Consider the following 57,671-nt stretch of genomic DNA (forward strand, 5'->3'; position numbering starts at 1 on the left):
AAGAGGTGAAAGTAAAGGCTGGAGTGGATAAAAATGTGGTGGGAACCCAGATGGGACAGGTTCGGCTGACCATTAAAGACCTAAAACAGGTCCCTACAGTTTTTGGAGAGGCCGATTTGCTACGCTCCGTGCTGACCTTGCCGGGAATAAAGTCGGTAGGTGAAAACAGTACGGGTCTTAATGTACGTGGAGGCTCAACCGATCAAAACTTGATACAGTTTAATGACGCAGTCATTTACAATCCTTCCCATCTTTTTGGTTTCTTTTCGGCTTTTAATCCCGACGTGGTTCGCGATGTAGAGCTCTACAAGAGTACCATCCCATCCAAATTTGGGGGGAGGCTGTCGTCGGTGCTCGACGTAAACGGCAGAGACGGTAATAAGAAGAAATTTGTGGCCTCCGGCGGGATTGGCATCGTGACTGGTCGGCTTACCCTAGAGGGCCCCATCGTAAAGGATAAGACTTCCTTTATCCTAGGTGGGCGTTCTACCTATTCGAATTGGGTGATTCGTGCCCTCGATAATCCCGCTTATAATCAAAGCTCAGGGAATTTTTATGACGTTAATTTGCAAGTAACTCACGAGATTAACGAAAAAAATACCCTCGTACTCACAGGCTATCAAAGCAACGACCGCTTTCGCCTTTATGGGGATACCACCTATTCTTATCAAAACCAGTTAGGAGCACTCAAATGGAAACATACCTTTGGCCCGAAGCTTTATAGTGAGTTTACTGCCTCCCATAGCAAATATCAATATCAAATGAAGGCCTCAGGCTTACCGCTCAATTCCTTCGATTTGAAATTTGATATCAACCAGTCGAATTTCAAAGCCGATTTTAGTTACTTATTGAACGAGAAACATACCCTTGACTTTGGACTGTCGTCTATCTATTATAAGCTGCACCCTGGGTCGTTTACCCCTCAAGGGGCGCAGTCGCTCATTATCCCCGACGAGCTAGAGGCAGAGCAAGCCTTGGAAAGTGCGGTATACCTGGAAGATAAATACGAAGTAAGTCCAAAACTATCCCTTACCGCCGGTTTGAGGTTCTCTTTCTTTCAATATCTCGGACCCAAAACGGTCAATACCTATGTGCCGGGATTACCCATCGATTATTTGTACCAGGATGGTGTGGTGACTTATGGTAAAGGTGAAAAAATCAAAAACTACGGTGGACCTGAGATCAGACTTTCGGCTCGGTATAGTCTTTTGGATAACCTCTCGATGAAGGTTAGCTACAATACCCTACGTCAATACATCCATTTGTTGACCAACACCATGACGGTCTCCCCAACGGATATATGGAAATTGAGCGATACCTATATTAAGCCCCAGGTCGGCGATCAGCTGTCGGTTGGGTTATATCGTAACTTTCGAGGCAATAAAATAGAGGTCTCCTTAGAAGGGTATTATAAAAATATCAACAACTTCCTTGATTACAAAGGAGGGGATTCTTTAATCATGAATCATAACATCGAGGCGGCCGTAATCAATACCCGTGCGAAGGCCTATGGAGTCGAGTTGTTGGTCAAAAAGGCTACTGGCAAATTTAATGGTTGGGTAAGCTACACCTACTCCCGCACCTTGCTAAGGGCCATAGATCGCGACTCTCCCGACGCACCCAATAATGGGCAATACTACCCTAGTAATTTCGATAAACCCCACGACTTTACGGCCATCACCAACTACCGCTTTTCACATCGGGTTAGCGTATCGTTGAATTTTACGTACAGCACGGGCAGGCCTTATACGCCACCCGTTGGCAAATACATCGTTGATGGCTCGCAGCGGGTGTACTATGCCGACCGCAACCAATACCGCATTCCCGATTACTATAGAACCGATGTGTCCGTCAATATTGAAGGCAATCATAAGGTACGCAAGTTGGCGCACAGTTCCTGGTCCTTATCGGTATACAACTTGCTGGGAAGGCGGAATGCTAGCTCGGTGTACTTTCAGACCAATCAGGGGCGGGTGAATGGCTACCAACTGTCCATATTTGGACAACCCATTCCCACATTAACATATAATTTCCGGTTTTAAAGTCAGCATAACATTGGGACACAATATCTATAAGGCCGTGGCCATTCTTTCGAAATAGTATGAAAAATACCCTAAAATACCAACTAGTACTTTCCTTTATAGCGGGTCTCTTCGTTTTACAGGCCTGTATTGATCCCTTTTCTCCGCCCGAGGTTAACTCGGACCAGGGTTACCTGGTAGTCGACGGGTTTCTGAACCTGAGTAACGAAGAGAGCCAGATCACCCTGAGGAAATCTCAGAACGTCAACGATAACACGGTGCCACTACAAGTGACAGGAGCGCAGTTGAAGATTCAAAGCGAAAAAGGCGAGGAATATGATTTTACTGAAACCAGTAATGCCGTATATACGCTTCCCGGCATGCAGTTCGATATCAACGATCGCTATCGGTTAGATATTCTGACCAGTGAAGGAAAGCATTATCAGTCAGCCTTTGTGAATGCCATCGTTACTCCAGCTATTGACAGTATTAGCTCAAAACTAGATACCCGGCAAAATGCAATGGTATTTAGTGTCAATACCCACGACGATACTGGTAAAACGCGGTTTTATCGCTGGAAGTTTGAGGATACCTACGAATATAATGCAGCCCTTCTTTCGTCTATTATGGTACAAGGTGACGAGATCGTCGCTCGACCCGACAATATATATACTTGTTGGCGAAGTGGGAACTCTACCAATATCATCCTGGGGTCGACAATTAAAATAACTAAGGATGAGATTAGGGAACTTCCCATTAATACCGTTTATGTTTCTAGCCAAAAGTTACTCATCAAATACTCCATGTTGGTGCGTCAGTATGGGCTTACTAGGGAGGCTTTTGAGTACTGGACCGAGCTCTCCAAATCTACACAAGGTACTGGTAGCTTGTTCGACCCACAGCCATCGACTGTAACGGGCAACATTCAAAATGTGGATGATCCTCAAGAATTGGTATTCGGTTATTTTGGTGCAGTAACGGAGGAGAAAAAACGGATATTTGTTAGTCCAAGGCTGGGCTTTCCCAATACCTGCCAAGTAGATACGATCCCGATTGCCTGTGGAAATCCTGATATTGATTGTGCTTTCGAAACCCAGAATTTACTGCTCGCCTATATGGACGATGACTTTGTCTTTTCTGCGGCACCTTCATGCGCCGACTGCAGGACCCAGGGTGGTACCAATGTACGTCCCTCATTTTGGGACTAGCATCCCGAAACTGATGATTAAACTGTTGCTGAAACCTTAGCCAAGGCCTATTAGAATTATGATATCAAGAAAAATAATCAAACGAGTTTTTGGGTTAAACCCACCACGTTGCCCATGGAAAATGAGTCTTTTATTGATTCAATTTCTACTTTTAACGGCACCCATTTTTGCACAATTTGGGCCCGAAACGGCAATCAAGAATGGTTTGGAACGCTATGGAAAGGTGGCAGTACAAGAGAAAATTTTTGTGCATCTGGACCGTCCCTTATATCTGGTAGGAGAAACGCTCTGGTTTAAAGCCTACCAGCGCGATGGAACCAGCCATAAAGCCCTCGATCTTAGCAAGGTGGGTTATTTGGAGATTCTCGATAGGCAGAACACCCCTATGCTGCAGACCAAATTTGCCTTACAAGAAGGTCACGGAAACGGTAGCCTAGTTTTGCCTTCAACCTTGGGGAGTGGCGTATACACCGTGCGGTGTTATAGCAATTGGATGAAGAATTTTGATCCGGGCTATTTCTTCGAAACCAGTATTACGATCCTTAACCCATTTGTTCCCTTTGAGCCTCATCCCGTCGCTGAGAGTCCCATAGCTTACGACCTGCAATTTTTCCCCGAAGGAGGGCATTTGGTGGCTGGCCTCGAGAGTACGGTGGCCTTTAGGGCGACCGACACCCAGGGGAGCGGTATTGCCTTTACTGGCCAACTCATCGACGAGCAGCAAAACGTTGTCGCCGACTTTCGGCCTAGCCAATTCGGAATTGGGGCATTTCGTTTTACTCCCCAGCTGGGTGTCGCTTATTCGGCCATACTAACCGACGCCAATGGGGAACGTTCACAGTTTACTTTTCCTACAGTCGAATCAAAAGGGGTGGTCATGCACTTAAAAGATAAAGGCGAAACTCTGGAGGTAGAGGTAAGCAAGCATATCGAAACGGCCACCGAAAAGCTGTACCTGATGGTACATACCCGCCATGGGAATGTTCAGGTCCAGTCCATGGAACTGACGAACCGAAACGCCACTTTTGTCATTCCTAAAGGGTCCCTGAATGAAGGTATTAGCCAGATTACCCTACTCGACGGTTACCGCAAGCCCCTTTGTGAGCGTTTGTATTTTACCTTTCCCAAAAGTGGCTTGTCGCTGGAAGCGAAAGTGGGTAAGGGTACCTACGGGTCTAGGGAAAAAATAAACCTCGATTTGGCCGCTTCCTTGGGTAACGAACCCATGGCTCAGGCCGACCTTTCGGTGGCTATCTACCTTACCGACTCCATCCAAACGGAGGATCCTATGGATTTTGCAGCCTACCTCTTACTTACCTCCGACTTGCACGGGCAGGTAGAAAACCCCTCATTTTATTTCGATCCTAATAATGAGGGACGCTCCCAGGCTATAGACTATTTGATGCTCACCCATGGCTGGCGTCGGCTCGATTGGGGCCAAGTATTTGCCGCTCTTCCCCCTAAGTTCGACTTCCTGCCCGAATATCAGGGGCATTTTATTGAAGGGAAATTAGTAGACCGAACTACCGGATCCCCGGCGCTCCAAAAGGATTTGTATCTGGCAGCTCCTGACTTTCCAGCCAGGCTATATACCACCTACAGCGCAGAGGACGGAGCGGTCAGGTTCGAAGTCAAGGACTTTTGGGGGCCAAAAGAGCTTACCATTCAGACCGACCTTCGTAAAGACAGTACTTACCGCTTCGAGCTCGAAAGTCCATTTGCCAAGAACGTCTCCGCCAAGAAGCTCCCTCTTTTTAGCTTCGACGAGGCCTGGGAGCAAACTTTGCTGAATAGGTCCATCAACATGCAGGCCCGCAATGCCTATATGCCTGCTTCCTATCGGCAGGGGAAAGTGCCCCAACCCGATACCCTGGCATTCTTCGGTAGGCCCGACGAGCGTTACATTCTTGACGATTACACCCGTTTTCCTACCATGGAGGAGGTGCTAAGGGAGTATGTGAGAGGAGTGTTGGTGCGGAAAAGACAAAAGTCTTTTCATTTTAAGATGGTAGATGCCCTCGTCCCCGACGCCATATATGACTCGGATCCTCTGGTATTGCTAGACGGGATCCCCATTTCGAGTATAGACAAAATCATGGCCTTCGATCCTTTAAAGATCAAGAAAGTGGAATTAATGAATGCGAAGTATTTCTTGGGTACAATGGCCTTTACCGGAATCGTTAGCTTTTCTACCTATAACCACGACCTCAGTGGCTTTGAGCTAGATCCTAACGTTCAGGTAATCCCCTATGAAGGCTTACAGGTCGCCAAAGAGTTTTATATGCCCCGGTACGATACCCCTGCAGCCGTCGCAAGTCGCGTTCCTGACCTTCGTAATTTGTTGCTGTGGGCTCCCAATATTACCAGCGATGCCCAAGGAACGGCCAGTGTGCCGCTTTATAGTTCCGACCAACCCGGCAAATACCGGGTGGTGGTTCAGGGGGTGGGACCCGACGGCCATGCGGCCACCAAGTCCTTCTATTTTGAAGTAAAAAAGACCGTATTATAGTTTCCAAACTCAGTAGTAGGCCCTGTAGCTATGACTCATTATTAGCTGCAGGGCCCTAATGCTTGAGGATACAGGGCTTCTCTTAAATATAATACTCGGATGTGTGTTTAATTTCCTTGAGTACGAATGTACTGTTGAGTACTCCAATATTATCGATCTTCGAAAGCTTGTACTTTACAAAGTCGTGGTAGGCATCCAAGCTCGCCACGTTGATCTTTAGTAGAAAGTCTACCTGTCCGGCCATATGGTAGCATTCCTGCACCTCTTCCAGATTTTGGACCTCTTGCTCAAACTTTTCTATAAACGCTTCGTTATGATAACGCATAGAAACCTGGCAGATGGTAGTTACCGACCTGTTTATGAGTTTCTTGTCGAGTATGGCCACATAGTTTTTAATATATCCCAAGCTCTCCAACCGTCTGATTCGCTCATACACCGGCGATACCGTAAGGTTTAGTGCCTTGGCTATTTCTTTGGTGGTTTTCTTGGCATCTTTCTGCAAAATCCTCAGGATTTTTGCGTCTATTCTATCGAGTTGTTCCATAGGAGGAATAATTTTTTCTGTAAAAATATACAAATTGATTCGTTAAAAGTAATTATTGCTGACTTTGAAATATGGTCTGGTAATATTTACTGTAAATAAGGCCTTACCTTGAAGATATTCTCATAATTGGGGAAATTGCAAGATAATTATACTTTTTTACTAGACGGTAATTGTATGGCAAATGAACATATTTTAGTCATAGGGGCCAATGGTCAGATAGGGTCGGTCCTGGTGGCCTATTTGAGGGATATTTACGGAGAGAGCCACGTTGTTGCTGGGGATATTCGTATTCCTGAGCAGGAGCAGGGGATTTTCGTTCGGCTCGACGCCACCGATGCCAATGCCCTAGCGGCTGTAGTGGCCCAATATAAAATTACGCAGATCTACCATCTGGCGGCTATCCTATCGGCTAATGGCGAAAAGGAGCCTCTAAAGACCTGGGATATCAACATGCAAACCTATTTTAATGTATTGGAAGTGGCCCGGGAGTATAGAATAGCTAAGGTGTTTTATCCAAGCTCTATCGCAGTATTTGGCAGTGGAATAGAGGGTACAGCGCTTCAGGAAGCCCCTTTGCATCCCACAACGGTGTATGGCATTAGTAAAGTAGCTGGCGAAAATTGGTCGCAATATTATCATAGTCGATACGGTCTCGATATCCGATCCCTGCGCTTCCCGGGAATTATCAGCCACCAGTCGGCACCTGGGGGTGGCACTACCGACTATGCGGTAGATATCTACCACCAAGCGGTTAAAGGAATTCCGTTTACCTGCTTTTTGGCTTCAGATACCCGTTTGCCCATGATTTATATAGACGACGCCATCCATGCGACCGTCAACCTAATGGAAGCCGAAGCCAACAAAATTACGATTCGAAATAGCTATAATCTGGCTGCTATGAGTTTTTCTCCTAGAGAAATAGCCCATACCATTCGAGAATATTTGCCCAATTTTGAGATTGGTTATCAACCCGATTTTCGCCAGTCTATAGCCGATTCCTGGCCCGACGACCTGGACGACACCGCTGCTCGTACCGATTGGGGCTGGAGGCCTGCCTACGATCTGGACAAAACCACCAGGGAGATGATCGGTGCGCTCAACCAGAAATACCAAACGGTAAAAGACTAAGGAAATAGTATATCATATTGACCCATACTAAACACATAAGATCATGTACGGAAAATTAGGAAAAGAACTCAGTGAAGAACTTGCCGATATACAACAGGCTGGCCTCTATAAAAAAGAAAGGATTATTACTACGCCTCAGTCAGCAGCCATCAAGACGGAGGCTGGTGGAGAGGTGCTCAACTTTTGTGCCAACAACTATCTGGGACTGTCCTCGCATCCTGCCGTGATAGAAGCCGGTATTGAAGCCATACGCACCCATGGTTTTGGGATGTCGTCGGTACGGTTTATATGCGGTACCCAGGATATTCATAAAGAGTTGGAAAGAAAAACCGCCGAGTTTTTGGGTATGGAGGACTGCATCCTTTATGCCGCCGCTTTCGATGCCAATGGCGGATTATTCGAGCCCTTATTGAACGGCGAGGATGCCATTATTTCCGATGAGCTCAATCATGCCTCGCTTATCGACGGCATTCGCTTGTGCAAGGCCAAGCGTTTTCGTTACAAACATAACGACCTGGCCGATTTGGAGGCCCAGTTAAAGGCGGCACAAGGTAGCCGAAGGGTACTGATCGTTACCGATGGGGTGTTTTCTATGGATGGGACCATCGCTCAGCTCGACAAAATATGTGACCTAGCCGATCAATATGGTGCCCTGGTGATGATAGACGAATGTCATTCCACCGGTTTTATAGGTGCTACCGGAAGGGGTACCCACGAATACCGTGGCGTAATAGGTCGGGTCGATATCATCACGGGTACCTATGGAAAAGCCCTGGGTGGAGCATCGGGAGGTTTTACGGCCGCCAAGAAAGAAATAGTCGAGGTGTTACGCCAGCGTTCGAGGCCTTACTTGTTTTCCAATACCTTGGCGCCAAGTATCGTTGGAGCTTCCATTAAGGTTCTTGACTTACTGACTTCCTCTACGGCCCTGCGCGATAAGCTGGAAGGAAATACACAATATTTCCGCAAGGCTATGACCGCCGCTGGGTTCGATATCCTTCCAGGTGAACACCCCATTGTGCCTATTATGCTGTACGATGCCAAGTTGGCACAGGAGTTTGCCGCCAAGCTTCTCGACGAGGGCATTTACGTCATCGGGTTTTTCTATCCGGTAGTGCCTCAAGGAAAGGCCCGTATTCGGGTACAGATTTCCGCTGGGCACGACCAGGAGCATCTTGAAAAAGCCGTGGCAGCCTTTACCAAGGTCGGTAGGGCTTTAAAGGTGATTGATTAATAGATCGACGGATAAAAACAGACGGAGGTTGAGGGTTCCCTCAACCTCCGTCTGTTTTGGTACCAATCAGAAGATACCTTCGTTGGAATAAAAGGGTGTTCACTACCATGGCTTCGAATGCCTACCAGGTGCCTTTAAGCCACGCCCCCATTGAGGCCAATATTTTGAGCAGAAATCCATTTGGCTTCATCGCTGGCCAGAAACACCACGACTTTGGCAATGTCGGTTGGAGTACCAATTCGGCTAAAGGCCGACATAGAAGCCAAGCGGTCGATCTGTTGCTGGGATTTTCCATCGGTAAAAAGTTCTGTATGGGTAGGGCCCGGCGCTACGGAATTGACGTTGATGCCACGGCTTCCTATCTCCTTGGCGAAAACACGGGTTAGCTGTTCTACCGCCGCCTTGGTGGCGACATAAGTGCCATAAGTGGGTAACATCAGCCTAATTACCGTCGTAGAAAAGTTGATGACACTACCGTTGTCGGCGAGTCGTGTGGCGGCTTCGCGAAGGGTGTTGAAAACCCCCTTTACGTTTACGTCCATCTGGCGCGAGAAATCTTCATCGGTGGTATCTTTGACCAATTTATTGATCAATATTCCTGCATTATTGACCAGAACGTCGATTTTTCCATATTGAGCGATGGCCCTATCGAATAACCGCTTCACTGCGGCGGCGTCGCTTACATCGGTCTGAACTGCTAGCGCTTCGCCGCCTTGGGCTATAATCTGCTGGACTACCCGGTCGGCAGCAGCTTGGTCATTCGCAAAGTTTACAATTACCTTGGCTCCGTGGGCGGCCATCTCTTGGGCAACTTCCGCGCCTATGCCTCTTGAGGCTCCCGTTATGAGTACTACTTTATGGTTTAAGGTGAACATCTGTGGGTATTTATAGTTTATAGTTGGTCCTGCAAAGTTGTTTAATAACGACACATAAGGCCTTGCAAGTACTATAGTAAGGCTTGTAAATAGCTAAGAATTTGGCTTGGAGGATTCCTGTTTGCGATATTCCACCGGACTTAACCCTGTATGCTTCTTAAAGTGGTTACTAAAATGTGCGGTTTCCAAAAAACCTAACCGGAAGGCTATCTCCTTAATCGTTAGTCGTGGGTTCAGTAGCATTAGTCTGGCTTCGGTAGTAAGCCTTTCAGCGATCCATTGGCCTATCGCTTTGCCGGTTTTACTCTTTACCACGCTGGACAGATAGTTGGCGTGTAAGGCCTGCAGGCCGGCATAATCCTGTACCCGATACATTCGATCGACTTTTCCATGGATTAATTCTTGAAAATGTTGCTCCAGATTCTGCTTGAAAGTTTTCACGATAAGTGAACTGCGGGTACCTTCTATAAGTGGGTGGTAGTCCTGAAAAAAGTACTCCTTTAGTTTAAGCAGCAGAGCCACCATCAGGCTGCCGATAATCTTGTTTTTGTAGGTGGCATGGCCCTTGTATTCCCGACGAATCAGTTGGTACAATACTTCCACCTGCTCAAACTGCTCGTCTGACAAGATGCGGGGAGAAACTGTTTCGGAAAGTAGGAATGAAAAGTCTTTATAGACATCCCTATGCACATATGTTTTTAGGAATGCTTCGCTAAAAGTGATGAGGCAAGTATGCTCAATCCGATCCCATTCGAAGAGGCGGTAGTTGCCTGGGTTGGTAAAATAAGCCGTATGTGAAGAAACTTCGAATTGCCGATCGTCAATAGTGTATTTTCCCGAAGCATTTTTGATAAAAAGAAAGCTGAAGTAGTAAGGACGGAAGGGGGCTGACCGGTATGGGAGCTCCTTAAAGGACTCCTCTAAGAAGTGAATCGTGAAGCCCGATTCGGTTTCTAGGCCCTCCAGAGGAATCCCTTGGTTTCTGTACAGGTCATGGAGGGTTTGCGCGTGTAGATTGTCTTCGGCTGGCATAGCATCATCCAAATGGTGTGCTCAATATACACAATTATTGGGTTCTTCGTCGCTGTGCATTTCTACGCCTAATTTTAGAGGGCTTCAGAGACGGAGTCGTGTTTGGTTGAACCCGGGTACCAATATCCTGAAGGGATTAGCCTTGAAAAGGTAGTATTTCTAGAATAATTTAATCTGATGGAATAACAAAACAACCGGATTTTAGGTTATATTTTCAAAAAAACAGAAAGCGATACCTACATGCGTATTGCGGTCTTTCATCACTAACCTAAAAAATTGGATATATGAGAAATACCAAATGGGTCGTAGACCCTGCCCATTCAGAAGTACAGTTTAAAATTAAACATCTGGTGATCTCTACCATTACCGGTTCTTTCAAAAATTTTGAGGGTGGAGCAACTTCTGACCATGAGGATTTCGAGAACGCTGAAATCCATTTTTCCTTAGATGTCAATAGCATCGATACCAATCAGAGTATGCGGGACACCCACCTCAAGTCGGCCGATTTTTTCGACGCCGAGCAGTTTCCGCATATCGAGTTTAAGTCCAATTATTTTCATAAAATTAATAAAGAACAATATAAGCTTAATGGATTTCTGACCTTAAAAGGTGTGACCAAGCCCATCGAGCTGGATGCCGAATTCGGAGGGTTTGAAGTGGATGAACAAGGGCAGAAGAGAGCGGGTTTCGAGGTAGTGGGCCGTTTTGGTCGTCAGGAGTTTGGACTGAATTACCTTAAACTCACCGAATCGGGTCGGCTCGTAATTGGGGAGGATGTGAAGTTGGTGGCTAATATTCAGCTAATAGCCCAAGAGATGGTGTCGGCCTAAGGAAGCTAGGCCGGCAGGGGTAGTTCCTTCGTCCATACTCAGTAAGCCATATTTAATATTCCCACCCGAATGGTATCGTTATTGAGGTAGCTGATTATCAACAAAGGCGCTCCATGTTGGAGCGCCTTTGTTGATAATTTAGGCGTCTTCTTGTTCCATTTCGACGTAAACATCCAACGATTTCAATACACTATTGCCATACTGAGTCACCATGGCGACGTCGGCAGCATCGCGTCCATGCGCAATTTCGATGCGGTAACCTTCTGTCTTTTCCTGAACGGCGTCGAAAGTATACCATTCTCCTCCAATGAATACATCAAACCAGGCATGAAGATCCATTTCGGGTAATTTGTCGAGATAGCCCACCGTCATACGCGCTGGGATGCATAGGTTGCGGCAGAGGGCTATGGCCAGATGGGTGAAGTCGCGGCAAACGCCCACCCGGCGGTGAAGTACATCGAATGCCGTAGTGCTAGAGTCGGTCTGTCCGTATTGATACTTGATATTCTGGTGGATCCACGTCCTGATGGCCTCTACCTGCTGGTAGCCTGGAGTGAGGTTCTGGGTGATTTGTAAGGCCAGTTGGTTAACATCGTGAAGATCCGACTGGCAATAGCGGCTAGGCAGTATAAAGTGCATGGTCTCATCGGGCAGGTCGCCCACCGGAATAAAGGCGGGCTCTTGCTCGGGTATTTCTTTGGTGGGAGTTACCTGAGCGTCCACTTCAGTGGTGATCGTAACCTCTCCCACCGGCATGATGGTACGTTGGCAGATATTGCCATAAATGTCGATGTATTCGGTAAAGGATACTTCAGGATTGAGGGTAAACCCCTCATGCAGTATGGATTGCCCCTCTTGTCGCCGAGGGCGTAACATGGTCGTAATCGTTGTAGGTGTATTGACGTCGTAGACGAATACACTCTTGCCTTTCATTTTCATTTTTCGTTGCGTTAAGTATTTGCTGTATAAGGTATAAAAAGCTATGCCAGCAAAAAAGACCAGGAGGGGTTTGTGATTTTCTTAATTCTTAATAACTTGATTGACAATGGTTTGGTCTCCTGAATAAATATTCTATGAATATAATTGATTTAATAAACAGTGTTTAGTATGTTTGCGCTGTTTATAATGATCGAAATGGGAATATCTGAACGGAAAGAAAGGGAGCGAGAAGAAATGCGGGCACTCATATTAGAGGCCGCGAAACATTTATTTTTGGAACATGGCTATGCCAAAACCAGCATCCGAGGCATTGCCGACCGGATCGAGTACAGTCCGGCAACCATTTACCTATATTACAAGGATAAAAAGGAGCTGATGTTGGCCCTGCAGGTAGAAGCCTTTGGGAAAATGAATGCTTCTTTTGGGGAGCTGCTGGCCATCGCAGATCCCTTCGCACGCCTGCAACGCATGGGAGAGCTTTACATTTCCTTTGCCTTGGAGAATCCGCAGCTATACGACCTGATGTTTATGCTGGAGGCTCCTATGGAGGCGCTCGAATGTCAGCAAGATAGTTGGCTGAATGGGATGCAATCCTTCGACTTCCTAAAACAAAGCATCTGGGACTGTGTAGAAGCGGGTTATTTCGAAGAGTCAGCCGATATAGACGCTCTGGCCCTTACGGTATGGAGCTATATGCATGGCTTGGTGAGTCTGTATCTAAAGGGTAGGATGGTTATTTTTGGGGAGGATTCTCAGTTAGACCGGTTGCGTGAATCGCAGCGGAATTTTATAGATCTCTTAAGTAAAAAATAGCGATAATATGAAGAAGGTTTTACAACTAGAAGAAGCGGCTCAATTCCTGTTAGGGGTGTTTTTGTTTTCCAAACTGGAATTTCCATGGTGGTATTTTCCTGCCTTCTTACTACTGCCCGATTTGAGCATGCTGGGGTATTTGGGCGGTAACCGAATAGGGGCAGGAGTCTATAATTTCTTTCACCATAAGGCGCTGGCTGTGGCGATAGGTGCTGTGGGTATGTATATGAGTATGCCTCTTCTCATGTTAGCAGGGATTATTTTGTATGCTCATTCGGCTATGGACAGGGGCTTGGGGTATGGACTGAAATATAGCACTGGCTTCCAGGATACCCACCTCGGGAAGATAGGGAAGCATGAGTCGCAGGGCTAAAGGGTGGCAAAGGCTTTCGAGCCTTTTTTTTGCCTTGATACTAAACACTGTTCATTAAATATTGTATGTATATTAAAAATCTAAATTTATGAAAAAAGTACTTATCATCAACGGCCATCCCGACGATCAGAGTTATGGTGCCGCATTGGTAGAAGCCTACCGAGCTGGAGGGGCAGAGTCTGGTGCTCATGTGAGGGTATTGGCACTTTACGAATTAGAATTTAAGGTTAGCCTGGCCCATGGTTACCGGAAACGCACCGAGCTGGAGCCCGATCTGCTAGAAGCACAACGGCTGATCCAATGGGCCGATCATTTGGTATGGGTGTTTCCGATATGGTGGGGCAATATGCCAGCATTATTGAAGGGGTTTATCGATAGGGTGTTCCTTCCTGGCTTTGCCTTTGCTTACCGCGACAACTCGGTATGGTGGGACAAGCTATTGGCCGGCCGATCGGCGCATATCATCAATACCCTCGACCAGCCGTATTGGTACTATTGGCTCGTCAACGGGCGGCCTTCCTACCATGCTATGAAGAAAATGACCCTAGAATTCTGTGGTATCAAGCCGGTGCGAGTAACCAGCATAGGTCCTATCCGAAAGTCGTCCGTCGGATTTCGGGAGCAATGGCTGCAGAAAATAAATAAAATGGGGAGACAATTGTACTAACCAGGACTATTCCCGTCATTATTATGCTATCGAAGGCCAGTTATGGCAATGGTTCCTTATATTTACGACTTAAAATGCATATAAAAGCGCCCGGATGAAAATTCTAAAAATCTTGTTGTCTATCCTAGGGATCATCTTGGGGCTCCTATTGGTGATGGTGGCAACGATGGTAACGACCATGGATAAAACGCCCTATAAGGACATGCCTTATTATAGCGAATGGAAGGCCAGTATTGCGGCCCAAGAACCCTATTCGGCAGCCAGTCCCGGAGCCCTTCAGGTGGGATGGGCCAAGGTCAATATCACCCCCGAAGGCCCTATGTCTATGGCTGGGTATGGTAATCGGCATGGTAAGCCATATACAGTCGTTCATGATTCGCTTTTTATCCGTACCATGGTGATCGACAATGGGGGCGAACAGGTGGCCATAGTAACTGGCGACTTATTGATAATCCCCCCTACGGTTTCCAAGGCTCTGGAAGTCCGGATGAAAGGCCATAAGATTCCCTATGAGCGGGTGTATTTCGGGGCTACCCATAGTCATAATAGTTTGGGAGGCTGGGGGACTGGAATTTCTGGCTTATTTTTCTCGGGTGCCTACGACCAGGCCGTGGTGGATCGGCTAGCCGATGCCGTGCTCGAGTCTATAGACAAGGCCAGCACGCAGCTAGTGCCGTCTGCAATCCGCTATTCCGAGGCCATCGATACGGTCGATATCCGCAACCGACTCGTCGGCGAAGAAGGGGGGATCGATCCGGAGGTACGGTCCATCATCGTGGCCCGTGCCGATGGGCAGCAGGCCATTTTGAGTAGCTATGCCGCTCACTCTACCGTAATTCAGTCCAAAAACATGGTCCTTTCCAGGGATTATCCCGGAGTCTTGGTCGACTCTTTGGAGCGGGGACATTACGACTTCGCCATGTATATGGCAGGTGCCGTAGGCAGTATGGGACCTATAGAAAAGGGTCGTGACGATTTTGACGAAATGAAAAATCAGGCCTACGGTGTTCAAAAGGCTATTCTACAGGCCGATACCCTGTCGAGCGCCGATTCCCTGGTGGGTATACGCTCCCTGATGCTACCCCTGCCGCTTCGGCAGCCCTCTCCCCGCCTGACCATGGGCTTGGTGCTAAGGCCCTGGGCCTTCAAAAAGGCTTTTGGAGCCTTTCCAATATATGTTAAAGCCCTTAGAATAGGGGGCCTTTTGTTGGTGGGTATGCCTTGTGACTTTTCGGGAGAATTGGTCCCTGGGCTCGATGCCTATGCCAAAACCAAAGGACTTAACCTGATGGTAACCAGCTTTAATGGTGGGTATATTGGGTACATCACCCACGACAAATATTTTGATAGAGACTTGTATGAAACCAAGACGATGAGCTGGTATGGGCCCTATAACGGAGCCTACCTCCAGGAGGTCATTAAGGATATTATCGATAAGCTGTCCTAAGAAAAACGGACCAGAAATGCCATTAAAACTCACCTTGATGATGAAATTGAGTTAATTAAAACCATTATTAAATATGCAGGCTCGTTCAGTTCGCCACTCTCAGGCTACCCTTACGGAACTAATGATTCCATCTTATGCTAACTTTGGCGGGAAAATCCATGGAGGTATACTCCTGTCGCTTATCGATAAGGTAGCCTATTCCTGTGCCTCCCGACACGCCGGCAATTATTGCGTGACGGTTTCGGTAGATACGGTCGACTTCCTAGCCCCCGTAGAGGTGGGCGACTTGGTGTCCTTACATGCTTCGGTCAATTATGTAGGCCGTACCTCCATGATTATCGGCATTAGGGTAGTGGCAGAGGATGTTCGCAATGGGATACAGCGGCATACCAATACCTCCTACGTTACCATGGTAGCCAAAGGGGAAGATAATAAACCGACCGTAGTGCCACCATTGCTCCTAGAGACCGAAGAGGACGGTAGGCGGTATTTGGAAGCGATTAAAAGAAAAGAACTTAAGAATCGTTATAACCTGGAGTTCGACCGACTCAAGCAAGAGCTTCATATCGATGTCAACAGCTTGCATTTAGAAAATGAACGCTGTGTAGTGGCTTGGGAACAGGACTGACCGTAGTAGGAAAACTAAACGCCAGAAGATGATCGTAGTTTTGTATATGCTTTGGAGCCTCGCGCTCGCTCCATTTTCGGATGAGGCCATACTGAAAGTAAATATTACCGAAATCCAAAAACAGGAGGGGAAGGTCTGGTTGGCTGTTTACCGGCCCGAGGATCGATTTGGTGAGGACGAGCCAAAGATTTATAAAATTATACCCGTCAAAGGCCGCTCTCAGGTAGAAGCCGTTTTTAGTCTTAATCCGGGTCGATATGCCGTGGCCGTTTATCATGATCAAAATGATAATGCCGTTTTGGACAAAAACTTTTTGGGTATACCCAAAGAGCCTTACGGGTTTAGCAATAATTTTAGACCCCGACTGGCTCCTCCCAAGTTTTCTGATTGTGCCTTTACCTTGCCGGCTTCAGGAAAGGAAATTATCGTCAGGCTGGCGCCCTAGTGAGGCTCTGCTGGGGTCAGGCAAAGGTCCTGACGTAGAATTTCACTACCAATTCCAAATTTCTGTACCTTTGCCGCATGAAAACTTATTGGCGTCTGCTGAACTATGCCCGTCCTTTACGGAATTTTATAGCCCCCTTTTTTATTACCTCCCTATTGGCTTCAGCCTTAGGGATCGTTTATTTTACGTTGCTCATCCCCTTGTTGGATGTTCTTTTCAACCAAGTAGGCTCCGACCAGGCCTCTGCCGTATTGCAGTTTCCGAGTTTTAGCTTCTCGACGGATTGGCCCAAGCAGCTATTTAATTTTTATTTCCAAAGCTATCTTCAGGAAAAGGGCCGCATTGGTGCCTTGCAGTTCGTATGTATACTGATTGTCGGTGCGGTGTTTTTATCGAATATATTTCGGTATCTGTCGGCTCGATTTCTAGAAAATTTTAAGGTAAACATGGTGTCCAGGTTGCGTCAGTCGGTTTTTGACAATGCCGTTGATTTGCACCTGGGTTTTTTCTCGAGCCAGCGCAAGGGCAATCTGATATCTCGGGTGGTGACGGACGTACAGGAAGTAGAGAATTCTATCGCCAATACCTTCTCTGCCGCCTTTAAGGAGCTGTTTACCCTCATTATTTATCTTATTGCGCTATTTAGTATTTCCGTACAGCTGACCCTCTTCGCTTTTGTGATTATCCCTGTAACCGGCACCTTCATTGCCTTTATGGTTAAACAAATGCGTAAGGATGCCCGCGATGGACAAAATCGTTTGAGTGGGTTGATTAGCCTGATGGATGAGGCCTTTGGAGGCATGCGGGTCGTAAAGGGCTTTAATGCTGAGGGTTTTATCAAGGAGAAATTTAGCATAGAAAATCTGGCCTATAAAAAGGCCATCCGTTCTATGGCCTTTAAGCGAGAAATGTCATCGCCTTTTTCTGAATTTATGGGGGTTACCGTGGTGGCCATTATCTTGCTATATGGCGGTACTTTGGTGCTGACCAACCAGTCGTCGTTTGCCGCCTCGGAATTTATCACATACATTGCCATTTTTTCGCAGGTGATGCGGCCGGCTAAAGAGATATCTAATGCCTTCAGTAATACCCAGCGCGGTTTGGCCTCGGGCGAAAGGGTGTTGGAATTGGTGGATACTCAGAATGCAATTCAAGAGAGTCCCGATGCGGTTAGTCTCAAAGGATTTGAGCAATCCATAGTATTCGATGGGGTGTCTTTCGAATATGAGCCTGGCCTGACCGTGCTTAACAACCTGAATTTCGAAATTAAAAAGGGTAAAACAGTGGCTCTGGTTGGTTCTTCTGGCGGAGGAAAGTCTACCATTGCCGACTTGGTTCCTAGGTTCTACGACCCCGTTCAGGGGAGTATTCGCATCGATGGGCACGACTTACGGGCTATCTCTACGGCTTCTTTACGCCAACAGATGGGGATTGTTACCCAGGAGTCGATACTCTTTAACGACAGCATTTATAATAATATCCTTTTTGGGGCGCAAGCTACCGAAGAAGAGGTAGTGGCCGCAGCCAAAATTGCGAACGCCCATGAGTTTATATGCGAACAGCCCGATGGCTACCAGACCACCATTGGGGATAGGGGGAGTAAGCTTTCGGGTGGGCAGCGGCAGCGTATCAGTATAGCCCGGGCTATACTTCGAAATCCCTCCATTCTTATTTTGGATGAGGCGACTTCGGCTCTGGATACCGAGTCGGAAAGGTTGGTGCAGGACGCCCTCACGCATTTAATGAAACATAGGACCGTGTTGGTAATCGCCCACAGGCTTAGTACCATTCAGCATGCCGATGAGATATTGGTCGTGAACCAAGGGCAAATTGTGGAGCGGGGTACGCATGCCGATCTGCTAGAGAACGATCATGGTTTCTATAAGAGGCTTACCCTCATGCAAGGAATGTAGCTAGCTGGCCCAGCTATTGCTATGCGTTGGAATATAAAGGTGCCATCTCCAGAAAGATGGCACCTTATGTAAATAGGGGGGAGCTTAAAACCCGAAAAGGCCTCCCGTTTTTTTACGGCTTGTGGTCGTTTTGCCAAAAAGCATTCCGAATATGCCCCTCACCACTTCTCGGCCAATCTGCTTGGCTAAGGGGGAGGACAGGGCCTCGCTGATCATACTAGGTTCTTCTTTTATCTTTCTAGCCGGCTTGGTGCTTGTTTTTTCTTCCTCCTCCGCTTGGGCCACTCTTTCCATTCGTTTGGTAAGGATTTCGTAGGCACTTTCGGGGTCTACCGGGTCTTTGTATTTTTGGTACAAGTCCGACGCATTAAATTGCCTCTCGTAGTCGGCTTGGGGCATGGGGCCCATGATAGACCTCGGTGGAGTGAGGTGGGTAGCGGCCACTTCGGTGGGTATTCCCTTTTCGTTGAGTACCGTTACCAGGGCCTGGCCAATTCCCAGCGTGGTGAGCACTTCATCGATCGTATAGTAGTCGGATCGGGGGTAGGTCTTTACCGTTTGTCGTAGGGCGTCGGCGTCTTGCGGGGTAAAGGAGCGCAGCACATGCTGGACCCTGTTACCCAGCTGAGACAGTACTGCCGCCGGAATGTCTTGGGACATTTGGGTGCAGAAAAATATACCTACCCCTTTAGAGCGGATAAGGCGCACCACCTGCTCTATCTGCTCCTGAAAAGCCTTGGGAGCATCTTTGAAAAGTAAATGTGCTTCATCTAAGAAAAACACCAATTTAGGCTTGTCGAGGTCGCCTGCCTCGGGGAGTTTGCTGTATAGCTCGGCCAATAGGCTTAGCATAAAAGTAGAGAACAAGGCGGGCTTGTCCTGAACATCCGACACATTGAGTAGGCTAATTACCCCTTGTCCGTCGACCTTATTGATGAGGTCGTCGATATCGAAAGAAGTTTCTCCAAAAATCGAGTTTACCCCTTGTTGTTCCAGAGCCACTATTTTCCGTAAGATGGTGCCAGCTGTAGAGGAAGAAATGGAGCCATAATCGGCCTTGATTTCTTTGGCTCCTTCCCCTTCCGACAGATAATTCAGAACCTTTTTGAGGTCATTAAGGTCGACCATTGGAAGGCCTTTGTCGTCGGCATATTTAAAGAGTATGGACAGCACACCAGACTGGGTGTCGTTAAGATCGAATATTTTTGATAGCAATACCGGGCCAAATTCTAGAATGGTGGCGCGCATTTGGGAGCCTAGCTTTCCGCTGAGGGAATAAAGCTCTACGGGAAAACCTTTGGGGACGAAGTCGATTCCTAGTGCTTTGGCGCGCTCTTCGAGTGCCGCGTTGGTTTTCCCAGGCTGGGCTATGCCCGACAAATCGCCCTTGATGTCGGACATAAATACCGGTACACCGGCTGCCGAAAGCTGCTCGGCAAATACTTGCAAGGTTCGGGTTTTTCCGGAACCTGTAGCTCCAGCAATGAGCCCGTGGCGGTTCATCATTTTTAAGGGAAGGTTTACGGAGGCTTCCCGGATGATTTCCCCTTCTAAAATGGCCGATCCTAGATGGATGGTAGGCTTATTGGTCTGATAGGATTTTTGGATGGAGGCGGTAAATTGTTCTCTTTTTGACACGTCGTTTTGCGTTTATTCAGTAACTAACCTGATGATGAATAGCAATGGATTGTAGATTGACTTTCAATTTTACGAAAAAGAATCGTAAGATGTTGTACCTTTTGTGAGTCAACAGTGAAGGGATGTCCATTTTTGCCACTTTATTGCTGTTTGCTATGTCTTATTTTGTCTTTATATTATTCTAAAGTTACCTGGTATTTTTAATATATGTCGGCAATTTCTTGTAAATGCAAAATATTGTTATGTATTTTGATTGTATTGCAGTACTAAAATTTTGTTCTTCTTTGTAATTAATAACTGTAGCGTATATGTTAAGTCGTGTTGCCAATTCCATTTACTGGATGAATCGTTATATGGAGCGTGTGGAGAATTATACCCGTTTCGTAGGAGTTAATTTTAATTTGGCCCTCGACTTGCCACCCGACATAGATGAGCAATGGGAGCCCTTATTGATTGCCACTGCCGATCATTATTTGTTTTATAAATATTACGAAAAGCCTACGAAGGAAGATGTCATTCATTTTATGACCTTCGATAAGCGTAATCCCAATTCCATATTAAGTTGCCTATATCAGGCAAGGGAGAATGCGCGGACGGTAAGGGAGGCCATTTCAAAGGAAATGTGGGAGAGCATCAATGCCTTCTATTTGAGGATGAAGGGTACCTCGCCTGACGATTTTCGTAATATGGATCATATGCAGTCCTACTTCGTCGATATCCGCAAGAATTGCCATTTGTTTCATGGGGTAGTCGACTCGTCGATCACACGCAATGAAGCCTGGCATTTCGGAAGGCTGGGACGGTATGTGGAGCGGGCCGACAAATGCTCCCGATTTCTGGATGTTAAATATTTTACATTAGAGCAGGACTCAAGCACCTCAGGGACCACCTTAGACTTGATGCTGTGGATGGCGGTTTTGAAGTCGGTAAGTGCCTATAATATGTATCGACAAACCCACAGAGCCCTTACTCCTATGAATATCGTAGCCTTTTTGATTTTGGATAAACTGTTTCCTAGGTCAATAGCCTATTCTGTTCGACAGGCTGAGCTGTCTTTATATGCCATTGCGGGATCTATTCCAGAGCGTGGACATACCAACTTGGCCGAAAGAGCGGTGAGTAAGCTACGTAGCCAATTGGAATTTACCGATGTCGACGACGTATTTAAGCAAGGGTTGCACCAATTTTTGGATACCTTCCAAGTGTCTAATAATGAGATCGATACCTCGATTTTTGATTTGTATTTCGGCCTGGAAACAGAAGAAGCGCACCACAAATTAGAAGATATAACCATGGGGCAGTGGATGAAATAGTGGATATGGGGCAATTATTGCTTAAGATTATGGGTTAAATAATAATATTAGCCATCGTCCCTATGAACCTTTACGTTCGACATACCCTGCAGTACAGTTATTCCAACGCCGTGGCCCTGGAGCCACAAACGTTGTATTTGTATCCCAAGTCTTATCCGCATCAAATGCTGTTGGAGTATGATCTGCAGATAGACCCTTTGCCTAGCAAAGTGGTGAGAAACGTGGATGCCGAGGGGAATGTACAGCAAATGGCTTATTTTTCGGATAATCGGGTACACCAGCTTTCGGTGGTGGCCACTATGGTAGTGTCCTCTAAACCCTTCAATGTCTTCGACTTTGTACATTATCCTTTTAATACCAAAAACCTGTCGTTTCTCTATGAAGATAGGATTTATAAATATTTAGCTCCTTATCTGTCACGCATGGATGTTACCGACGCCGTGGCTGCCTTTGCGAACCAAGTCGCTCAGGATGCGCAGTGGCGTACGGTGCCCTTTCTGGTCAATTTAAGTAAATATATTCATCAGAACTTTGTGTATTCCCAAAGGACTTTTGGAGATGCCCTTCCTCCTCACTATACGCTACTACAGCAAGCGGGATCGTGTAGAGACTTTGCGAGGCTTTATATTGCCTGTTGCCGAAGCATGGGGATTGCCGCTAGGTTTGTGAGTGGCTATTTATACGGCAACCCCATGCAAGCCCACGAGCTACATGCCTGGGTAGAGGTGTTCCTGCCTGGGGCTGGCTGGAGGGGATTTGATCCTACAGAAGGAAAGGCCATGGTCAATAATCATATTTGTATGGGTGCCTCGGCCGATTATGATCAGCTAGCACCTGTAATGGGCTCTTTTAAAGGAGTTACCGATTCGTCTTTATACACCTATGTAGACATACGCCTACAGCAATAGTGCATGCCATTGAATCATTTTATTCTTTACATCAAATAAAAAAAACGTCATAGCGAAGGAATTTTAGTACTTTTGTCGGGAAAATTAAAGCGTAAAAAGCACCGTGACGTTAATCAAATCTATCTCAGGGATAAGAGGAATTGTGGGAGGGAAGACTGGCGAAGCCTTGACTCCGATCGATATTGTTAAATTTGCTGCGGCCTATGGAACTTGGCTGCGACGTACCAATCCTGATAATTTAAAGGTAATTATAGGTCGTGATGCACGGTTGTCGGGTCCTATGGTGAGCTCCCTCGTAGCAGGAACCTTACAAGGGGTTGGGCTACATGTGGTGGACCTGGGCCTTTCTACTACTCCGACGGTAGAGCTGGCGGTGGTGATGGAGCAGGCCGCTGGGGGGATAATCCTTACGGCCAGTCACAACCCCATACAGTGGAACGCCCTCAAGCTGCTGAATCATCATGGAGAGTTTATTTCGGAGGCCGATGGTGCCGAAATACTCCGTATCGCTGAAGAGGAAGATTTTATATTCGTAGATGTTAAGAAATTAGGGTCTTATCAACAGGATGATACCTTTATCCAAAAACATATAGACCATGTACTAGGGTTGGCTTTGGTCGATAAAGAGGCCATTCAGAAGGCTCACTTTAAGATCGTAGTCGATGCCGTTAACTCAACGGGGGGCATTGCCGTGCCCATGCTTTTGGAAGCCTTAGGTGTGGACAGCGATCATATCAAACTGATTAACTGTGAGCCGACGGGTAATTTTGCCCATAATCCAGAACCACTTCCCGAGCATTTGCGGGAGATTAGCCAGGAACTCGAAAATGGCTCCTATAACCTCGGTATCGTTGTGGACCCCGATGTAGACCGTCTGGCCTTGATCTGTGAAGATGGCTCTCCCTTTGGAGAGGAGTATACCTTAGTGGCAGTAGCCGACTACGTACTCAAAAACAAGGTTGGGAATACGGTTTCTAACTTATCGTCGACAGCGGCCCTTCGCGATGTTACCCTCAAAGCTGGAGGGGCTTATTTCGCTTCTGCCGTAGGGGAGGTCAATGTAGTGAATGCCATGAAGGCCAATGAGGCCATTATTGGAGGAGAAGGTAATGGTGGGGTGATCTACCCTGAAAGCCATTATGGACGCGATGCCTTGGTGGGTATTGCCTTGTTTTTAACTTCCCTGGCTAAGTTTGGGAAATCGGCTTCGGTACTACGCAAGTCCTTTCCAGGATATTATATTTCAAAGAATAAAATTGAGCTGACCGAGGAAATCGATGTAGATTATATCCTTTCTAGAATTCAGTCTAAATACGCCAAACAACCGATCAATACGATTGATGGGGTGCGCATAGAGTTTGATAGGGAATGGGTACATCTTCGAAAGTCGAACACAGAACCTATTATCCGCATCTACTCCGAGTCCGAAACGCATACCACTGCGGCAGGTTTGGCCAATAAAATCATCTTGGACATCAAGGAAATTATCTCTGAACCGAGCAATTAAGCTGCTGGGAGTTGCTGTTTTTCCCTACCTATTAGGTAACAGATGAGGCATTCGTGTTTCATCTGTTTTGTTTTTAATGTATTACTTTTTTTTAACATAGATCATCGTCTATGAATGCTTATTTCGATAATGCCGCTACCACGCCTCTGGACCCTGAAGTACTAGAAGCCATGATTCCGATCATGAAGGAGCAATTTGGTAATCCTAGTTCTATACATGCCTATGGTCGTAAGGCTCGGTCGGTCATAGAACGGGCCAGGAAGTCGGTGGCTGGTTTGTTAAATGCCGCTCCCGCCGAAATTTTCTTTACTTCTGGAGGCACCGAGGCCGACAATACCGCCATTATTTCGAGTATAGCCACCTTCGGCCTAAAGCATGCCATCACTAGCAAGCTCGAGCATCATGCCGTATTGCATACCTTAGAGTATCTGGCCAAAGTCGGGCAGATCACCCTGGACTATGTGCAGACCGATGCCGACGGTCGGGTGGACTTACAACATTTGGATAGTTTGCTGACAGGTCGGTCACAGACCTTGGTTTCGCTAATGCATGGGAACAACGAGTTGGGGAATTTGCTCGATCTGGATGCCGTTGGGGATATTTGTGCAGCACATAAGGCCATCTTTCATTGCGATACCGTACAAACCATGGGTCATTATCGGCACGACTTGCAGGCTATCAAGACGCATTTTGTAGTAGGCTCGGCTCATAAATTTCACGGACCTAAGGGTATTGGCTTTTTATATATGAGTCCCGATGCCAAGATCAGTCCGTATATTCATGGTGGAGCCCAAGAGCGGAATATGCGTGGAGGAACCGAAAATGTATATGGAATCGTGGGTATGGCTAAGGCCTTGGAAATAGCCTATCGCGATATGGATGCTCATCGTCAGCATATAGAAGGACTTAAGGCGAGAATGATGGCCCAGTTAAAGGATCAGATTCCTGGGGTCTGGTTCAATGGTCTCTCCGAACATTTGGACCAAAGCCTGTACACCGTGTTAAGTGTAAGCTTGCCGGAGTCCGATATTAGCGATATGTTGTTGTTTAACCTAGATATCGACGGGATAGCCGTTTCGGGAGGAAGTGCCTGTTCGAGTGGAACCGACGTGGGGTCTCACGTATTAAATGAGCTATACCCCGGTTCTCAAAGGGCTAATGTACGTTTTTCTTTCAGTAAATATAATACAGAAGAAGAGGTCGATTTTGCAGTTCAGAAATTAGCCCTATTATATCCTTAAATGCAAAATGCCCCAAGGGTGGAGCTTATCATCCACACCTTTGGGGCATTTTATGGCTTTGAGCAGGGGGCTACTCTAAAGTGCTTTTACCTGAGAGTATCTGGTAAAGCCTACTCCCTTATAGCTGCCGGTCCAGGTAAGTGGCACCAGCTGGCCAGCTGCTGGGGCTGTCACTCCCAAATCGGTCCAGCTTTTGGTTAGGGAAACCATGCCGTCGGCATCGGAGGTAACTTCACCTAGGCTTGCTCCCCCTTTAATAGCGACCGAAATGGTGATTCCGGCCACGGGAATGGAGTCGATGCCAATGTCTTTGTTGAGGATATTGGTTTTGTCGAGTTCCAAGAGCCGTGCTGAAAGCTTGAGCTCGGAAGCACTGGCCGCATAGCCTACTGCAGGTTGCTTTTCAATAGGGTAGCCGAAGTCGGCTCCTATAATGTCGACCAATAAAGGAGCGACGGTGTTATCAACCCAAGGATCTTCGGCTTTGCACGAAAAAAGCAATACTACCGGTACGATAGCCATTATGGCCAGTTTAATATATCTTTTGAATCGGATCATGATCGTGATTTTTAAGTGAATAGAATGGCGTTATTCGGCCCACCATAATTTTGTTTTCATGTCGTCGGAGCCACCTAATAGCTGAATACCTGCCTCCAAATTGATTTTGTTCAAAGAGTATTCATTGGTAGAGTAGGTGAAACGAGTAGGACGAATTCCGTCGTTATTGAATACGGCTCGGGAGTCGGCAGGCGGGAAGACGGGATAGCCCGTACGGCGCCATTCGGTCCAGGCCTCAATGCCTTGGCCGAAAAGAGATACCCATTTTTGCTCCATGATGTTTTCCTTACTAACAGGGCCTAGATTGGCTAAAAAGGCTGCCGAGGGAGTCAGTCCATATTGGTCGAAGGATGCCGCTACGGCGTCTTGGAAATAGGCTTCGGCATCACCGTCAATGTCTCCATCCAAGGCTGCTTCGGCCAGTATAAAGAGCAATTCGCTGTAGGTCATGATCACCTCTGGGGCTGTTGCCGCAGTGAAGTAATCGCCAACTGTAGAGCTAGTGGCCAGGTAGTTGGTGGCAATGGCGTCGGGTAGCCCGTTGGCATGGCCTTGGTAAACCCCTTCCGAATTAGGATTGGCAAAAACTGTGATACGCTCGTCTTCCATATCGTTGAGCTTGTCAGCAAATGTTTTGCTGATATTCCAGTCGGTTCTGCTGTCCTGTATCATCACCTGGTTCCACTCATTATTGCTAGGCAAAACGGCGCTGCAATTGAGCTGGGTATTGTCGGCATTGGATTCGAAAATGGGGAAGGTGGTAGGATTGTCCAAAATTTCCTTGAAGATGGCACGAGATTCGGTAGGTTTCTTCGCAGCCTGGCGGTTGGCAATGCGAAGTCTCAAGGAATTGGTGAATTTCTTCCACTTTAAGATATCCCCGTTATACAAGATATCCCCTGCAATGGCGGGCCCGGAGGGCGTTAGCAATTCGTTCGCCATTTTGAGGTCGTTCAACAAACCCGCATAGATCGCCTCCATATCGTCGTATTTGGGGCTGTAGATGGGCTCCTCAGCAGTTCCCTTTATGGCTTCTGAGTAGGGGATGGGCCCGTACATGTCGGTGAGTAACATAAACACCCATGAGCGCATCGTTAAGGCCACCCCAGCGTAATTGGTATTGGGAGTAGTGCCATCTGCCTTCGATAGGTCATAGATGCGTTGGTAATTGACTTGAGCATCGTTATAAAAGCCCTTCCAGTTATTGTTGGTCAGCGATACCGATACCAGATAGTTATCCCCTTCATTGGAAAGGATGTTACGGGTAAGGTGCTGAATGTACAACTCCGCTGCGTCAATATTGATTCTCTCGAATCGGGTACGGCTTCCCCAATACCGATCTACCGAGGCTTCTAAGGCGGTAGTGAGTAGATATTGTGCCTTAACCAAAGTAGGGCTGTTGGGGTTTGAGTTTATCTCGTCGAAATCATTGGTACAACTATTCGCTATCAGTAGGGCCATCAGGCCCATTAGTAGGGATCTATAGGTGATCTTTTTCATAAGTTTCAGATTAAAGTGATTGGCTATCTTAGCCTATTAGAAAGAAAAACTGAGGTTCACTCCGATACTTCTGGAGCTAGGAAGCTGTCCATACCCGAAGCCTTGGGCGTTTCCACCTTTCGAATCGAACTCAGGGTCCACATGTGGCGTATTCTTGAATATCATCCATACGTTTCTTCCTACTAGGGACAATTTGGCCGACTCAAAAAATGTTTTCTTGAGCAAAAACATCGGCAAGCTGTACCCTAAAGAGAGTTCTCTCAGTTTTACATAGCTAGCGTCAAAAATAGCCGCTTCGTGGTTGGTTCTTGGGTTGTTATAACCATAGAACTCCTTGGCCGGGATGATGACGTCGTTGGGGATATAGTTTCCATCGGGGCCTAGTTGTACCCCGTCGCCTATCACCCCTTCTTCTCTACCCACGCCAGTCTCGGCATACTGGCCCGTCCAACGGCCGGTAGCGGTTCCTTCGTCGAAGATTACTCCGCCCATTCTCACGTCTATCAATGACGATAAGGTGATGCCTTTGTAGGTGAATACGTTGGTAAGTCCTCCCGTCCACTTAGGTTGGATATTTCCTAAATTAATGGTTCCGCTGGCCAATTGAGGTAGCCCATCCTTGTAAACAATCTCTCCTTCGGGGGAGCGTTCCCATCCTTTTCCATAGAAAGTACCATAGGCCTCATTGACCCGTGCTTCAGAGGTCATCCCTCTTTGGGTGGTGATGGTGTAGGTAGTCAATCCTTCTGCCAAAGAAAGTACCTTGTTTTTGTTTTTGGCAAAGTTCAGGCTGACATCCCAAGAGAAGCCATTGCTGAGCTTGATGGGGTTGGCATTGACCATGATTTCAATCCCTTTATTCGATACAGCCCCGGCATTAAGTACGCGAGAGTCGTATCCACTCGACTTAGAGATCTCTACAGCCAAAATCTGATCCCTGGTTTTTTGTTCGTAATAGGTGAAGTCTAATCCGATTTTACCTTTAAACAAACGGATATCTGCACCTAATTCCAAACCGGTGGTGATTTCCGGCTTCAGCCCTGAGTTGGGGATCTTAACGGCTTCAGCGAACTTGGTAAGCTGGCCGTTCCAGGATCCGCTGGCGGTGAAAGTTTGTTGCAAGGCATAGGGCGTTGCGTCGTTACCCACTTGGGCGAGGCTGGCTCTTAACTTACCAAAGCTTAACACACTGCTCTGTATGTTCAGTAGGTCGGTTACTACCGCACTTACGGAGGCAGAAGGGTAGAAGAACGAGCGGTTGTTGCTCGGCAGGGTGCTCGACCAGTCATTGCGGGCCGTCAGATCCAAAAAGAGCATATTCTTCCATCCTAGTTGGGAGGCAGCAAACAGACTTTGAACCTTCGATTTGGTGATCTCACTCTCTATCGTGTTTGAGCTCGCCACGGAATTGGCGGCGTTGTACACCCCGTCTACTACCAGTTCGTTAACATAGAAGTAGTTACGCTTGGAGTAGTTGGTGCGCTGTACTCCACCACCTTGTAGGTTAAGAGAGAAGTCGGAGCTGATGTCCTTGTTGAAGGTCAAGATAAAGTCGCTGTTGGTCTCTTGGTTTCTTAACACCTCTTCGCTGTACTTTCCAGGGGTCGTGTTGCCATTACGGGTCCTTTCGAAATTGGCCACGTTGATCCGGGTGTCAGACCATACATCGGTTCCTGATCGTAACATCAGGCTAAGCGAAGGCAATATTTGATAGTTAAAGGATAAATTCCCTAAGAGGCGATCCTTCTCATTAGCATTGGGCAGATGGTCTTGGATATAGAATGGGTTAGTAAAATATTTATGCTGCCAGTTTGGGGGCTCCGTGTCTCCTTCTTTTTGGATGTGAATGTCGGCATAGTCTTCGTAGTTTCTTAACTGATCCCAGTTTAGCTGGCGGTGGGCCCAAATAAACTCCGAACCCGAAGTGTAGCCGCGGTTGTCGGCACCCGACTTAATGTATTCGGCCGATAGGGCTACACTCAGTTTACTGGTAAGGTTATAACCTGAGTTGATTTTAAAGTTGTAACGGTGGTAGTCGTTATTATGGGCAATGCCTTTTTGGTTGGTATGGCCGAGGCCTAGGCGGAAGTACCCGTTATCGTTTCCACCCGATAGGGCTACACTGTTAGAAATGGTGCGTCCAGTATCCCAAAATTGTTCCCAGTTGTCTGGTTCTGGGACGAGTGCATACACCCCTTCACCAGTTTGCCAGTCTCTTACCAGCCGACCATCCATGGGAGCTCCCCAGCTTTCGTCGGTTCCTTGGGTACCCGTCAGAGGGGCATTGGGACCATAGGCGGCTCTGTACTGCTCTACTTGTAAGGGATCCGAAAAGCCAGAGCTCCATCCATCGGAGTACCAGGTTCTGTATCCATCTCCTCCACCATAGGTGTTTTGGAAATTAGGTTTGATCCAAGGCCTTTCAAAGGTAACGTTGGAGTTGACCGACACGCCGATCCCTTTCGTTCCTTGTCCCGTTTTGGTAGTGATCAGGATCACCCCATTGGCCGCTCTAGATCCGTACAGGGCCGCAGCGTTAGGTCCTTTTAGTACCGATACATCCTTGATATTGTCGGGATTGACTTCCGACATCCCTCCACCAAATCGATTCTCGGCGGCCGAAGAGGTACTTTGTTGCATAGGGACCCCATCGATTACGATCAGGGGCTGGTTATTGCCCGAGATGGAGCCGGCCCCACGTATTTGTACCGTGGAGCCACTTCCGGGACCACCGTTTGACTGTATCCTTACACCGGCGATTTTACCGGATAGGGCGTTGGTTACGTTCGTTGAGCGAGATTCGGTCAAGCTACTTCCTTTGACCTCCTGAACGGTATATCCTAAGGCTTTCCTTTCCCTTTCTATACCAAAGGCGGTTACTACCACCTCAGCCAGTTGCCGAGTGTCGGCAATGAGGCGTATGTCAAATTTGGACTTGTTGCCTACTGGAATCTCTTGAATTAGGAATCCGACATATGAAACCACCAAGGTTCCTTCGGTAGTCCCTTCAGTCGGTATCACGAAGCTGAATTTTCCGTCAGCGTCGGCATTGGTACCGATGTTGGTACCCTTATAGATCACAGATGCCCCTGCTAGGCCTAGGCCATCGTCATTGGCCGTAATGGTCCCACTGATCTCCCGCGTTTGGGCCTTGGCCAACGTCGAAAAAATACAGACCCATACAACTAGGTGTAAAATTTTGCGCATAATATATAGGTTTGGATAAGTTAATTAATCAAAGATTATTGGTTTAAAAAAAGGAGTCTTATGCTGTATCGATACCGACCAATAGCTCCTTTTAATACTTCGTTAGAGCGACGTTTAAAACGATCTTAGGACCTCATTAAAGGAGCCTGCCCAAGGCGAAGATCGGATTAACGGCAAGGTCACCGTTGACGGTGTTTGCTGCCATTTCCCCAAAAGAAGCACCATGCTTATACCCGTGTCCTGAGCCTCCACCCATTACCCAGAGGTTGTCTACTCCGGGATGCTTGTCGAGGATAAATTCCCGGTCGGGGGTTTCGGTATATTGGCATACCCGCTGCTCGAGGATGGGTCTTCCGGTTAGCTTGGGGAATCGAGATGCCACTATTTTCTTGGCATGGTCCATCTCGTCTAGAGTTACATAACGTTGGTAAGTATCGAACTTGTCGGTAATAATGTCGTTTCGGATATCCCAAGCCACTTTAAAGCCTCGATATTCGCATCCAGGCATTCCGTAAGCCCCAAATTCCTTGTCGCGGTTAAACCAGGTTGGTAGGGTATTCTCCATCAAGTCGGAAGCACCGGCTGGAGAGGCTATAAAGAATGCAGCTTGTCGGGTGACGATGAGTTTTTTGGTGAGTTCAGGGAATAGCCTGACCAACCAAGGCCCACAGGCAAATACGAAACCGTCGGCCTCTATGGTGGTATTGTCCGCCAATAGGATAGAAGTGGCTTTTCCGCCTTTAATGTTTTCTTTCTTTACTTGCTGCTGGACGAATTTCCCCCCTTCTTTGACAAATAAATCGCGGACGGCCTCACAACCCTGACGGGCTTTTAAGAAGCCGGCGGTAGGGTCGAAGAACACCTCTTCCAAATCGTCCGTTTTTACGCCTGTCCATCGCTTACCCGCTTCACTGGGTGTGAGCATTTCCACGTCAATTCCTGCCTTTTTATACATGGGTAAAGAGGCCTTTAAACCCGGATCGTTACCATTCTTATAAAGGGCCATCAATCCATTTTGATAGAGTATTTTCTTGCCCATTTTGGCCTCGTTTTCTTTCCAAAGCTCTAGGGATCTTAGCACCATATCGAAATAATGCTGCTTTTCCCCATATAGGGCTCTGATGAGGCGCGTCTCTCCTCCCGAGCTGGCTTGGTTATTCCCAGGGCCGAACTGGTCGACGAGGGTAACGTCATACCCTTTACGTAACAAATGCAGGGCGGTCCAGCCTCCAAAGGCTCCCGCTCCAATGACAACTAGTTTTCCACTTTTGGCATTCGAACGATTTTGGGTCTGCGCTTTAATGGTTCCGGATGGTAATAGACTCCCAAGGGCCGTTGCGGCAGCTCCTTGAACACCATATTTAAGTAATTGTCGTCTGTTTAGACCTTTGTCTTCCATTTAAATTTTGTTTAGTGGTTATTTTTCTTAAGATTTCAGGGTGATAGCTGAATGGGTATTTTGATATTTGTTTTGGCTACTACTTGGATACTAAAAATTCCAAGTAAGCACCAATATTTTATGGTTTGAACACAAAGCTTCTCCGTTCAGATAATTGGTCATTATCTGTCAAAGAGCTATTGTTTTACGAGAGGCCCTATGGACCAGAAAAAAGAATTCTTGGAGCCGCCTAGGCAGCTTAATTTTTCGTGTTTCTGGAAAAGTTAAATTTTATGGATTTTGGTTAATCTTGCTTATGCAATAGGTTCCCATGGACCACTTTCGGTGGCCTAGAGAAACAATCTCGGATACAGCGTGGTGCGGCGTAACTATATCCTTTCTTGATGTTTGTATTTCAAATATACCGAATATGTGATTATTAGCAATATAAAAGATCAGAAAAATAGATATTTGTACAATATTAATTTGTTGTTCCTGATATTTTCAATATAATATTGCAATAGTCCATAATTTACAGAAAGGTCATTCGGCAAGCGGCCATAACTTTTAACCGACGGGGGGCAATTGTTTTTGTTCAAGACTTAGTGCGTTTATAATCACCATATTGAATGAATACAAAATAAATGGCAATAAGCAAATGGACGGTATGATTGGTAAATAATGCGAAAAGAGGGAGGATGGTAGTCGTGGAATGACTGGCTTGGTGTTGGCTAGTATCCATATATAAAAATCCTCAACAAGGGATATATGTTATCCTTGATGAGGAATGGTGTTTCTGCATTTCTGATTCTTAATAACCTAAAGAGGATGCGTTCTTTTGCAATTAACCCAATAAAATCCAAATCTTAAGCCGAAGGTAAAGGGAGTATTTTTTTAAGATGATGATTACTCCGATTCCATTGCATTATTATCTCATATATGTTTCTCGGCTTTGCTATCGAAGAGTTGGCCGACTTTGGTGCCGGTGCATGGGGATCGGTTGGTGCTTCGCAGGAAATACTATAAGAACGACGTGAGAAGGTCCACACCTGTCGGTGAGCTCGTGAATGAGTCGAGGTAAGTCACAAAAAAGAAAGGATCATCGCCTAAAGGCATTTCGCTGGTGAACCAGGCCACCTATTTTCGCTCTGCGAAATGGGCTCTGGCCTTTGTATAGGGAGATCCCACCACTGTTTTAGTTGATGACCTGGATGGTCATGAAGCTTCTTTCAAACCCTAGTTCGAAATTGAGATGTGGGACTTTTATTCGCTTCTGTGCCATCTATTGGCAATGGTCAATGAATAGTCTAAAAACTTCTGGGCCGATTTTTCGTAAAAGGCGTTGCCCAAACTGGTCCCATCGTCGGCGAGTTGGTTGTGCGTCTCGTGCGATTCCAAAATTAGAGGGGAGATTACCGAATGCTGATTCAGAAAGCTGATCAATTTTCCCAGCACCGTGCCTATTTCCGTACAAGGCCTCCTTCCACCACGGCCTCGGGATACACCTGCTAGGGCGAAAACCTTGTTATCGAATAGATAGGAGAAGTCTTTTTGCCCCAACTGATGCAGGGCATTGATCAGCTCTCCGCTGGTGATCCAGTTATATTCAGGAATTACAAAGATCACTAACTCGGCTTCCTTCCATATATCTATGAGGTTCGATTGAAATTGGGTAAGCGCGCTGGCCTTCAAGCTCGACCTTCCTACCATGGGGATGTCGATCTCCTCAAAGTTGGCTACCCGTATCCGATGCTCGGTATTAGCCAGGCTCTTGGCCATATATTTGGCTACTTTTAAGGAGTTGCTCCCTTGGCGGGGCGAGGTCGAAATGATGGCTATCTTCATGATTAAATCGATTTTTAGTGTGTTGAAGTATAAGGCTGCGTTATTTTACGCATTTTCTACCAAGTCTACCAGGGTTTCTATCCAGATATCGCTATCGTTTAGGCTTTCTACCAGTTGCCAATGCTCGCCTCCATTTTCTTCGAAAAGCTCCTTGTACTCGTCACCTACCTCTATGGTAGTTTCTAGGCAGTCGGCTACAAACGATGGGGAGAAGGCCAGAACACTCTTGACACCTTTGGCAGTTAATTGAGGGATAATCTCGTCGGTGTAGGGCTTGATCCATGGGGTCTTGCCCAGTCGCGACTGAAAGCAGGTGGTATACTCGCCTTCTTTTAACCCGAGTCCTTTTGCCAACAAACGGGTGGTCTCGAAACACTGCGCCCTATAGCAATGCTGGTTGCGATGGTTGAGCACGTCGCAGCAGCTTCCAAACTGGCACTGCTCATTGGTAACGTCGCCCTTGGTAATTTGCCGCTCTGGTAGGCCATGGTAGCTAAATACCACATGGTCGTACTTCCTTTGGGCCATGTATTTTTTGCCGAGGTTTACGAAGCCCTCAATAAACTTGGGGTGGTCCAAGAAGCGGTTCACGAAGCGTAGCTCAGGGAGTACCTCCCAGTCTTTGATGGTCTCCATCACCAATTTATATACCGATCCCGTAGAGGCAGATGCATATTGGGGGAAAAATGGGATTACAATGATATCGGTAAAACATTCCTTCCGTAGCTCCGTAAGCGCCGATTCTATACTCGGACTTTGGTAACGCATGGCTAGTTTAACTACAAAGCGTTCGCCTAAGGCCTTTTGAAGCTTTTCTTCTACCGAATAGCCATAGATTTTGAGGGGTGATCCTTCAGGTAACCAGAGTTCCTTGTATACTTTTGCCGACTTGGGCGCTCTGAAAGGGGCAATGATCAGGTTAATCAACAGCCATCTGTTCAGATAAGGAATGTCTATCACACGCTCGTCCATCAGGAATTCGCGTAGGTACTTCCGTACGTCGGGTACCGAAGGACTGTCGGGTGTACCCAGGTTAACGATCAATACACCCGTTTTACGAATGGAGGGGATATTTTTTAGTTCTGAAGTTTCTTGAGAATCGAGCATCATAATTTCATAATAGAGGACATTTTTTATGCCCAAATTGGTACATGGTTGGGTTGGAGCGAATGAAGAAACCCGTTATTTCATTCCAAGGAGAATCTCTCTTAAGGCAGCCTGAGCAGCCCATTCCCTGTTGGCGGCTTGTTCGATGACCAAGGAGTGTGGGCCGTCGAGCACCTCGTCGGCCACTTTCATGTTGCGACGCAGGGGCAGGCAATGCATAAACTTACCATTATCGGTGAGGCTCATCTTGTCGTTGGTGATCATCCAGCTTGGGTCGCTGCTCAGCACCTGCCCATAGTGCTCGTAGGACGACCAATTTTTTCCGTAAACGAAGTCGGCACCTTCTAGGGCTTTATCCTGGTCATAGATCACCTGGCCCTTACCCACAAAATCGGGCGAAAGGTCATACCCTTTCGGATGGGTGACGACCAGTTCAACCTCGGCATGGTTCATCCATTCGCAGAACGAATTGGCCACCGCCTGGGGTAGAGGTTTGAAATGAGGAAGCCAGGTAAGCACCACTTTGGGTCTTTCCTTGAGCTTGAATTCTTCGATGGTGATGCAGTCGGCCAAGGATTGTAATGGGTGGCGTGTGGCCGATTCCAAGTTAATTATGGGTACACCAGCATATTTTTTGAACTGTTGAAAAACAATTTCCTGATAATCCTTCTCCCGGTCCGACAGGGAGGCAAACGAACGGATCCCGATGATGTCGCAATAGCTACCAATAACGGCGGCGGCTTCTTTGACATGCTCGGCTTTGTCGCCATTCATGATTACCCCCTCTTCCATCTCCAGGCCCCAGCCGTCTTGCCCTACGTTCATCACGATGACGTTAAGGCCAAGGTTTTGCGCCGCTTTCTGGGTGCTTATCCTGGTACGTAGGCTCGAATTGAAAAATAACAGACCGATGGTCTTGTTTTTTCCCATTTCCTGATCGCCAAATGGATTTCTTTTGGCAACAATGCCACTAGTGATCAGCTGACTCAGGTCTGGAACGTCTTGGAAGGATAAAAAATGTTTCATTTATTAGGTATCGTATTTTACGACGGTTAAGGTCTTTTTATAGGTTTTTGGCTTTGGGATGTATATAGTACAATTTTTGGTCCTATACAGTTGCCCAAGTCCTCGATTTTTAATTGGCCTCTTAGGAGGAGTATCAGGAGATTCCTAAGAGGCCAATCGATGTTAAGCCTCTTTTAGAGCCGGTTGGTGAAATGCCTTCAGGCAATCGGCATAGGCGGCTAAAAATAGGTCGGCCTCTTTTTGGCTTAGGGCCAAAGAAGGGAGGAGCCGTAACGTATGGGCTCCAGCTACTCCGGTAAATATTTTATGCTCGAACAAAAGTTTGTTTCTGAATTCTTTGACGGGAAATTCGAACTCTATACCGATCATAAGTCCCCGACCTCTGAGGTCCTTATATCCGCCCAATTTGCGTATTCCTTCGAAGAGATAGTCTCCCATTTTTGCGGCATTTTCTATCAGACCTTCATTTTTTATAATGTCCAAAACTGCAATACCTGCCGAACAAGCTAGGTGATTCCCTCCAAAAGTGGTTCCCAGTAAGCCGAAGCTCGCTTTGAATTTAGGCGAAATCAGCACGCCAGCTATGGGGAAACCATTGCCCATTCCTTTGGCCATGGTCATCATATCGGGAGCGATACCGCTAAACTGGTGGGAGAAGAATTTTCCGGTACGGCCATAGCCACACTGTACGCTGTCGAGGATGAGTACGGCGCCCGTTTCATCACATCGGCGACGGAGGGCCTGTAGAAACTCCGTGGTACATACCTGTATGCCGCCCACTCCTTGGATACCTTCTACAATTACGGCCGCTACCTCGTCAGTAATGCCTGTCTCTAGCGCTTCTACGTCGTTGAAGGGTAGAAAATGGACATGTTCTTTGTAGTTGACTGGCGCCACAATGGAGGGGTTGTCGGTTACGGCAACGGCTCCAGCGGTACGTCCATGAAAGGATTTGGTAAAAGATACCACTTTGGTTCGGCCCGTATGAAAGGAGGCGAGCTTCAGGGCATTTTCATTGGCCTCTGCTCCCGAATTGCATAGGAAAAGCTTGTAGTCGGGGTATCCCGATAGCTTCCCAAGCTTTTGGGCCAGCTCCTCTTGGAGGGGTATTTGTACCGAATTAGAATAAAAACTAATGGCAGAGAGTTGTTGGGTGAGCCGAGCTACATAGTCGGGATGGCAATGGCCTACCGATATTACGGCGTGCCCGCCATAAAGGTCGAGGTATTCTACGCCATTTTTATCCCATAGGTAGCTTCCGTGAGCCTTTACAGGCTCAATATCGTACAGGGGATATACTTCAAATAAGTGTGACATAATATTGCCGAGTTTAAAGGATGGTTAAAAAGAGGGGGCTTTTAGACGTAAGCCTGCATCCTCCGCTAAACCAAACATAAGGTTCATATTTTGAACAGCCTGTCCCGATGCTCCTTTGGTAAGGTTGTCGATGATGCTGGTAATGAGCAATTGTCCATCGTGCAGTTCGAGATGCAGTAGACACTTGTTGGTATTGACCACCTGCTTGAGGTCGATCGGAGTTTCACTCACATGAGTAAAAGGATGCGTAGCGTAGTATTGCTGGTACAAATTGTACGCCTCCTCTAAGGTTCCCGAGAAACTGGTGTAAACATTGGCCATAATGCCCCTGGTAAAGTCGCCTCGATAGGGTACAAAATGGATGCCCTTGTCGAAGCTGGGCTGTGCGCTGGTCCACACCATCCTGATCTCCTTAAGGTGTTGGTGGGTAAATGCCTTATAAATAGACATGTTATTATTGCGCCATGAGAAGTGCGTGGTGGGGCTTAGTGCTTGTCCGGCACCCGTACTGCCCGTAATGGCACTCACATGTACGTCTCCAGCTAAGCGGTGGTGATGGGCCAAGGGGAGGATGGCCAGCTCGATACTGGTGGCGAAGCAACCCGGATTGGCAATTTTACTACTTTGCTGAATGGCGTCACGTTGTAGCTCGGGAGAGCCATAGGTGAAGCCGAAGGATTCGTCACGAAAATCGGTGCTGAGGTCGATGATCTTGATCGACTCAGGAACCTGATATTGATCCAGAAACTTCTTAGATTCTCCATGACCCGAGCATAGGAAAATGGCCTGAAGCAACTTTTGGCTGAGTAATTCTTCTAGGTTTTCACCAGAAAAAATCAAGTCCGTGTCTCCTAGTAAATCCGTATGGGTAGCATATACGGGTTTCCCTGCCTGGCTTTTGCTATGGGCGAAGGCGATGGTCACCTGGGGGTGATGGATCAATATTCTTAGTAACTCACCGCCGGTATAGCCCGCTGCCCCTATAATGCCAATATTTATTTTGGTACTCATATTCAATTTTTCCTTTGGAGACGCCTCAGGCAGGGGATAACACGCTGCCTGAGGCGTCTCCGGTGATGATAGGATGCAAGAGCTGGGATTTTGCTCCAGTTTGCTTTTTTGCTGTAATGAAGGCTTACTCTGCCGATTCAGTCACTTGTTGGTAGATCATCGACTGGTTAGAAGCTACCTTTGAAAAGCCTCTTACGTCGTCGCCTGTCCAGGCGTTGTTCATCTCTCCATAGCTACCAAACTTGGCCGACATCAGGTCATAGGGCGACTCGATGCCTTCGATATGGAAACGGTAAGGGGCCAGATGTACATGAACGGTACCACTCACATGCGCCTGGGTGTCGGTTAGGAAGGTCTCGATGTTGCGCATTACCGGCTCCACAAACTGTCCCTTGTGCAGCATGGTACCGTACGAATTGGCGAGTTGTTCTTTCCAGTAGAGCTGCTGCTCGGAAAGGACGTGTTTTTCGAGGGTATGATGCGCCTTAATGATAATAAGTGGTGCGGCGGCTTCAAAACCTACCCGTCCTTTAATCCCAATGATGGTGTCGCCCACATGGATGTCGCGTCCAATTCCAAAAGGCTGGGCAATGGCCGTCAGTGCCTGAATCACCTCCACGGGGGTGTCATATGCTTTACCATTGAGTGCCTTAAGTTCTCCTTCTACGAATTCTAGGCTGATGGTCTCCGGCGTCGATTTGGTGACCTGAGTAGGCCAAGCCTCCTCGGGAAGGTATTGGCTTGAGGTGAGGGTCTCTTTCCCACCTACAGAGGTTCCCCAAAGGCCTTTATTGATGCTATAGGCGGCTTTGGTCCACTCGCGACCGACCCCTTTTTTGGTAAGGTATTCTATCTCTGCCTCTCTGGATAGCTTCAGGTCACGGATGGGGGTGATAATTTCGGCTTCGGGGATGATGATCCGGAAGGCCATGTCGAAGCGCACTTGGTCGTTACCGGCTCCAGTACTTCCGTGGGCAATGGCATTTGCGCCAATTTCCTTAGCATATTCTGCTACCGCTACGGCCTGGAACATCCGCTCGGCACTTACCGAGAGCGGATAGGTATTGTTCTTTAATACGTTTCCGAATATAAGGTATTTGATGCAGTCGTCGTAGTAAGACTGAGTCTTGACGATGGTAGCATGTTTTTTTACACCGAGTGCATATGCGTTGGCTTCAATAGTCTGTAGTTCGTCCGCCGAAAAGCCTCCTGTATCGACAAGGACTGAGTATATTTCATAGCCTCTATCTTCGGCAAGGTACTTAACACAAAACGAGGTATCTAATCCTCCACTAAACGCTAGAACTACTTTTGGCTTTGACATTATGGGTATATATATGAGGTTTAAAGTTTTAATTCTAAAGTACAAAGTAACGAAAAAATACCTCGCAACAGGCTTATAATGGCGGCCGGGCAAGGTATTCCAAGATATTTAAATCTGATTTTTTTACAGACAAGTACTTAATGTACGAGTATGGCCCCGGCATTTTTCTTTTTTGCGCGTTCTTCCCTACGCAACAGAATCCTTTGCTTGATGCGCATCCAACGCTCATACAAGCCCGACTCTTTTATGAAATCCCAGGAATTGCTTTCTTTTACCACGGTATTTTTTTTATGATCATCAGGGTTGTACATCATTCCGGTGCATAGGCAATGTTTTTTGCCGGTACGCGTCAACACGTCATAGTTCACGCAGCTAGCGCAGCCTTTCCAAAAAGATTCGTCGGCGGGCAGTTCGCTGAAAGTTACGGGTTCATAACCTAAGTCCGAGTTGATCTTCATCACGGGTAGGCTGGTGGTAATCCCTATGATTTTGGCATTGGGGTATTTTCTACGCGACAAATCGAAAGCCTTTTCTTTGATAGCCTTGGCCATGCCACTATTACGAAAGTTGGGGTGTACGATCAGTCCAGAGTTGGCTACGAACTTGCCGTGTTCCCAGGTTTCGATATAACAAAATCCTACCCATTCGCCCTCTATGGTCGTGGCAATAATAGCCTTACCTTCCACCATCTTCTCCATGATATAAACAGGGGAGCGTTTGGCGATGCCAGTGCCCCGTTTTTTGGCACTTTCTTCCATTTCGGCGCATATCACCTCGGCGTAGGAAAGATGGTCTTCACTGGCAGTTTGAACGATATACTTTTGAACTACTTCGGTATTTTTCATGAATGATTATTCTGATAAGAATCGGAACAAAATTAAATAACCCCAGAACGGAAACGATGGGACGTTGGTAATGAAATTGTAATGCTTTGGGGGGAGAACATTTGCCACGTAGGCAAAATAATATCATGCGGTCCGGCAGGACCTAAATCGGAATGGTGTAGTATGAAAAACAGTAAGTATGCCGTTGTTATTCATTGACTTGTTGTCGTGTAAGAAGTTGCAAATTTTGCACAAATATTATTTACTACAAAGGAACAGATCAATTATTTTTCTGGTTCAGATTTTATAAGAAAATTGCAGATAAACCGAATTGACCATTTCCCGGAAGATAAGACGTATTTATGGAAGAATGGTAACCCGATGTATGGAAAATGAGCAAACTTTTTTTGATGTAGAGGATCTTTTAAATGGCTATGTGAATGGCATATTTCCTATGGCCGATGCCGATGGCACCATCCATTGGTATGCTCCTGACCCTCGAGCCATCATACCTATTGAGCAATATAAACCTTCCCGGTCCTTACGACCCATTCTTAACAAAAGGGTATTCGATATTAGGATCAACACCGCTTTTGAGGCGGTCATGAGGGGCTGTGCTTTGCCCCGACAGCATAACGACGACGAAGAAGATGGGACCTGGATATCTGAGCATATCATAGAGGTCTATACCCAGCTGCACGAATTGGGCTATGCCCATAGTGTGGAGGCATGGAAAGATGGCCAACTGGTAGGAGGGTTGTACGGAGTATGTATTCATGGCGCTTTTTTTGGAGAATCTATGTTCACTCAGATAAGTAATGCCTCTAAGGTGGCTTTTCATTATTTGATAGCCATACTAAAGGCTAACGACTTCGCCTTGTTGGACACTCAGTTTATGAATGAAAACGTAAAACGGTATGGAGCCATTGAGATACCCCGAGCTACCTATCTGAGCCTGCTGCACGATGCCCTACAGGAGCCTCGCCGTTTCGATCCGCAAGGCATACTTACGGAGGGTCATGCCTAGAAATGAATTCAGACCCGTATTTCTGGCGGCTGTTTCATTCTAAAAGGGTACTTTTGCAGGACCGAGAATAAATTTACCAAAATAGGTCTTGGCATTTACTTGCTAGGAAGGCTCAAGACCTGTCAATAGCAACTGAACGTGTCAAAACCAATACTAGTCATAAAATTCGGAACGGCATCGATCACTCTACCTTCTGGAGAGCCCGACAGTCGTGTCATATCCGAAATTGCCCGCCAAGTGTCGGGCTTGCACCTCCACTACCGGATTATCTTGGTATCTTCTGGTGCAGTAGGGGCAGGAAAGTCCCAAATAAGGCGCTATAAGGGAACGATGATCCAGCGGAAGGCCGCTGCTTCGGTAGGGAACCCTCTGTTGGTTGGGCTCTATGCCACGTTTTTTGCGCCCTTCAAAATCCATATCGCTCAAAGTCTATGTGAAAGACAACATTTCGCACATCGCAATAAGTTTTTACAGCTGAAACAGACCTTCGAGGAATTATGGCGTAGTAATATCATCCCCATTGTGAACGAAAATGACGTGATCAGCGATAGGGAGTTGAAGTTTTCGGATAACGACGAGTTGGCTACCCTGCTGGCCGTAGGGTTCGGTGCGGAGACGCTCATGTACTGCACCTCCGTGGGCGGCTTGCTGGATGCCGACGGGAGTATCGTTCCCCAGGTTACCGATGTCAACGAGGTATTTAAACTGGTCCGGACGGAGAAATCCTTCTTAGGACTAGGCGGAATGGCTTCCAAGCTTACCTTCGCCAAGTTAGCCACTAGAATGGGCATCAGGGTGGTGATATTTGGGATGAACCAACCCGACGAGTTGTTAAGGGCTTTGAAAGGGGAGGTGGGCACGGTGTTTATTCCAGGTAAAAGCACCCTTTCGGCTCGTAACCGGTGGTTGGGCAGTGGAGGGCTGGTGTCGGGCTACCTGAAGGTAGACGATGGAGCGGGAAAAGCTCTGCTCAAACGCAAAAGCCTTCTGGCCGTGGGGGTATTGGAAGTGATGGGTTCATTTGAAGCCGGTGAGCTCATAGAAATTTATTCCTCCCAACAAGAAATGATAGCCGTGGCAAGGGCCAGAGCGACCTCACAGGCTATTCAGGAAAATATCAAAGCAAATAATTTTGAAGTGGCACATGCCAACGATATAGTATTATTATAATGGAAACGATCATACCCTTATTGCAAGAAACCCATCAGGCGGCCGTGGCGGTTAGGCGGTTAACCGACCAACAACGATCCGAATTGCTCCTAGCACTTTCGGAAACCTTGGTGGCGAATGCCCCACTGATTGTAGTTGAAAATAAGAAAGACCTCGACGTGATGTCCGACGAGGATCCTAAAAAGGATAGGCTCTTGCTCAACGAGCAGCGGATTCAAGCCATGGCCCAAAGCCTTGTTACGGTTGCCGCCCTGCCCGATCCGACGGGGGAGGTACTATTGGAGAAAACGATAGAGCAGGGGTTGCAACTCCAAAAAATTGCCGTTCCATTAGGAGTCGTTGGGGTAATATATGAATCGCGACCCAACGTCACTGTCGATGTTGCCGCCCTTTGCCTGCGCTCAGCGAATGCTTGTGTATTAAAAGGAGGCAAGGAGGCGCATTACTCCAATACCTGCCTGGTAGGGCTTATTCATGGAGTATTGGCGACTTTCGGAATTCCGGCAGCGGCCGTGCAACTGTTGCCTACAGGCCGGGAGTTCGTTGCCGAGCTGCTCAACGCAGTCCAATATGTGGACATCATCATTCCTAGAGGATCCGAAGGGCTCATTAAGTTTGTACGTCAAAACTCCTTAGTTCCTACCATCGAAACGGGTGCAGGCGTCTGCCATACTTACGTAGAACAGACGGCTGATCTGGATATGGCGGCACAGATTGTGGTGAATGCCAAGGTATCGCGTCCTTCCGTTTGCAATGCCTTGGATACACTGGTTGTCGACAGGTCCGTTGCTTCCGCGCTGTTGCCTCGGTTAACTTCCGAGTTTAACAGGTATAACGTAGAGGTGTTTGCCGATCCGACTTCCTATCAGATATTACAAACAGTGGGCTATCCCCTATTACAGAAGGCAGCGGATTCCGACTTTGGCAGGGAATTTCTCGATTATAAATGCTCCATAAAAGTAGTAGATAACCTGGATGAGGCCTTAGATCATATTCGGGCGCATTCTTCACGTCATTCGGAAGCCATAGTTACCAAGGACCATGCGGCATTGGAACGTTTCCTCAACGAGGTGGATGCCGCCGCCGTGTATGCGAATGCCTCCACCCGCTTTACCGATGGGGGGGTGTTTGCCTTGGGAGCCGAAATCGGGATCTCTACCCAGAAGCTACATGCCAGAGGGCCTTTTGCCTTGGAAAAACTTGTAACCGAAAAATGGGTGGTAAGAGGTAATGGTCAGGTTCGTTAGTTTCCAGTTTATATAAGCTTTTAGCGTGATTATCTTATGAAAATTATTCCTTTGGAACAGCTGCAATCCTTGTCCGATCGGGCCATAAGCTTGCTGAAGTCCTTGATAGAAACTCCTTCTTTTAGTAAGGAGGAGTCCGAAACGGCAGCCATACTACAGGCTTTTTTCGATGGTCAGAATATTCCATTTCAGCGAAAACTGAATAATATTTGGGCATTGAACAAACATTTTGACCCGTCCAAACCTACCTTATTGCTCAATTCGCACCACGATACCGTAAAGCCGAATAAGTCCTGGACCTTGGATCCTTTCCAGGCACAGGTCATCGAGGACAAACTTTATGGCCTTGGCAGTAACGATGCCGGTGGCTGCCTGGTTTCGCTGATCGCTACCTTTTGTCATTTCTATGAACGGGACGATCTTACCTATAACATCATATTGGCTGCCACGGCTGAGGAGGAGATATCGGGCAAGGAAGGCTTGGAGCTGGTAGTACCTGAACTTCCCGAAATAGCCTTCGCCATAGTAGGAGAGCCTACGGAGATGCACCTGGCGGTGGCCGAGAAGGGCCTGCTGGTGCTGGATTGTACGGCCAAGGGGCGCTCAGGCCATGCCGCACGCGACGAGGGTGATAACGCCATCTATAAGGCTCTAAAAGATATACAGTGGATTTCGAGCTATCAGTTTCCCAAAGTTTCACCCACCCTCGGTCCGGTCAAAATGTCGGTAACCATCATTCAGGCAGGCACGCAGCATAATGTAGTGCCCGATCAGTGTAGCTTTACCATCGACGTGCGTGCCACCGACCAATACACTTTGGAAGAGATTATTGAGGTGATAGAGGCACATATTGGTTCCGAAATTTCGCCTAGGTCTATTCGGCTTCGGCCTTCCAGCATACCCATGGAACACCCTATTGTGCAGGCAGGAGTAGCCATGGGACGTAATACCTATGGGTCGCCCACCACGTCGGATCAGGCCTTGCTCGACTGCCCTTCTTTAAAGATGGGACCGGGCCATTCGGGACGTTCGCATAGTGCCGATGAGTTTATATATCTGCACGAGATTCCCGAAGGAATACAGCAGTATATCGCGATGGTGGAAAGTGTGGTAGGATCGTAATGATAATCGATCGATAACCGTTAAATATAAGATTTATGCGTTTCTACAGTGAAAATGATATCGCTCGCTTCGACAACGTATCCTTCGTTTTTATAGAAACGGAGGAGCATGAATCCGTCTTTAAGATCATCCTGAATAGGCCAGAAAAGCGGAATGCCTTTACGCCCACCATGGCCGAGGAAATCGTGTTTGCTCTGGCCTATGCCCATTATAGCTCCCATATCCGTTGTGTAGTACTATCGGCTCGGGGGCCGGTATTCTGTGCTGGAGCCGATCTGAACGCCTTCCACGATGCGTCGGTAGATACGCCGAATCCTACGCTACCCCGCCCCAATGAGCCCGTTAAGCTGGGCGATGCCTTCGCTCAGCTTTTCAAGCCGGCTATTGCCCAAGTCGAAGGGGCCGTTTTGGCTGGTGGCTTTTTACTTATTTGTGGCTGTACGTTTGTGTACACGATTCCGGAGGCGAAGTTTAGCTTACCCGAAGTGAAGCGGGGGATATGGCCTATGCAGGTTATGGCGTCACTGAGTGGTTTAGTGGCCGATCGTAAGATATTGGAGATGGCTATTACCGGCAGGTCTTATTCGGCCATGGAAGCCCTTAATATGGGCCTAGTGACGCAGCTGGAGCCACAAGAGACCCTTTCTGTACGCGTCCAAGAACTGGCCGAACTAATTGCTGGAAACGCTCCTTTAGCTATTATGGAGGGTATGAAGGCCTTCGCCGCCTTTAAAGATGTAGCAACGGATGAGCGGCACGGGTACCTGCAGGAAAAGTTACAGGCCATATTGCTATCCAAAGATGCAAAAGAGGGAGTATTGGCCTTTCGTGAAAAACGTAAGCCCAATTGGCAAGGAGAATAAGGTATGGGGAACCCAGGCTATCGGGTCCGCAACGCCTGACTTAGCTGCCAGGGATGATTTCTATTTCTTCTCCATATTGATTATGGAATTTGAAATCGACTACTCCAAACGACGAGTCTTTCATAAGCCTCACCCAAGTTTTGTATTTGAAGAACCATTTCACCTGTTCCGATATAAGGCCTTTTGTGAAATAGGCGTATAAGAATGGATGTAGGGCGATCATGATCCCCTTCTCGTTTTGCTTGGTGAGCATGTAATCGACATTATTGGCTATAATGTCGGAAACCAGGATACTGGCTTGAATGTTACCTGAGCCGCCACAAGTAGGGCATACCTCCCGAGTAACGATGTTCATCTCGGGCCTTACCCTCTGGCGGGTAATCTGCATGAGTCCAAATTTGGACAGGGGAAGAACGGTGTATTTAGAGCGCTCCCCTTTCATTTCGGTGCGCATGGTATCGAACAGAATCCTTTTGTTTTCTGCCTTCTTCATGTCGATAAAATCGATCACGATGATACCACCCATATCCCGAAGCCGAAGCTGGCGGGCCACTTCCTTGGCTGCCTCAATGTTGACACTCAGCGCGGTCGCTTCTTGATCCTCTTCCGAGTTCGATTTGTTCCCACTGTTGACGTCTATCACATGGAGCGCTTCCGTGTGCTCTATGATCAGATAGCCTCCATTAGGAAGACTTACCGACCGACCAAAAAGAGATTTGATCTGCTTTTCGAGTCCGAATTGTTCAAAGATTTTATTCTTACCATTATGCAGCCTAAGGATGTTTTCCTTGTCGGGTGCTATGTTATGAATATAGGCTTTGATATCGTCATAAACGTCCTTAGAGTCGACGGTGATGCTATCGAAAGATTCGTTGAGCATATCGCGTATGATGGACGAGGCTCGGTTCATCTCTCCGATAATTCGGTCTCTTGGCTTGGCATCCCGAAGGTTTTTGATGCCATTTTCCCATTTTTCCAGACAGTCCTGAAGGTCTTTGTTGAGGTCGTCTACGTGCGTTCCCTGAGCAACGGTACGAATAATGACCCCAAAGTTAGCAGGCTTGATGGACGATAGTAGCTTTTGAAGGCGCTGCCGCTCCTGCTTGTCGGTAATCTTTTTGGAGAGATTGACCGAGTTGGAAAATGGAACTAAGACGATGTAACGGCCTGCAATAGAAATATCGCAGGATAGGCGGGGACCTTTTGTGGAGATGGGTTCCTTGACAATCTGGACCAAAATAGGCTGGTTTCTAGAAAGCACCTTGTCTATTTTGCCCAGTTTCTCAATTTCGGGCTCCATTTTGAAGTTATTCAGCTTGCCTGTCGACTGCCCACGTTTAGCAATAGTGTCCTTGGTGAGTTTGTTGAGCGAATTAATATTGGGACCTAGATCCAAATAATGCAGAAATGCGTCTTTCTCGAAACCTACGTCTACAAAGGCCGCATTGAGGCCCGATACTAGCTTTCGAACGGTACCTAGGTATATATCTCCTACAGTAAAGTTCTGGTCTGGTACTTCGACGTGGTATTCTAATAGACGTTTATCCTGCAAAAGGGCAATACGTTCTCCCTTTTGAGTAGAATTTATAAGTAATTCGTTACTCAATGTAAAACCAACCTAATGGCCGTATAAAGTTAAACTTAGCATCCAAGCATCATGATGAGCCGGAATAAAAACTGAATGGGGGAAAATAAAATCTATGGTCGGAGCAGGGAATGCCAAGTCCGACCATAGATATATTATTTCTTCTTATGTCTGTTTTTTCTTAGACGTTTTTTTCTTTTGTGAGTGGAGATCTTATGTCTCTTCCTTTTCTTTCCGCAAGGCATATTGATATCGTTTATAATAATTAAATTGTTTTCTTACGCTTCTACTGGTTCAGGCGCCCCTCTAGCTCGGCTACTGCCTGTTGGATAATGGGGTCCTTCTCCTCTTTTTTTACTTCGGCTAGCACTTTACGTGCCTCGTCGTTTTTACCCAGCTCCACCAATGAAAGTCCAAGATAGAACTTTGCTTTGGTATTCGATGGGTTATTCGTCAATATCTGACGAAAACGATCGGTAGCCTTGGTATATTGATTCGACCGCATCGACAAAATTCCCAGATTAAACAGGGCTAATTCGTTGGTTGGGTCGTTGTCCAAAACCTCACGTAACATCAAAATCCCTTGCATAGGGTTAGGTGTATTTACGTAAGTCATGGCCATATTGGCTTTCGCCGTTAACAAACCAGGATTCAAATCTAAGGCTTTCTGGTAATATTCCCTTGTCTTTTGACCTAGGTTTTTTGCTTTTTGATCGTCAACGGCAAATCCGTATGCGTCGTAGTAGCGATCACCCGTACGCATATAATTCTCAATGGTGGGGGCTAGCAGGCTGACTTGCTCCGCATAATAAGCCGAACTGTCAAACTTCTGTAAGCTTCGGAACTGGTCCGAAAGCTTGATGCCAGCGCTGGCCTTCTCTTTTTCTGAAGCCAAGATGAAGCCACTTCTCAACTTATCGACAACTGCTTGCTGATCAGGGGATAAAGTGGCTCCAGCATGGCTGTCGGAGGACTGTTCCGTTGCAGGAGTTTCCTCCACAGCGACAGATTCTTCCGTTTCCATTTCGCCAGACTTGTTGTTTACTACCACTTTAGGTAAACTGTACAATGTACCCGCAAGAGCCACTGCAAGGAAACAAGAAAGGATAATGGATTTTTTCATGGTTTTTTTTAAAGATTAGGGAAGAGATTATTTCTCAACAACTTCTTTAATTTTTGCGCTTTCTTTAACTTGCTCAACAAAAACTTTGGCAGGTTTGAAACTAGGAACAAAGTGTTCATCGATGATCATGGAAGTGCCTTTCGATATGTTACGTGCAACTTTACGGGCACGCTTTTTATTGATAAAACTTCCAAACCCTCTTACATAAAGATTTTCACCTTCCGAAAGCGAATCTTTAACAACGGTGAAAAACGATTCTAACGTTTGTTGAACATCGCCCTTCTCTACGCCTGTTTTCTCAGATATTTGTGCGATTACGTCTGCCTTAGTCACTTTGATAGTTTACTTTAAGTGGATATTATTTCTTGTATTTTTTTGTTCCTCCATTTTTTTGGGAACACAAAGGTACGCTAATTTTACTGTAATTTAAAAGGTTGACGTTTTCATTTTTTTTCTAATTGGTTATATAACAGGGTTTATCAGAATGGCACTGGAAAGTTTGGATAAGGTTGAAATTCTGTATTTTAACAAAATATTAAATAGTTGGTATAGCCAAAATGCGCGTGACTTGTTATGGCGAAGTACTAAGGATCCATATAAAATATGGTTGTCGGAAATAATCCTGCAGCAAACCCGAGTGGCCCAAGGGACTCCCTACTACCTTAAATTCGTCAGAGAGTACCCTACCGTCTTCGATTTGGCTAGGGCCGAGCAGCAGGATGTGCTCCGGCTTTGGCAGGGGTTGGGGTATTACTCTCGGGCACGTAATATGCATGCTACTGCCCAGCGGATCGTAGCAGAATTCGATGGGTTATTTCCCCGTTCGGCCAAGGAGCTGCTCCAGTTTAAAGGACTGGGTGCTTATACGGCCGCAGCGGTGGCCTCCTTCGCTTTCGACGAAGTGGTGCCCGCTATCGATGGAAATGTTTATCGGGTATTGGCACGGATCTTCGGGATATCGGCCGATATACTGAAGCCAGAAGGTAAAAGAGAGTTTCAACGGTTGGCCGAAGGGCTCATTTCTAGGGAGGATCCGGCCACTTACAATCAAGCGATGATTGAGTTTGGTGCCCTGCAATGCGTGCCAGTAGCTCCCGATTGTGCCAACTGTGTTTTTAGTGACCATTGCTATGCCTACGCCCACCAAGCGCAAGGGAGGCTGCCTGTTAAAACCAAAAAGGCCAAGGCTAGGAATCGTTACCTCAACTACTTTATACTGCACAACCATGAAACTTTGGTGATGAAAGAACGTATAGGGAAAGGTATTTGGGAGGGCTTGTACGATTTTTATGAAATAGAATCTGACGAGCCTATGGCTGTTCTCGACTCTTTTTCGGCCGATAGTGGATTGTTGGATCTGCTTGGGCAGGGGGTAGTGTCGGAAGTCCCCAAATCTTTCGTTCATCTTTTAACGCATCAAAAATTACATGTTCAGTTTTGGCGGGTCGATTTTAGGGAGGGGGCGATTCCGGATCTGCCAAATGGGTATAAGGTATATCCTTTGCTGGAAATAGAAAAATTGCCCAAACCGATACTAATCGATCTGGTATTAAAGGAAGAAGGGCTTCTGGAATAGAATTTGCTGATTCGCGGGAGCCGAAAATTTGGGCAGCTGCATTGGAATACGTTTAAACAAGGTTAAATTTGTAAGTAAAGAAGGAGCGAGCTGGGTGAATAGAGTGCCAGCCGTGCCGTCAGTATATTTTACTAACGATAAGCAAGGGCGTCTATGGCTCTGAACAAACGCATACTATAGCTATTATTCCATACTAATCGACAATCATCATGGCAGGAAGTGTAAATAAGGTAATATTGATAGGGAACTTGGGAGCCGACCCAGAGGTGCGGTATCTGGAGAGTGGATCGGCCGTGGCGAAATTTAATATTGCCACCACAGAGAGCTACACCAACAAGAGTGGTGAGCGCGTAGAAAATACCGAGTGGCACAGGATCGAACTATGGGAAGGCTTGGCTAAAGTAGCCGAGAAATATTTGAAAAAAGGTAATCAAGTATATATTGAAGGGCGGATTCGTACCGACAACTGGACCGACAAAGAAGGGCAACAGCGCTATGGTACCACCATTCGTGCCAACAGTATGACCCTGTTAGGTGGCCCATCGGGTGGTAGTAGTGAAGGAGGCGCCCCGCGACAAGCCCAGGCACCCCGCCCTACCGATGCCGTACCCCCGACGATGGCCGCTGGGAACGACGACGACGATTTGCCATTCTAATTCCTTTTCAAAAGAATTATGGGGCTTCCAGCATGACGCTTGGTCGTTAAAACCACCGAAGTTCATGCTGGAAGCGTATCGCCCTGTGCTTTTTTAGGGGCGGTCAGGATGTTTTAGGAATTTTATAGATTTTTATATCCTGCATGCATATAAAATGAAACTTTTTGGCGTACTTTAAGTTAGACTTATCAGTCCCTATGTAGGGGATGCCCGATTGGCCTATTTATTAACGTATTCATTTTCTTAGTGAAAGAAGACCCAGATACTGAAGACCCCCTTTCCCGAAGGCGTAGCTACGCCACTAGCACGCTGTTTTTTAGTCTAGGATTCGTCCCCTCAGTCAATATTGTGGCTATTTATGAGTTGGGTACGGTACTCGTTTTAATATTCCTGTCTTTGTTTTTTTCCTGGTTAAGGGCGGCTTATGCTACTGCGGGGGCCATGGAAAATCCATGGGATCGTAGGGATGAGGAAGCCGAACTCCTTCCCAATGAAGTACAACAGCTTACCCTATCCGTACTTCAAAGAGCCTGCACCTTATTAGGGCTCATACTGGCTTCCCGTTTTGCCTGGAATTTTTTTGATGACCGCCACGAGCCTTATATCTTTTGGGTGGCTGTAGCCTGTATGGTTCTGTGGCTATGGGTCGATACGGTATCTAGGTACGTGGTATCTCGAAATGCCATCGGATTTATCGCCGAAACGGCGGGCATCTCTAAAGTATTGTTTCTACTGCTGAAGCCCCTTAGTAAGGTAGTCCTTGAGGTGAGCCATTTTTTTGGAATTTTAGATCGGCCCGGTTCTGAAGTGAATATGGACCGGTTGGAGGCCAAATCGGAGAGTGAAGAAGAGACTGATTTGTTGCGAGGACTGGCTAATTTTCGCCAGACCAATGCCCGTAAGGCCATGCAAGCCAGGGTGAATATAACGGCTTTCGACATAGAACTTAATTTTCATGAACTCATGGACCGTATCAACAAATCGGGCTACTCGCGGGTACCCGTATTTCGCGACGACCTCGACCATGTGGAAGGAATCCTGAACGTCAAAGACCTATTGCCCCATATTCATAACGATGAGTATTACGAGTGGCAAAAGCTATTGCGTCCGGTCTATTTTATTCCTGAAAGTAAGCGTCTCGACGACCTGATGAAGGAATTCCAAAATCGTCGGGTTCATATGGCCATCGTGGTGGATGAATATGGAGGAACGAGCGGGCTGATCACCCTCGAAGATATCATAGAGGAGATATTTGGGGATATTAACGACGAGTACGATGACGACGATGCCATCAACTACACCCAAGTGGATGGTAATACCTTCGTCTTTGAAGGGAAGGTACATATTGGTGACCTATGTAGAATCTTGAATCTGGAGCCCGACTATTTCGATGAAGTACGGGGTAATAACGAATCCCTTGCTGGTCTCTTACTAGAGCTGTTTTCGCGCCTACCCTTAACGGGCGAGATCGCTACCCACCGAAACATCACCTTTAAAGTGCAATCGGCCGATAAACGACGCATCAAGAAGGTAAGAGTACTGGTAACCTAAGAGGCTGGTAGGCAGATTGGCAAAAAATAAAGTTAGCGGAAAAATACAAATAGCTTTATTTCTTGCAAACTTCTTTTTAATTTTGCCCCGCAAATAACAATAGATTATTTGCTATGAGCACAGACCAATCCAAAGTCCTCTTCGAGGCTCTTACTTACGACGACGTTCTTCTTATTCCGGGCTACTCCGAGATTCTGCCAAGAGACACTTCAACCAAAACAAAGCTTACCAAAAACATTGAACTAAATATTCCGATCATCTCTGCCGCTATGGACACGGTTACAGAGTTTGATTTGGCCATTGCGATGGCTCAGGAAGGTGGAATTGGTATCATTCACAAAAACATGTCCCTAGAGGCCCAGGCTGAACAGGTACGTAAGGTGAAAAGGTCTGAAAGTGGTATGATTCTGGATCCGATTACCCTATCGGAAGATGCAAACTTAGGCGATGCCCAACAGATCATGCGTGAATTCCGCATTGGTGGTATCCCGGTGATCGATGCCGATCATAAATTGGTGGGTATCCTCACTAACCGTGACCTTCGTTTTGAGAAGGATAAGACCAAGTCGGTCACTAAAATTATGACCAAGGAAAACCTGATCACCGCCTCAGAAGGTCTTTCTTTAGACGATGCTGAATCGATACTTCAGGAATATAAAATTGAGAAACTTCCCATTGTAGATGAAAATTATCATCTGACTGGACTGATCACTTACAAGGATATCCTCAAGCGGAAATCCCATCCTAATGCTTGTAAGGACCAGTATGGCCGTTTGCGAGTGGGTGCAGCCGTTGGGGTTACCGCCGATGTACTCACTAGGGTAGAGGCCCTTGTGAAAGCTGGGGTAGACGTGATCAGCCTGGATACGGCCCATGGTCATTCTATAAACGTTATTAATGCCTTAAAATCTATTAAGGCCAAATTCCCTAATTTGGATGTTATCGCTGGAAACGTAGCCACGGGTGAGGCTGCCAAGGCCTTGGCCGATGCGGGTGCCGACGCCGTTAAAGTAGGGGTTGGACCAGGGAGTATCTGTACCACACGAATTATTGCCGGTATCGGGATGCCGCAGCTGTCGGCCGTGATGTTGGCTGCACAGGCTTTGGAAGGTACCGGAGTTCCTATAGTTGCCGATGGCGGCGTTCGGTTTTCGGGCGATATGACCAAGGCCATTGCCGGAGGTGCACATACGATTATGATTGGGTCTATGCTCGCTGGTAGCGACGAAGCGCCAGGTGAAATCGTGATCTACGAAGGACGTAAGTTTAAAGCATATCGGGGTATGGGATCTGTGGAGGCCATGGAAGATGGTTCTAAAGACCGGTATTTCCAGGATGCCGAAGACGACGTGAAGAAGTTGGTTCCAGAAGGAATCGTAGGACGGGTACCTTTTAAAGGTAAGGTCTCCGAGATTATCTATCAGATGGTGGGCGGACTTAAGGCTGGTATGGGATACTGCGGTGCCCAGTCCATCGAGAAACTTCAAAAAGCACAATTTGTTAAGATTACCTCAGCGGGGGTGCGCGAGAGCCACCCACACGATATCATGATCCAAAAGGAAGCGCCGAATTATTCTTCCAAATAAGACATAAAAAAACGGGGTTCGAATTTTCGAACCCCGTTTTTTTATGTCTTAATATTATTAAATAGCCTTGGCCGAAGGACTAGAGAACTTACTCTTTAAGAACTGATAGATCATCGGGAGGATAGAGAATCCAATAATGCCGAATATAACTAATTCGAAGTTATTCTTTACGATCTCCATATTGCCAAAGAAATAGCCCAGTAAGGTTAAGGAGGGTACCCACAGAAACGCACCTATAATACAGAAAATGATGTATTTGGAGTATTTCATGCTCCCGGCTCCTGCCACAAAAGGCGCTACTGTACGAACGATGGGAATAAAGCGAGCCATAATAACGGTGCTACCACCATGTTTTTCGTAAAAGGCCTCGGTCCGTTCGAGATATTCCCTCTTCAGAAACAAGATCCGTTCCCGTTTCTTGATTTCACCACCAAACTTGCTGCCCACGTAGTAGTTGAGGTTGTCGCCCAGCAAGGCGGCTACAATAAGGATGACGATGACCAACCACACATTAAGAGAGCCCGTGGAGGCTGCTATGGCGCCGGTGGCGAATAACAAGGAATCGCCAGGTAGCAGCGGCATCAACACGAAGCCCGTTTCCGTGAAAATGATCAGAAACAATATAACATAGGTAAGCGTACCATAGTCTTCGACGATCTGAAAGAGATGCTTATCCAGATGTAAGAAGATGTCAATAAACTGCGTGATAAAATCCATGTTAGAGATATGATTGGTTCAAGATATGGTGTGCAATAATAGCTGTTTGGTTACAAACAGGCTTACTTGTCAATTTTCCATTGCTGCTTGGTGTCGGGATCTAAGAAGTGGTTGAAGGTATCTCCTCGTAGTCCTAGTCGAATCGTTTCTAATGGGATTAGTTCGTTGGGGGCAATATTACCAAGGTTGACATTCGCGCCCAAGAGTTTTACAAACCAAACTTGTTGCGATTTTTGAGGGGCTTCCCAGAGCATCCGGTCGAAGGGGATTTGGGTAAGGATTTCTTCTACCAAGCCTTGTCGTACCTCTCCACTCGCACGGAAGAGACCTACATTTCCCGATTCCCGGGCCTCGCCAATCACCTTCCAAGCACCAGCTTCCAGCTCTGTTTTGATCAGCTCTATCCACTTATAGGGAGGGATAATTTTATTTTCGTCCTTCGAGCCCACTTCCGATAATACCGTTACTTGCTGCGAAAGGGTGCTGATAAATTCACATTTTTTGTCTTGGGGTAGTTCTATGGATCCATCCGATACTTCGGCATGGGTAAGCTGATACTTATCCAATAATCGACGGTAGTCGTCAAACTGATTCCTCACTACGAAGGCCTCGAAAAGCGTTCCTCCAAAATAAACGGGGATATTGGCACTCCTATAAACAGCTAGTTTCTCATTCAGGGTGGGGCTTACAAAAGAAGTCGCCCATCCTAGTTTTACAATATCGATGTAGGGGGCTGCCGATGAGATCATGTCCTCCACCTGGCGAACGCTGAGGCCTTTGTCCATTACCATGGTGATACCACTTTCGCGTGGTTGTACGCTTCGTTCCGGTACTTGGGATAAGGTAAAATTCATATATTGTTATACTAATTTGGCACTTCAAAACTCCGGCAAAGGTAATGATAACCTTTAATACGTACCAATAAAATCCTTAAATTTGACACAATACCACCTATTTGTCTCAGATAATTACTATTTGGCACAAAGGACCTTACGTTTTAATGTTTTAAATTATTAGTCTTATGAGCGTCTCGCAAATATCCGAATCATCGGACCCATTACGTCTTCAATTATTCCAATCATTTATAGGCCAATCGATGGACCAAAGTATTTCTCCTGTAGGAAGCTGGTTGAATGGCACCCTCCTGGAGCTCGATAGAGGGGCCATGAAGGTGGCATTTGTAGTAAGGCGCGATATGACCAACCCCATGGGTATCCTTCACGGGGGCATTGCCGCTGCCATACTCGACGATGTGATCGGTACGATGGTATATGCCTTAGGAAGGCCATTTGCGTTTACTTCGGTTAATTTGAACTGCGATTTTTTGCATGCTGCCCGACTTGGGGAGTCTATTACAGCCCATGCCTTTGTGGTTCGCGAAGGCAAAAATATTATCCATGTGGAGGGTGAAATTGTGAGTCAGGATAATAAAATCATCGCCAAGTGTGCCACCAATATGATTCAAACTACAATTAAAATTCCCGAGCTCAGCCTCCCCGAGCCCGAGAAGAAAAGTTAACTTTACCCCATGGAAAACAAATTTGAAACCCTGCCCGAAAGTCGGCAAGGACAGCTAATGGCCTTCGATAGGCTGCTTACCATCATGGATGATCTTAGGGAAAAATGCCCCTGGGACCGCAAGCAGACCATGGAAACCCTACGTCACCTCACTATTGAGGAGACCTACGAGCTTTCGGATGCCATACTTGAAAACGACCTCCCTGAGGTGAAAAAGGAGCTTGGAGACCTACTGCTGCATATGGTTTTTTACGCCAAGATAGGTTCTGAACCCTCCGAGGGAAAGGAGTATACCTTCGATATTGCCGATGTCTTACATGGTATTTGCGAAAAGCTCATCCACAGACACCCCCATATATATGGCGACGTGAAGGCTGAAGACGAACAGGCCGTCAAACAAAATTGGGAGCGCCTAAAGCTTAAGGAAGGGAATAGGTCGGTTTTATCCGGTGTTCCTGCATCTTTACCTGCTTTGGTCAAAGCCATGAGAGTGCAGGAGAAAGCCAGAGGTGCCGGGTTTGACTGGGATGAAAAGGCTCAGGTATGGCACAAAGTGGAGGAAGAATTGCAGGAGTTTAAGGAGCATTATGATATTGACACGGGAGAGGCCATCGATAAGCAGGAAGCGGAAGCCGAATTTGGCGACTTGTTATTCTCTTTGGTCAACTATGCCCGCTTTGTCGATATTAATCCTGAAACGGCCTTGGAGCGCACCAACAAAAAGTTTATCCGACGGTTTCAATTTATGGAAGAGGCTTCTAAAGCCGACGATAAGGTGCTTCATCAGATGACCTTAGAGGAAATGGATGAATACTGGAACCAAGCCAAAGCTGCTGGAATATAAGGCCCACTTGCGGCAGGTACAGGACCGACAGACAAGGGTAGATCATAAAGTTTCGGTCCCAAAAATCGATAGAAAAGTAAGGTCTTGGTCTTATGTGTGTCAGTTAATGACCAATTATATCGATTCTATGAAAATGTTAAAAATAGGAATTCTTGCCAGTATGGCGACCATTATGTGGTCCTGTGGAGGTGGCGAATCGTCCGATCAGATGGTGATAGGTGCCACCATGTTGAGTATGCAAAACGAATTTGTTGTCAACGTGGCCGACGAAATGCAGCGTACTGCCGATTCGCTGGGCGTACGCCTGGTAGTAGTGGATGCAGAGCGTTCGGCACTGAAACAAGTAGAGCAAGTGGAGCGATTCATAGCCCAAGGGGTCGATGCCATCATTATGAATCCCTGTGAGGTGGAGGCTAGCTCCCCGGCCGTTCGCCTGGCACAGAAGGCCCAGATTCCTATATTAAATGTTAATTCTGAGACCGCCAGTCCGCCCGACGCCTTCGTAGGGTCCGATGATGTAGAGTCGGGAAGAATAGCCCTCCATTATATTAAGGAGCGTTTGTCGGGCAAGGGGCAGTTGCTCATGATGCATGGGTATATGGGGCAGGCCGCCCAGATTAAGCGTAATGATGGGGCCAAAGAAGTATTGGGTCACAATCCTGGGCTAAGCTTGCTGGCCGAGCAGTCGGGAGAGTGGGATAGGGCCAAGGCCATGTCGCTTACTGAAAACTGGATACAATCCTATGGAGATAAGATGCAGGCCATTTTTGCTCAAA

At 46.9% G+C, this 57,671-nt stretch carries 50 protein-coding genes (2 of these 50 running past the window's edge); 29 read left to right on the forward strand and 21 right to left on the reverse strand.

Going from position 1 to position 57,671, the window contains the following annotated elements; genetic code table 11:
- From CLV98_RS02215 to CLV98_RS02225, 3 genes are all read left to right on the forward strand, one after another.
- Positions 1-2,042, forward strand: the 3' portion of a protein-coding gene (locus CLV98_RS02215; RefSeq protein WP_109672405.1) for a TonB-dependent receptor. Its footprint begins 727 nt before the window's first position; only the last 2,042 of its 2,769 coding nucleotides appear in the window; its start codon lies beyond the left edge, outside the window; the stop codon is at positions 2,040-2,042.
- Between the two features lie 59 nt (positions 2,043-2,101).
- Positions 2,102-3,229, forward strand: coding sequence for a DUF4249 domain-containing protein (locus tag CLV98_RS02220; protein ID WP_109672407.1), 1,128 nt, complete (start codon positions 2,102-2,104; stop codon positions 3,227-3,229).
- Positions 3,230-3,362: 133 nt separating this feature from the next.
- Complete coding sequence (locus CLV98_RS02225) at positions 3,363-5,738, forward strand: hypothetical protein (protein ID WP_146202216.1); 2,376 nt, start codon at positions 3,363-3,365, stop codon at positions 5,736-5,738.
- Positions 5,739-5,820: 82 nt separating this feature from the next.
- On the opposite strand, the gene CLV98_RS02230 is transcribed toward CLV98_RS02225, so the two are convergent.
- Positions 5,821-6,282, reverse strand: a complete 462-nt coding sequence (locus CLV98_RS02230; protein WP_109673035.1) for an Lrp/AsnC family transcriptional regulator — start codon at positions 6,280-6,282, stop codon at positions 5,821-5,823.
- A gap of 174 nt (positions 6,283-6,456) precedes the next feature.
- Between CLV98_RS02230 and CLV98_RS02235 the strand changes: the two genes are divergently transcribed.
- Both CLV98_RS02235 and kbl read left to right on the forward strand, forming a co-directional pair.
- Positions 6,457-7,410, forward strand: a complete 954-nt coding sequence (locus CLV98_RS02235; RefSeq protein ID WP_109672410.1) for an NAD-dependent epimerase/dehydratase family protein — start codon at positions 6,457-6,459, stop codon at positions 7,408-7,410.
- A 43-nt stretch (positions 7,411-7,453) separates the two neighbouring features.
- Positions 7,454-8,644, forward strand: a complete 1,191-nt coding sequence (gene kbl / locus CLV98_RS02240; protein ID WP_109672411.1) for a glycine C-acetyltransferase — start codon at positions 7,454-7,456, stop codon at positions 8,642-8,644.
- Positions 8,645-8,778: 134 nt separating this feature from the next.
- Here the strand turns inward: kbl and CLV98_RS02245 are convergent, their stop codons facing one another.
- Together CLV98_RS02245 and CLV98_RS02250 are read right to left on the reverse strand one after the other, a co-directional pair.
- Positions 8,779-9,519: an SDR family oxidoreductase gene (locus CLV98_RS02245; RefSeq protein ID WP_109672413.1), complete on the reverse strand. Its 741-nt coding sequence runs from the start codon at positions 9,517-9,519 to the stop codon at positions 8,779-8,781.
- A 93-nt stretch (positions 9,520-9,612) separates the two neighbouring features.
- Positions 9,613-10,551 (reverse strand): helix-turn-helix domain-containing protein, encoded by a 939-nt coding sequence (locus CLV98_RS02250; protein ID WP_109672415.1) that lies wholly within the window; start codon positions 10,549-10,551, stop codon positions 9,613-9,615.
- 284 nt (positions 10,552-10,835) lie between these two features.
- Here CLV98_RS02250 and CLV98_RS02255 point away from each other — a divergent pair, with 284 nt between their 5' ends.
- On the forward strand, positions 10,836-11,381 hold the full coding sequence (locus CLV98_RS02255) for a YceI family protein (RefSeq protein WP_109672417.1): 546 nt from the start codon (positions 10,836-10,838) through the stop codon (positions 11,379-11,381).
- Positions 11,382-11,519: 138 nt separating this feature from the next.
- Here CLV98_RS02255 and CLV98_RS02260 read toward each other — a convergent pair whose 3' ends face one another.
- Positions 11,520-12,320 carry a transglutaminase-like domain-containing protein gene (locus tag CLV98_RS02260; protein ID WP_109672418.1) on the reverse strand — a complete coding sequence of 267 codons (801 nt, stop codon included), beginning with the start codon at positions 12,318-12,320 and terminating at the stop codon, positions 11,520-11,522.
- A gap of 168 nt (positions 12,321-12,488) precedes the next feature.
- Here CLV98_RS02260 and CLV98_RS02265 point away from each other — a divergent pair, with 168 nt between their 5' ends.
- The 7 genes from CLV98_RS02265 to CLV98_RS02295 all read left to right on the forward strand — a co-directional run bounded on the left by CLV98_RS02265 (position 12,489) and on the right by CLV98_RS02295 (position 18,606).
- Complete coding sequence (locus tag CLV98_RS02265; RefSeq protein WP_109672420.1) at positions 12,489-13,133, forward strand: TetR/AcrR family transcriptional regulator; 645 nt, start codon at positions 12,489-12,491, stop codon at positions 13,131-13,133.
- Between the two features lie 7 nt (positions 13,134-13,140).
- Positions 13,141-13,506 carry a DUF4260 domain-containing protein gene (locus tag CLV98_RS02270; RefSeq protein ID WP_109672421.1) on the forward strand — a complete coding sequence of 122 codons (366 nt, stop codon included), beginning with the start codon at positions 13,141-13,143 and terminating at the stop codon, positions 13,504-13,506.
- A gap of 88 nt (positions 13,507-13,594) precedes the next feature.
- Positions 13,595-14,173: an NAD(P)H-dependent oxidoreductase gene (locus tag CLV98_RS02275; RefSeq protein ID WP_109672423.1), complete on the forward strand. Its 579-nt coding sequence runs from the start codon at positions 13,595-13,597 to the stop codon at positions 14,171-14,173.
- Between the two features lie 94 nt (positions 14,174-14,267).
- Positions 14,268-15,620, forward strand: a complete 1,353-nt coding sequence (locus CLV98_RS02280) for a neutral/alkaline non-lysosomal ceramidase N-terminal domain-containing protein (protein ID WP_109672425.1) — start codon at positions 14,268-14,270, stop codon at positions 15,618-15,620.
- Positions 15,621-15,693: 73 nt separating this feature from the next.
- A complete protein-coding gene (locus CLV98_RS02285) occupies positions 15,694-16,248 on the forward strand; it encodes an acyl-CoA thioesterase (RefSeq protein ID WP_109672426.1) in 555 nt (184 codons plus the stop codon).
- A 28-nt stretch (positions 16,249-16,276) separates the two neighbouring features.
- The gene (locus CLV98_RS02290; RefSeq protein WP_109672428.1) at positions 16,277-16,693 is read left to right on the forward strand and encodes a DUF2141 domain-containing protein; all 417 of its coding nucleotides are present in this window, start codon (positions 16,277-16,279) and stop codon (positions 16,691-16,693) included.
- 77 nt (positions 16,694-16,770) lie between these two features.
- Complete coding sequence (locus tag CLV98_RS02295; RefSeq protein WP_109672429.1) at positions 16,771-18,606, forward strand: ABC transporter ATP-binding protein; 1,836 nt, start codon at positions 16,771-16,773, stop codon at positions 18,604-18,606.
- A gap of 84 nt (positions 18,607-18,690) precedes the next feature.
- On the opposite strand, the gene CLV98_RS02300 is transcribed toward CLV98_RS02295, so the two are convergent.
- The gene (locus tag CLV98_RS02300; RefSeq protein ID WP_109672431.1) at positions 18,691-20,244 is read right to left on the reverse strand and encodes a helicase HerA-like domain-containing protein; all 1,554 of its coding nucleotides are present in this window, start codon (positions 20,242-20,244) and stop codon (positions 18,691-18,693) included.
- Between the two features lie 308 nt (positions 20,245-20,552).
- On the opposite strand from CLV98_RS02300, the gene CLV98_RS02305 reads away from it, so the two are divergent.
- The 4 genes from CLV98_RS02305 to CLV98_RS02320 all read left to right on the forward strand — a co-directional run bounded on the left by CLV98_RS02305 (position 20,553) and on the right by CLV98_RS02320 (position 25,213).
- Positions 20,553-21,557, forward strand: a complete 1,005-nt coding sequence (locus CLV98_RS02305) for an alpha-E domain-containing protein (protein WP_109672432.1) — start codon at positions 20,553-20,555, stop codon at positions 21,555-21,557.
- 62 nt (positions 21,558-21,619) lie between these two features.
- Positions 21,620-22,465, forward strand: a complete 846-nt coding sequence (locus tag CLV98_RS02310) for a transglutaminase family protein (RefSeq protein ID WP_109672434.1) — start codon at positions 21,620-21,622, stop codon at positions 22,463-22,465.
- Between the two features lie 103 nt (positions 22,466-22,568).
- Positions 22,569-23,972 (forward strand): phosphoglucosamine mutase, encoded by a 1,404-nt coding sequence (gene glmM / locus CLV98_RS02315; protein WP_109672435.1) that lies wholly within the window; start codon positions 22,569-22,571, stop codon positions 23,970-23,972.
- Between the two features lie 110 nt (positions 23,973-24,082).
- Entirely contained in the window at positions 24,083-25,213 is a 1,131-nt protein-coding gene (locus CLV98_RS02320; RefSeq protein ID WP_109672437.1) for a cysteine desulfurase family protein, read from the forward strand.
- 75 nt (positions 25,214-25,288) lie between these two features.
- On the opposite strand, the gene CLV98_RS02325 is transcribed toward CLV98_RS02320, so the two are convergent.
- From CLV98_RS02325 to CLV98_RS02375, 11 genes are all read right to left on the reverse strand, one after another.
- On the reverse strand, positions 25,289-25,771 hold the full coding sequence (locus CLV98_RS02325; RefSeq protein WP_229203165.1) for a hypothetical protein: 483 nt from the start codon (positions 25,769-25,771) through the stop codon (positions 25,289-25,291).
- A 30-nt stretch (positions 25,772-25,801) separates the two neighbouring features.
- Positions 25,802-27,271 (reverse strand): SusD/RagB family nutrient-binding outer membrane lipoprotein, encoded by a 1,470-nt coding sequence (locus CLV98_RS02330; protein ID WP_109672438.1) that lies wholly within the window; start codon positions 27,269-27,271, stop codon positions 25,802-25,804.
- A gap of 36 nt (positions 27,272-27,307) precedes the next feature.
- A complete protein-coding gene (locus tag CLV98_RS02335; RefSeq protein ID WP_109672440.1) occupies positions 27,308-30,478 on the reverse strand; it encodes a SusC/RagA family TonB-linked outer membrane protein in 3,171 nt (1,056 codons plus the stop codon).
- A gap of 136 nt (positions 30,479-30,614) precedes the next feature.
- A complete protein-coding gene (locus tag CLV98_RS02340) occupies positions 30,615-31,877 on the reverse strand; it encodes an NAD(P)/FAD-dependent oxidoreductase (protein WP_109672442.1) in 1,263 nt (420 codons plus the stop codon).
- Positions 31,878-33,119: 1,242 nt separating this feature from the next.
- A complete protein-coding gene (locus CLV98_RS02345; protein ID WP_109672444.1) occupies positions 33,120-33,701 on the reverse strand; it encodes an NADPH-dependent FMN reductase in 582 nt (193 codons plus the stop codon).
- Between the two features lie 45 nt (positions 33,702-33,746).
- Positions 33,747-34,808: a ferrochelatase gene (hemH, locus tag CLV98_RS02350; RefSeq protein WP_109673037.1), complete on the reverse strand. Its 1,062-nt coding sequence runs from the start codon at positions 34,806-34,808 to the stop codon at positions 33,747-33,749.
- A gap of 75 nt (positions 34,809-34,883) precedes the next feature.
- Positions 34,884-35,834, reverse strand: a complete 951-nt coding sequence (locus tag CLV98_RS02355; RefSeq protein ID WP_109672445.1) for an N-acetylornithine carbamoyltransferase — start codon at positions 35,832-35,834, stop codon at positions 34,884-34,886.
- Positions 35,835-35,996: 162 nt separating this feature from the next.
- On the reverse strand, positions 35,997-37,151 hold the full coding sequence (locus CLV98_RS02360) for an aspartate aminotransferase family protein (protein WP_109672447.1): 1,155 nt from the start codon (positions 37,149-37,151) through the stop codon (positions 35,997-35,999).
- 24 nt (positions 37,152-37,175) lie between these two features.
- Positions 37,176-38,162 (reverse strand): N-acetyl-gamma-glutamyl-phosphate reductase, encoded by a 987-nt coding sequence (gene argC, locus CLV98_RS02365; protein ID WP_109672449.1) that lies wholly within the window; start codon positions 38,160-38,162, stop codon positions 37,176-37,178.
- Between the two features lie 124 nt (positions 38,163-38,286).
- Positions 38,287-39,486 (reverse strand): argininosuccinate synthase, encoded by a 1,200-nt coding sequence (gene argG, locus CLV98_RS02370; RefSeq protein WP_109672450.1) that lies wholly within the window; start codon positions 39,484-39,486, stop codon positions 38,287-38,289.
- 137 nt (positions 39,487-39,623) lie between these two features.
- On the reverse strand, positions 39,624-40,331 hold the full coding sequence (locus CLV98_RS02375; RefSeq protein WP_109672452.1) for a GNAT family N-acetyltransferase: 708 nt from the start codon (positions 40,329-40,331) through the stop codon (positions 39,624-39,626).
- Between the two features lie 364 nt (positions 40,332-40,695).
- Between CLV98_RS02375 and aat the strand changes: the two genes are divergently transcribed.
- The 5 genes from aat (at position 40,696) to CLV98_RS02400 (ending at position 45,739) form a co-directional block, all read left to right on the forward strand.
- Positions 40,696-41,337, forward strand: coding sequence for a leucyl/phenylalanyl-tRNA--protein transferase (aat, locus tag CLV98_RS02380; RefSeq protein ID WP_109673038.1), 642 nt, complete (start codon positions 40,696-40,698; stop codon positions 41,335-41,337).
- 138 nt (positions 41,338-41,475) lie between these two features.
- On the forward strand, positions 41,476-42,507 hold the full coding sequence (gene proB, locus CLV98_RS02385; RefSeq protein ID WP_109672453.1) for a glutamate 5-kinase: 1,032 nt from the start codon (positions 41,476-41,478) through the stop codon (positions 42,505-42,507).
- Positions 42,507-43,754, forward strand: a complete 1,248-nt coding sequence (locus tag CLV98_RS02390; protein WP_109672455.1) for a glutamate-5-semialdehyde dehydrogenase — start codon at positions 42,507-42,509, stop codon at positions 43,752-43,754. The genes proB and CLV98_RS02390 overlap by 1 nt, the downstream gene beginning before the upstream one ends.
- A gap of 36 nt (positions 43,755-43,790) precedes the next feature.
- Positions 43,791-44,876: a M20 family metallo-hydrolase gene (locus CLV98_RS02395; RefSeq protein ID WP_109672456.1), complete on the forward strand. Its 1,086-nt coding sequence runs from the start codon at positions 43,791-43,793 to the stop codon at positions 44,874-44,876.
- Between the two features lie 35 nt (positions 44,877-44,911).
- Positions 44,912-45,739 carry an enoyl-CoA hydratase/isomerase family protein gene (locus tag CLV98_RS02400; RefSeq protein ID WP_109672458.1) on the forward strand — a complete coding sequence of 276 codons (828 nt, stop codon included), beginning with the start codon at positions 44,912-44,914 and terminating at the stop codon, positions 45,737-45,739.
- 40 nt (positions 45,740-45,779) lie between these two features.
- Here CLV98_RS02400 and CLV98_RS02405 read toward each other — a convergent pair whose 3' ends face one another.
- The 3 genes from CLV98_RS02405 to CLV98_RS02415 all read right to left on the reverse strand — a co-directional run bounded on the left by CLV98_RS02405 (position 45,780) and on the right by CLV98_RS02415 (position 48,780).
- Positions 45,780-47,345 (reverse strand): Rne/Rng family ribonuclease, encoded by a 1,566-nt coding sequence (locus CLV98_RS02405; protein WP_109672460.1) that lies wholly within the window; start codon positions 47,343-47,345, stop codon positions 45,780-45,782.
- A gap of 265 nt (positions 47,346-47,610) precedes the next feature.
- The gene (locus tag CLV98_RS02410) at positions 47,611-48,447 is read right to left on the reverse strand and encodes a tetratricopeptide repeat protein (RefSeq protein ID WP_109672463.1); all 837 of its coding nucleotides are present in this window, start codon (positions 48,445-48,447) and stop codon (positions 47,611-47,613) included.
- 27 nt (positions 48,448-48,474) lie between these two features.
- Positions 48,475-48,780, reverse strand: coding sequence for an HU family DNA-binding protein (locus CLV98_RS02415; RefSeq protein WP_109672464.1), 306 nt, complete (start codon positions 48,778-48,780; stop codon positions 48,475-48,477).
- Positions 48,781-48,931: 151 nt separating this feature from the next.
- On the opposite strand from CLV98_RS02415, the gene mutY reads away from it, so the two are divergent.
- The 4 genes from mutY to guaB all read left to right on the forward strand — a co-directional run bounded on the left by mutY (position 48,932) and on the right by guaB (position 53,816).
- Complete coding sequence (gene mutY, locus CLV98_RS02420) at positions 48,932-50,023, forward strand: A/G-specific adenine glycosylase (protein WP_109672466.1); 1,092 nt, start codon at positions 48,932-48,934, stop codon at positions 50,021-50,023.
- A gap of 209 nt (positions 50,024-50,232) precedes the next feature.
- Complete coding sequence (locus CLV98_RS02425; protein ID WP_109672467.1) at positions 50,233-50,679, forward strand: single-stranded DNA-binding protein; 447 nt, start codon at positions 50,233-50,235, stop codon at positions 50,677-50,679.
- Positions 50,680-50,925: 246 nt separating this feature from the next.
- On the forward strand, positions 50,926-52,230 hold the full coding sequence (locus CLV98_RS02430; protein WP_109672469.1) for a transporter associated domain-containing protein: 1,305 nt from the start codon (positions 50,926-50,928) through the stop codon (positions 52,228-52,230).
- A 113-nt stretch (positions 52,231-52,343) separates the two neighbouring features.
- Positions 52,344-53,816 carry an IMP dehydrogenase gene (guaB, locus tag CLV98_RS02435; protein ID WP_109672470.1) on the forward strand — a complete coding sequence of 491 codons (1,473 nt, stop codon included), beginning with the start codon at positions 52,344-52,346 and terminating at the stop codon, positions 53,814-53,816.
- 57 nt (positions 53,817-53,873) lie between these two features.
- Here the strand turns inward: guaB and CLV98_RS02440 are convergent, their stop codons facing one another.
- On the reverse strand, positions 53,874-54,533 hold the full coding sequence (locus tag CLV98_RS02440) for a DedA family protein (RefSeq protein ID WP_109672472.1): 660 nt from the start codon (positions 54,531-54,533) through the stop codon (positions 53,874-53,876).
- Positions 54,534-54,595: 62 nt separating this feature from the next.
- A complete protein-coding gene (locus CLV98_RS02445; protein WP_109672473.1) occupies positions 54,596-55,387 on the reverse strand; it encodes a phosphosulfolactate synthase in 792 nt (263 codons plus the stop codon).
- Positions 55,388-55,554: 167 nt separating this feature from the next.
- Between CLV98_RS02445 and CLV98_RS02450 the strand changes: the two genes are divergently transcribed.
- The 3 genes from CLV98_RS02450 to CLV98_RS02460 form a co-directional block, all read left to right on the forward strand.
- A complete protein-coding gene (locus CLV98_RS02450) occupies positions 55,555-56,052 on the forward strand; it encodes a PaaI family thioesterase (RefSeq protein ID WP_229203166.1) in 498 nt (165 codons plus the stop codon).
- 9 nt (positions 56,053-56,061) lie between these two features.
- Positions 56,062-56,895, forward strand: a complete 834-nt coding sequence (gene mazG / locus CLV98_RS02455; RefSeq protein WP_109672476.1) for a nucleoside triphosphate pyrophosphohydrolase — start codon at positions 56,062-56,064, stop codon at positions 56,893-56,895.
- A 160-nt stretch (positions 56,896-57,055) separates the two neighbouring features.
- On the forward strand, positions 57,056-57,671 hold the 5' portion of the coding sequence (locus tag CLV98_RS02460) for a sugar ABC transporter substrate-binding protein (protein ID WP_229203202.1). Its footprint extends 272 nt past the window's final position; the window shows 616 of its 888 coding nt (coding positions 1-616); its start codon is at positions 57,056-57,058; the stop codon falls past the right edge of the window.

It is taken from the genome of Dyadobacter jejuensis, assembly GCF_003149085.1.
Classification (GTDB): domain Bacteria; phylum Bacteroidota; class Bacteroidia; order Cytophagales; family Spirosomataceae; genus Dyadobacter; species Dyadobacter jejuensis.

What these genes read in the sequence shown, in the direction of transcription:
- CLV98_RS02220 (WP_109672407.1), top strand. Translation starts at nt 2,102, where the DNA reads ATGAAAAATACCCTAAAATACCAACTAGTACTTTCCTTTATAGCGGGT.
- CLV98_RS02230 (WP_109673035.1), bottom strand. Translation starts at nt 6,282, where the DNA reads ATGGAACAACTCGATAGAATAGACGCAAAAATCCTGAGGATTTTGCAG.
- CLV98_RS02235 (WP_109672410.1), top strand. Translation starts at nt 6,457, where the DNA reads ATGGCAAATGAACATATTTTAGTCATAGGGGCCAATGGTCAGATAGGG.
- kbl (WP_109672411.1), top strand. Translation starts at nt 7,454, where the DNA reads ATGTACGGAAAATTAGGAAAAGAACTCAGTGAAGAACTTGCCGATATA.
- CLV98_RS02245 (WP_109672413.1), bottom strand. Translation starts at nt 9,519, where the DNA reads ATGTTCACCTTAAACCATAAAGTAGTACTCATAACGGGAGCCTCAAGA.
- CLV98_RS02250 (WP_109672415.1), bottom strand. Translation starts at nt 10,551, where the DNA reads ATGCCAGCCGAAGACAATCTACACGCGCAAACCCTCCATGACCTGTAC.
- CLV98_RS02255 (WP_109672417.1), top strand. Translation starts at nt 10,836, where the DNA reads ATGAGAAATACCAAATGGGTCGTAGACCCTGCCCATTCAGAAGTACAG.
- CLV98_RS02260 (WP_109672418.1), bottom strand. Translation starts at nt 12,320, where the DNA reads ATGAAAATGAAAGGCAAGAGTGTATTCGTCTACGACGTCAATACACCT.
- CLV98_RS02265 (WP_109672420.1), top strand. Translation starts at nt 12,489, where the DNA reads ATGTTTGCGCTGTTTATAATGATCGAAATGGGAATATCTGAACGGAAA.
- CLV98_RS02270 (WP_109672421.1), top strand. Translation starts at nt 13,141, where the DNA reads ATGAAGAAGGTTTTACAACTAGAAGAAGCGGCTCAATTCCTGTTAGGG.
- CLV98_RS02275 (WP_109672423.1), top strand. Translation starts at nt 13,595, where the DNA reads ATGAAAAAAGTACTTATCATCAACGGCCATCCCGACGATCAGAGTTAT.
- CLV98_RS02280 (WP_109672425.1), top strand. Translation starts at nt 14,268, where the DNA reads ATGAAAATTCTAAAAATCTTGTTGTCTATCCTAGGGATCATCTTGGGG.
- CLV98_RS02285 (WP_109672426.1), top strand. Translation starts at nt 15,694, where the DNA reads ATGCAGGCTCGTTCAGTTCGCCACTCTCAGGCTACCCTTACGGAACTA.
- CLV98_RS02290 (WP_109672428.1), top strand. Translation starts at nt 16,277, where the DNA reads ATGATCGTAGTTTTGTATATGCTTTGGAGCCTCGCGCTCGCTCCATTT.
- CLV98_RS02295 (WP_109672429.1), top strand. Translation starts at nt 16,771, where the DNA reads ATGAAAACTTATTGGCGTCTGCTGAACTATGCCCGTCCTTTACGGAAT.
- CLV98_RS02305 (WP_109672432.1), top strand. Translation starts at nt 20,553, where the DNA reads ATGTTAAGTCGTGTTGCCAATTCCATTTACTGGATGAATCGTTATATG.
- CLV98_RS02310 (WP_109672434.1), top strand. Translation starts at nt 21,620, where the DNA reads ATGAACCTTTACGTTCGACATACCCTGCAGTACAGTTATTCCAACGCC.
- CLV98_RS02320 (WP_109672437.1), top strand. Translation starts at nt 24,083, where the DNA reads ATGAATGCTTATTTCGATAATGCCGCTACCACGCCTCTGGACCCTGAA.
- CLV98_RS02325 (WP_229203165.1), bottom strand. Translation starts at nt 25,771, where the DNA reads ATGATCCGATTCAAAAGATATATTAAACTGGCCATAATGGCTATCGTA.
- CLV98_RS02330 (WP_109672438.1), bottom strand. Translation starts at nt 27,271, where the DNA reads ATGAAAAAGATCACCTATAGATCCCTACTAATGGGCCTGATGGCCCTA.
- CLV98_RS02335 (WP_109672440.1), bottom strand. Translation starts at nt 30,478, where the DNA reads ATGCGCAAAATTTTACACCTAGTTGTATGGGTCTGTATTTTTTCGACG.
- CLV98_RS02340 (WP_109672442.1), bottom strand. Translation starts at nt 31,877, where the DNA reads ATGGAAGACAAAGGTCTAAACAGACGACAATTACTTAAATATGGTGTT.
- CLV98_RS02345 (WP_109672444.1), bottom strand. Translation starts at nt 33,701, where the DNA reads ATGAAGATAGCCATCATTTCGACCTCGCCCCGCCAAGGGAGCAACTCC.
- hemH (WP_109673037.1), bottom strand. Translation starts at nt 34,808, where the DNA reads ATGCTCGATTCTCAAGAAACTTCAGAACTAAAAAATATCCCCTCCATT.
- CLV98_RS02355 (WP_109672445.1), bottom strand. Translation starts at nt 35,834, where the DNA reads ATGAAACATTTTTTATCCTTCCAAGACGTTCCAGACCTGAGTCAGCTG.
- CLV98_RS02360 (WP_109672447.1), bottom strand. Translation starts at nt 37,151, where the DNA reads ATGTCACACTTATTTGAAGTATATCCCCTGTACGATATTGAGCCTGTA.
- argC (WP_109672449.1), bottom strand. Translation starts at nt 38,162, where the DNA reads ATGAGTACCAAAATAAATATTGGCATTATAGGGGCAGCGGGCTATACC.
- argG (WP_109672450.1), bottom strand. Translation starts at nt 39,486, where the DNA reads ATGTCAAAGCCAAAAGTAGTTCTAGCGTTTAGTGGAGGATTAGATACC.
- CLV98_RS02375 (WP_109672452.1), bottom strand. Translation starts at nt 40,331, where the DNA reads ATGAAAAATACCGAAGTAGTTCAAAAGTATATCGTTCAAACTGCCAGT.
- aat (WP_109673038.1), top strand. Translation starts at nt 40,696, where the DNA reads ATGGAAAATGAGCAAACTTTTTTTGATGTAGAGGATCTTTTAAATGGC.
- CLV98_RS02390 (WP_109672455.1), top strand. Translation starts at nt 42,507, where the DNA reads ATGGAAACGATCATACCCTTATTGCAAGAAACCCATCAGGCGGCCGTG.
- CLV98_RS02395 (WP_109672456.1), top strand. Translation starts at nt 43,791, where the DNA reads ATGAAAATTATTCCTTTGGAACAGCTGCAATCCTTGTCCGATCGGGCC.
- CLV98_RS02400 (WP_109672458.1), top strand. Translation starts at nt 44,912, where the DNA reads ATGCGTTTCTACAGTGAAAATGATATCGCTCGCTTCGACAACGTATCC.
- CLV98_RS02410 (WP_109672463.1), bottom strand. Translation starts at nt 48,447, where the DNA reads ATGAAAAAATCCATTATCCTTTCTTGTTTCCTTGCAGTGGCTCTTGCG.
- mutY (WP_109672466.1), top strand. Translation starts at nt 48,932, where the DNA reads ATGGCACTGGAAAGTTTGGATAAGGTTGAAATTCTGTATTTTAACAAA.
- CLV98_RS02425 (WP_109672467.1), top strand. Translation starts at nt 50,233, where the DNA reads ATGGCAGGAAGTGTAAATAAGGTAATATTGATAGGGAACTTGGGAGCC.
- guaB (WP_109672470.1), top strand. Translation starts at nt 52,344, where the DNA reads ATGAGCACAGACCAATCCAAAGTCCTCTTCGAGGCTCTTACTTACGAC.
- CLV98_RS02440 (WP_109672472.1), bottom strand. Translation starts at nt 54,533, where the DNA reads ATGGATTTTATCACGCAGTTTATTGACATCTTCTTACATCTGGATAAG.
- CLV98_RS02445 (WP_109672473.1), bottom strand. Translation starts at nt 55,387, where the DNA reads ATGAATTTTACCTTATCCCAAGTACCGGAACGAAGCGTACAACCACGC.
- CLV98_RS02450 (WP_229203166.1), top strand. Translation starts at nt 55,555, where the DNA reads ATGAGCGTCTCGCAAATATCCGAATCATCGGACCCATTACGTCTTCAA.
- mazG (WP_109672476.1), top strand. Translation starts at nt 56,062, where the DNA reads ATGGAAAACAAATTTGAAACCCTGCCCGAAAGTCGGCAAGGACAGCTA.